Raw genomic sequence first — 56,855 nt, 5'->3', positions numbered from 1 at the left:
CACCTGCTTCCCGGCGGCATGCGGGAGTCGGACACCGCGCGGCCCTTCGAGGGCGCGCCGATCGCCCGCGCCGTCGAGCCGCGCGCCTCCGGCGACGGCCTTCTCCTGCTGAAGGACGGCGCCGCCGGGCCCGCACCCGCCTGGGCGGGGGAACATCCCGTCGGCCCCGCCTACGCGGCGCTGCGGGACTCGGCGGCCAAGGGCGGGTTCCTGCTGTCCGAGGACGCCCGCGCGGCGGTACGCGACACCGTCGGCCGTCACCTCGGCCGGTATCTTCCCGCCGACGACGGGTGGCCCGCCACCTCACTCGACACCCTGGCACCCGGCGACCGTGCCGGGGCGACCCTCGCGATCCTCGCGGCGCTGGCACCGGACCAGATCACCGAGGACGACGTCGCCCGCTGGCGCGCCGACCGCCACACCGACCACTGCCTGCTGCACCTGCTCGCCTTCGGCGCGATGCTCGCCGTCGAGCGCGTCGAGACGAGCATCGGCCGGGCAGCGGCCACCGGCTAGGGAACGTCCCGTGCCCCGGCGTCCCGCGCCGGAGGGTGGGAATGCCGGTCAGCGAGAGAATGTGACCTCCGCGCGCCGGTTCTTCGCGCGGCCCTTCGGGTCGTCGGCCGTGGTGTCGTCCGCCACCGGCGCCGTGGCACCGTGTCCGTCGACGGCGAAGGGCGCCTTCCTCACGTGATGGCGCACAGCCGTTTCCCTTCGAATTCCGATGAAATGATGCCGGCACCTCGGACATGAGGGGGTGTCCGCAACCCCCATCACCGAGGAGGCGTCCTGCCATGGGAACCGCCCGTGCCTGACGACCGAAGAGCCTGGTTCGAGAAGGTCTACCTCGACACGTACGAACAGATCCTCGGTTACGCGATGCGCCGCTGCGACTCTCCGGAGGACGCGGCCGACGTGGTGGCCGAGACGTTCGAGATCGCGTGGCGCCGGGTGGACGACCTGCCGCCCGGCGAGCAGGCCAGGCTGTGGCTGTACGGCGTGGCGCGCAACGTTTTCGCCAATCACCGCCGGGGGCTGATACGCCGTCACACCCACCAGACGGTACTGCGTGAGAACGTCGCCGATCTCTACGCCCACGCGTCCCCGCCCGGGGAAGAGATGGAGCTCAAGGCGATAGGACGGATTTTTCGTGAACTGTCCGACGAGGATCGCGAGTTGCTGTCGCTCGTGGCCTGGGAGGGCCTGGACGCGGGGGAGATCGCCCTCGTCACGGGCCGCTCCCGCAACGCCGTACGCATCCGGCTCCATCGGGCCCGCAGGCGCTTCTCGTACGAGCTGGCCGAGGCCGGGATCGAATTCACACCGATGAGCCGGACCGCGCGGGTCCCGACGTGGAGGTCCTCATGAAGAACACCGACAGGACGGTGGGCCTGCCGGCCCGCGTCCGCGACGACGAACTGGCCGGTCAGGCGTCCGCCGCGGGGGCTCGGGCGCTACTGACGTCGATCATGTCCGGATCGGGGTCCGAGGCCCCCGCGGTCTCGCCGCCGCGCCGAGAGTCGTGGAGGCCGCGCCTGGTGACCGGGGCGGTCGTCGCCGGGGCGCTCATCGCCGGGGTCGTCGTCGGCCCCGGCCTGCTGCGCGGCGGGAGCGCCACGAGCTACGCGAACTCCGCCGTCGACATCGCGCTGGACGGCGAGCAGTACGTCGCCCGCATCAAGGACCCGTTCGCCGACCACGCCAGGTACACCGAGGCGTTCCGCGCGGTCGGCCTGAACATCAGGCTGCGACCGGTACCCGTCTCGCGGGGCAGCGTGGGCAAGATCATGGGAATGATGATCACAGGTAGCGACAGACCAGACGAGGGGAGGACACCGGACCCCTACGGTCCCCGGTTCGGCGGTGTCGCCCTCTCGATGGGGACGGCTCCCAAGGGGTGCGAGCCGGGAAAGGACGCCGGTTGCGTGATGGTGATGCGGATTCCCTCCGGCTTCACCGGCACGGTGGACGTCAGGCTGGGGCGCCAGGCCAGGCCGGAAGAGGAGTACGCGAACTTCGACCTGGCCATGGCCCCCGGCGAGATGTTCGCCGGAGTCCGGTTGAGGGACGGCCGTCCGGTGAACGAGATCCTGGCCGAGGCGCGGAAACGCGACCTGGCCACGGTGTTCAGCGTCATCCGGATCGACGCGAAGACGGGCGGGCTGTCCTTCGAGCCGCTCCCCGCCGATCGGGTCGGACGTGACTGGACCGTCTGGAACGCCTGGCAGGTGAAGGCCGGGACGATCCGGTTGCTCGTCACGCCCGAACGGCTGCCCGAGAACCCGTTCTACAACGGAAGCGCGCCACCGCCCGCCTCCTGACCACGCGAGAACCGGCTCCCGCCCTCCTCGGAGGGCGGGAGCCGGTTCCGTGTCGTCCGGCGGGAACCACCGTCGCGCTCCGGAGTTCCCCATGCTCGACCGCCCCCGCCCCCGCCCCCGCCCCCGCGACAGCGGGCGAGCGTGCGCCCCCTCCCCTCTCGGCACCTTCCCCCGTGCTGTACAGTCGCCCACTATGAAAACCGTTCCCATTTTCATAGTGGGTTCCCTCCTGTTCACACTCGCCGCCTGCGGGAGCGCGAGTGGCACGTCCACCGGGGCCGCCCGCGAGGCCGCGCCCGTCGTCACGGAGCTGACGAGTTGCGGCCTGCCCCTCAAGGTCGCCGCGCCGCCGCGCCGGGCGGTCTCCATGGAACAGAACGCGACAGAGATCATGCTGACCCTGGGGCTCGCCGACCGGATGGCGGGCACGGCGTACCGGACGGACCCGGTGCTCGGCGAGCTCAAGGCCGACTACGACGGGGTCCCCGTCCTGGCCGCCCAGTATCCCGGCCGGGAGGCCCTGCTGGCCGCCGGGCCGGACTTCGTCTACTCGATGCGCGCCTCCGCCTACGCGCCGGACGCCGGCGGGACCAGGAAGGACCTGGCCGGGCTCGGGATACCGGCCTATCTCTCCTCCAACGACTGCGAGGACCCCGGCCTGATCCCCTCCTCCGTCACGTTCGACGCCATCTTCGGTGAGATCGGCGACATCGCGAAGATCTTCGGTGTCCCCGAGCGCGGCGAGAGCGTGGTGGCCGGTCTGCGAAAGCGCCTCGACGCGGCCAGGACCACGGCCAGGGACGTGACCGGGGGCGCGACCGGCGCTGCGACCGGCACGAGTCCGGACGTGAAACTCATGTGGTACTACTCCGGGACGAAGACCCCGGCCATCGCGGGCCGCGGCGGGCTGCCCGACACCATCGGCACGTTCCTCGGCGCGGGGAACGCCTTCTCCGACATCGACCAGCAGTGGTCCGAGGGCAGCTGGGAGAAGATCGCCGAGCGCGACCCGGACGTGATCGTGCTGGCCGACCTCACCCGTGGCGGTGACGGCGACAGCGCCGAGGCCAAGATGCGCTTCCTGCGCTCCGACCCCGTCGCCTCCCGGCTCACCGCGGTCAGGAAGAACCGATTCGTCGTCGTCCCCGGATCGGCGATGGACCCCTCGATCAGGAGCGTCGGCGCCGTGGAACAGGTCGGCCGCGGCCTGCGGGACCTCTACGGCTGACCCCGCGCCCCACCGACCCCGTACCCCGCCGACCGCAGGCCACCGACCGCGGACCACACGACCGCACCACCGATCCTCCCGGAGACCCTGATGACCACCCCCACCGCTTCCGTGACCTCGCGGGACCTGTTCTCCTCCTGGGAGGAGCAGCAGGCCGCCTACGTGGCCCACCGCGAGAACCGCTTCCAGGTGATGCTCGACGTGCTCGGCCTGCACTGCCCTGACGGTCCCACCGTGCTCGACCTGGCCTGCGGGCCCGGCTCGATCGCCGACCGCGTGCTGAGCCGCTTTCCCCGGGCGCGCGCCGCGGCCGTCGACCACGACCCGGTGCTGACCCGGCTCGCGCGCTCGGTCCTGGCTCGCCACGACGATCGTGCCGTCGTGGTCGAGGCCGACCTGGCGCACGCGGGCTGGTCGTCGGCGCTGCCCGGGTGGAGCTTCGACGCGGTGCTGACCTCCACCGCGCTGCACTGGCTCTCCCCCGGGCAGCTGCTGGAGGTGTACGCCGAGCTGGCGCGGCTGCTGCCGCCCGGTGCCGTGCTCCTCAACGCCGACCATCTGCGCTTCGGCGACGGGCATCCGGTGCTGCGACGGCTGTCGGCCGACCACGACGCCGCCGTACAGGCGGCGGCCTTCGCCGGTGGTGCGGCCACGTGGGAGCGGTGGTGGGCCGTGGCCGCCCAGCACCCCGAGCTGGCTCCCCTGGTAGCCGAGCGCGAGCGGCGTTTCGCCGACCGCCCGCCGCAGCCCCACGCACCGCTGGAGTTCCACCTCGCGGCGCTGCGCACGGCGGGCTTCACCGAGGTGGGAACCGTCTGGCAGTACCTGGACGACTACGTCGTCTTCGCCCGGCGCTGACCACCGATGACCTCTGACGACCTGTCGCGTACCTCCGCGACACCGGAACTCGGGGTTCCCGCGGGAAGCCGGGGTAGGCGATGACCTCTGACGACCTCGCGCGTACCACCCCGACGGCCCTGCCCTCCGGACCCGAGGCGGCCGCCACGCCTTCTCGGGCCGCGCGGTGGCGGGACGCCGTCGCGACGCGACGGACCGCGCGGCGGGACGGCGTCACGGTCTCACGGGCCGGGCGGCGGCGCGCGCTCCCGGTGGGCGGCGCGGGGCTGGTGCTGCTGCCGCTGTCGGTGGCGCTCGCGGTGACCGTCGGGGCCGCGGGCCTGTCGGTGGGCGACGTGTTCCAGAGCGTCGCCGCGCACCTCGGCCTCCCGGTGGACCCGCCGAGCCCGCTGCGGGACGCGATCGTGTGGGAGCTGCGCCTGCCACGGGTGCTGCTCGCGACGCTGGTCGGGGGTGGCCTGGCCGTGTGCGGGGCGGTCCTGCAGACGTTGACCCGCAACCCGCTGGCCGACCCCTACCTGCTCGGCATCTCCTCCGGGGCGTCGACCGGGGCGGTGGCCGTCCTGATCCTCGGCCTGGGATCGGGGACCGCGGCCGCCCTGACGGCGGGGGCCTTCGCCGGCAGCCTGGCGGCCTTCTGCTGCGTGCTCCTGCTCGCCGGCGCGACACCGGGCGGCTCCCTGCGCGTCGTGCTGGCGGGGGTGGCGGTCTCACAGCTGTTCGGCGCGCTGACCAGCCTGGTCGTCATCTGGGCCGGTGACGCGCAGAGCACCCGCGGCGTGACGTTCTGGCTGCTGGGCTCGCTCGCCTCGGCGAGCTGGGGCAGCGCCGTCCTCTGCGCGGCGGTGGCGGGGGCCGGCCTGGCGGTGTGCTGGGCCGCCGCCCCTGCCCTGGACGCCCTGGCCCTCGGGCGCGAGACCGCCGCCTCGCTCGGCGTCGCCCTGGGCAGGACGCGGCTCGTCCTGCTCGTCACCACCGCGCTGAGCACCGCGGTCCTCGTCGCGGCGAGCGGCGCCATCGGTTTCGTGGGCCTGGTCGTCCCGCACGCCGTCCGCTTCCTGGTGGGCGCCCGCCACCGCGTGCTGCTACCGGCCTGCGCGCTGTACGGGGCGATCTTCCTGCTGTGGGCCGACACCGCCGCGCGCACGCTGTTCTCCCCGCGCGAGGTACCCGTCGGCATCCTCACCGCGCTGATCGGCGTCCCGGCGTTCGCGGTCATCATGCGCGGCAGGGGCGCCCGGTCATGAGCCCGGACACCGGTGACAGCGGGCCGGGCCGTGCGGTGCCGTTCAGCCGCCCGGACACCGGTGACGGCGGGCCGGACCGCGCGGTTCAACCGCCCGGACACCGATGACGGCGAGGCCGGACCGCGCGGTTCGGTCGTGCGGTTCAGCCGCTCGGCTGCCGCCCCTTCCGGCGGATCTTGATGTGGCGCATGCCGGTCACCGCGACGTGAAGGATCCGGTAGGAGTGGCCGTGCGCGTCCAGCGCCGCGACGGCCTCCCGGGTCGCCTCGCCCTCCCCGTCGTCCGGGGCGGCTCCGGTCTCCTCGGCGAGGACGGCGGCGAGCGCGTCGGTCGTCTGCCGCCCGCGGGTCAGCCGATCTGGCGGTCGGTGCCCTCCCACCAGGGGCGGCGCAGCTCGCGCTTGAGGACCTTGCCCGACGGGTTGCGGGGCAGCGCGTCGACGAAGGAGACGGCGGTGGGGCACTTGTAGTGGGCCAGCCGCTCGCGGGTCCAGGCGAGCAGTTCCTCCTCGGTGGCCTCCTGGCCGGGGCGGGGCACCACGACCGCCAGGGGCGTCTCGCCCCAGCGCTCGGAGGGGACGCCGATCACCGCGTTCTCCAGCACCGCGGAATGCCTGGCCAGGGCGCTCTCCACCTCCGCGGGGTAGACGTTCTCGCCGCCGCTGACGATCATGTCCTTGATCCGGTCGTTCAGGTAGAGGTAGCCCTCGCCGTCCATCGACCCGGCGTCGCCGGTGCGCAGCCAGCCGCCGGACAGGAACGCGGCGGCCGTCTCTGCGGGGTTGCGCCAGTAGCCGGTCGTCACGCAGGGGCCCCGGACGATGACCTCGCCCACCACACCGGGGTCGGCGGGCCGGTCCGTCTCCAGGTCGAGGATCGCCACCTCCATGCCGGGCACCGCCCGCCCGGCCGAGCGCAGCCGCCCCTTGACCGGGTTGTCCGGCAGATGCTGGTCGGGACCGAGCAGGGTCGTCACGCCGATGGTCTCGGTGAGGCCGTACGACTGGAAGAACTCGGCGCCGAACAGCGCGACCGCCCGTGCCAGCAGACTCTCGGTGATGGGCGAGGCGCCGTACACGATCTGCCGGAGCGCGAAGAAGTCGGCGTCGCGGGCCGCGGGCAGCTCGTCCGCCGGCCAGCCTGAAGTTGAGCGGGACCAGCACCACGCCCGCCTTGGCCGCGCCGAAGAGCAGCTCGAAGTACTCGGTGGCGTTGCGGTCGACGTACCCCACGCGGTCGCCGGGTTCGAGGCCCGCGGCGATCAGGGCGTCGGCCACCCTGTCGGAGCGCTCGGCGAGTTCCCCCTAGGTGGCGGCGCAGCCGTCACCGGTGACGGCGACGGGCGCGCGGCTCGCGGACAGGCGCAGGAGATCGGCGACGGGGGTGGGGGCGGGGGGCATGGTCGTCCTTCTCTCTTCGTGGCCGGGCGTCGCCGCCCGGCTTCTCACACGGACCGGGCGTCGCCGTCCGGCCCTTCCACGCGGACCGGGCGTCGCCGTCGGTCCTTCTCGCGAGCCGGGCGTCGCCGTCCGGTTCCTGTCGGGTTGTTGGGTTGTCAGGCCCGGGCGAGCGCCCGCCCGGCCGTTTCAGGCCGGGCGTTGCACGACGATCTCGTGGCCGCGCAGCGGTGCCGTGCAGGCGTCGCACGTCAGCTGGATCTGGAAGTCGCGCCCGCACGCCCGGTGGGTGTAGACCAGGGCGGGTCCCTCGGCCGCCCGGAACCACCGCTGTCCCCAGTCGATGCCGGTCATCGTCACCGGGAAGAAGGCCCGCCCCTTCTCCGTGAGGTGGTAGCTGAGCCAGTCCGGCCGTTCGGCGCTGGGGACCTGCTCGAAGACACCGAGCTCGCAGAAGACCCGGAGCCGGTCGGCGATGATGGTGGGCGGGGCGCCCAGGCGCTGCTCGAAGTCGCGGAAGCGGTGCAGTCCCTGGAAGGCGGCGCCCAGGATGGCCGCCGACCAGCGGTTGCCGACCAGCGCCATCGTCTCGGGGAACATGCCCGCGCCGCCGTCGGCGGTGGAGCCGGAGCGGCGGCGGGTCGTGGCGGCGGGCACCGAGCGCTCCCAGGTGCCGCTCGGCCCGAAACCGCCAACAATGTCGCGGGGCCGTACCGAACGCGAGCAGGCCGCGCAGGTGAGGATGGGCAGGAACTCCCGGCCGCAGCGCCGGTGGACCATCCTGGGCAGCGACTCCTGGTGCTCGGGCACCCAGCGCGACTCCCACGCCCACACCGACAGCAGCATCGGCCACAGGTCCCGGCCCCGCTTGGTCAGCCGGTACTCGAACCGTTTGGCCCTGCTCTGGTACTCGACCCGCTCGAAGACGCCCATCTCGGTGAGGAACGCCAGCCTCCGGGTCAGCACGGCGTGCGAGATGGGAAGCTCCTGCCGCCACTCCCCGTAGCGGCGCACCCCGAGCAGCGCGTAACGCAGGATCAGCAGGTTCCACTCGTCGCCGATCAGCCCCAGGGTGAGGCCGACGGCGTTGGTGTGCCCGGGCGGGAGCTGCGTGGGACGGTCCATGGGGTGCACGAGCACGCGCGTCTCCTGTAGGCCACGGTCCCGGGTGCCCTTCGCCGCCGCTTCCCCTCCCGGAGCTCCGGGTCCGGGAGCGGCCTGCGCCCGCGTCACGGCGGGACCGGCGACCGCGCCCCCCGTCACGGCGGGACCGGCGGACTCCGTCCCCACCACGGCGGGACCGGTGCGCTCCATTCCCACCACGGCAGGGCCGGTGAGCTCCGTCCCCACCACGGCGGGACCGGTGCGGTCCGTCCCCGGCGCGTCGTGGCCGGCGGGGACGTCGGCCCCCGCGGCCACGCGACCGGAGGCGTCCGCGCCGGAGGGACCGGCGACGCCGGTTCCCGCCCTCGCGGGCCGGGTCACGCCGGTCACAGCCTCAGGGCGTGAGCCGGTGAGTCGGCGTCCCGCCAGCCGGGGATCGAGTCGCCCGCCGCCCAGGTGGCGTGCGTGCCGCTGGAGATGCGCTCGGGAAGCCTCAGCCTGGCCAGCGGACCGTCGACCACCCTGGCCGCGTCGAAGATCAGGCACTCGGAACGATCTTCGTTCATGTCGGTGGTCAGCGTAACAAGGTAACCGTCGTCCTCGGCGGAGGATCCCACACGCGGCGCCATGGCGGGTTCGCTGCCGTACACCCCGGCGGGCAGGCCGAAGCGCTCCTCGTTGCCGGTGAACAGGTCGTGGCGGACCAGCCCGTCGAACAGGAACCACCCCTCCAGCCCGGTGGCCGCGTAGGCGTAGCGGTGGCGGCGCCCGCCGTAGGCGTTGTTGAGCACGCCGAACTCGGTGACGGAGTCGGTCAGCCGTTCCTCCCCGCAGCGCCCGGTGACCAGGTTCAGCCGCCAGCGGTGCAGCCGGGTCTGCATGCGGTCGAGCGCGAGGAAGCGGAACATCCGCTGGTAGGCGCCGCCCTCGCCGGTGTCCTTGGGCTCGGGTTCGTCCTGGAAGAAGCCGTCCAGGACGATCTCGTCGCCCTCCTCGTAGGCGTTGACCCAGTGCAGCACGTAGGTGGGGTCGGCCTCGAACCACTGGATCGGCCGGCCGCCCCCGCGCCTGGGCACGACGGCCAGCCGGGTCGGCAGCTCGGGGTGGAACCTGGCCGCGTACCGCCCCCTGGCCATCAGCTCGGGCTCCCAGAACATGGGACAGTCGTTGAGGATGGCGTAGTTCTCGGTGAAGGCCATGTCGTGCGGCAGGCGCGGCCCCGGGAGCGGGACCTCCACGTAGTGGCTGAGCCGGTTGTCGGCCCCGACCACGCCGTAGTGCATGTACGGCTCGTCGGTGCCGTAGTTGAAGAAGAGCAGTTCCCCGGTGTGCGGGTCGACCTTGGTGTGCGCCGAGACCCCCAGGTCGTAGGGGAAGGCCCCGCCCCAGTCGGCCCTGCCGAGCGTCTCCAGGGTGAGCGGGTCGAGCCGGTAGAGATCGCCGCACTGGTAGAAGCTGGTGAGCGCGACGCCCGCGTGCACGACGACGTCGGTGCTGGAGGCGTCCTTCATCCGGCCCCTGGCTCCCCAGCCGTCCTGGCGCGGGGAGTCGCCGGGCCGCTCGGCGATCCCGGCCCAGAGCGGCTTGCCCGCCTCCCGCTCGGCGAGCAGCCCCTCGGTGCGGATGAAGCGGTTGCGGTAGAACGCCTTGCCGTCGCGGAACCCGACGACGTGGACCATGCCGTCGCCGTCGAAGGGGTGGTAGCGCTCCAGTGCGGGGTGCACCGGGTTCTCGGTGTTGCGCAGGTAGACCCCGTCAAGGTCGGCGGGGATCTCTCCCTCGACGACCTGCAGGTCCTCGGCGCGCCACTCGGTGGTCTGTGGCCGCCACGGACCCGTCCGGTACGGGTGGTCGTCGTCCTGGGGCAGGGTCGACAGCACGCGCCCGACGACTTCGACGTCCATTTGTCTTCTCCTCGTATGACTGGACCGCGCGGGCCCTCGTGTGACCGGACCGCACGGGAGTGCCCGCCACTTCGCCCGGCCTACTCGGCCCCGACGACGAAACTGACGGTCGTGGTCGTGCTGCCGCCGATGTTGAGCGTGCCGAACCGGCGTGCCCCCTCGACCTGGTAGGCACCGGCCCGGCCGGTGACCTGGCGGGCGGCGTCGAGGAGCATCCGGACCCCGGTGGCGCCGACCGGGTGGCCGCCGCCGATGAGACCGCCGCTCGGGTTGACGGGGATGCGCCCGCCGATCTCCAGGTCGCCGTTCTCGATGGCCTTCCAGCTCTCGCCGGGCCCGGTGATGCCGAAGTGGTCGATCGCGGCGTACTGCGACACGGTGAAGCAGTCGTGCGTCTCGATGCCGTCGAGGTCGTCGACGCCGCCGACGCCCGCGCGGGAGAACGCGTCGAGCACCGCGTTGCGCACGTGCGGCAGCGTGTACGGCTGGTCGCGGCTGCGCTCCAGCTTCGCCGCCAGCGGCAGCCCGACGGTCCGGTGTCCCCAGCCGAGCACCCGGGCCAGGCGGCCCTCGCGCGCGAGTCCGGGGTGACGGGACAGGAAGCGCTCCCCGACCAGCACCACCCCGGCGCCGCCGTCGGTGATCTGGCTGCAGTCCGTACGCCGCAGCCTGCCCTCCACCACCGGGTTGGCCTCGTCGTCGGCGGCGAAACTGGCCTCGGTGAACGTCCACCCGCGCGTCTGCGCGTTGGGGTTGGCCCTGGCGTTGCGGAAGTTGAGCTCGGCGACGGCCCGCAGGTGGGCGTCGTCGAGGCCGTAGCGCCGGTCGTACTCGTCGGCGAGGGCGCTGAACATGTGGGGCCAGACGAACTTCGCGTCCTGCCCCTCGTGGCCCACCCAGGCGGCGGCGCCGAGGTGCCCGGCGGCGAGGTCGCCGGGCACGGTGCGCTCCAGCTCCAGGCCGAGGACCAGGGCGCAGTCGTAGCGCCCGGACTCGATGTCGGCCATCGCGGCCAGCGCGGCGACGCCGCCGGAGGCGCAGGCCGCCTCGTGCCTGGCGGCGGGGACCTCCCACAGCCCGGGCTCGACGGTGGCGGGCATGCCGCCCAGCTGGCCCTGTCCGGTGAAGAGCTGGCCGAAGGCGTTGCCGACGTGGATGACGTCCACGTCGGAGGGGGCGAGGCCGGCGTCGTCGAGGGTGCCGCTCACGATCTCCCCGGTGAGCTCGGCGAACCCCTGACCGGCCCGCGACCAGTTGCGGGCGAAGTCACTCTGGTGGCCGCCCAGGATCCATACCGCGTCCGGCATGGCGCGCCTCCTCGCTGAGATCCGTCTGCTGTCCGTTTCTTACTACAACAAGAAGAGTATGCCGTCAACGGACCCCGGACCGTCCGTCCAGGTCCGTGCGGAAAAACTCCTTCGGGACAGTATTGCCGCCCCCCGAGCCTCTCACTACATTTAAAAGAGTTACTTGACGACGGCGACGGGAGGAGCGGCGCATGGGATCGCTCGACGGGCAGGTCATCGTGATCACGGGGGGTGGGCGGGGCCTGGGACGGGCGTTCGCCCTGCACCTGGCCGGACTGGGCGCCCGCCTGGTGGTCAACAACCGCAACCGGGTCGTCGACGAGAACGGCCTGGGCCCCGCCGACCACGTGGTCCGGGAGATCCGGGACGCGGGCGGCGAGGCCGTCGCCGAGCACGGCGACGTCGCCGACCCGGCCACCGCCCGCCGCCTGGTGGAGCCGGCCCTCGGCACCTGGGGCGGGATCGACGCCTGCGTCACCAGCGCCGCGGTCAGCGGCCCCGCGATGTTCCACAAGTCCTCCCCCGAGGCGTTCGAGGCCGTCATCCGCACCAACGTGCTGGGCACCGCCCAGGTCGCCGCCGCCTGCTCGGCCGTCATGCGCGAGCGGCGCCACGGCCGGATCGTGCTGGTCGCCTCCACCGCCGGGCTGCACGGCGAGCCCACCGTCTCGGCGTACGCGGCGAGCAAGGGCGCGGTGATCGCCCTCGGCCGGACCGTGGCGGCCGAGGGCGCCGGGCGCGGGGTGTTCACCAACGTCCTGCTCCCCTACGCGCTGACCCAGATGACCGAGAGCGGCATGGCGGCCGAGCACCGCCACCTGATGGACGCCGGCGCGGTCGCCCCGGTGGTCGCCGCGCTCTGCGACCCCCGGAGCACCCTCAACGGCGAGGTGATCGTGGCGGCGGGCGGCGGCCTGCGCGCCGCCGACTCCGTGGAGTGGGGCACCGTCCTGACCTCGGCAAGCACCTCGGGAAGCGTCTCGGGAACCGCCCCGGAGACCGGCGCGGAGTCCGGCCCGGAAGCTGCCTCGGAAGAGGGCGGCCTGACTCCCGCGAGGCTCGCCGAGCTTCTCGACCGCAGCCGCAAGGGCCCGGCCCACCGCTACGCCAACGCCCAGGACGGCTTCCTGGACCTCGCAGAGGAGATGAACCGTTGACAGGCCTGCTGATCAACCTGGTGGTCACGGCGGTGGCCGTGCTGCTCACCATGCTCGCCACGATGGCCTACGCGCTGCGCACGCGGAACCAGGGCTTCGTCGACACCGTCTGGGGCCTGGGCTTCGTCGTCGTGGCGGCGGTCAGCTTCGTGACCTCCCAGATCCTCGGTGAGGGCCTCGACGCCCGGCGGATCGTCGTGCTGGCGCTCACCGCGATCTGGGGGATACGGCTGGGCGCCTACATCCACCGGCGCAACCACGGCAAGGGCGAGGACCCGCGCTACACCGCGCTGATGCGCAGGAACACCGGCCCGGTGGTGCCGTACGTGATCAAGAACGTCTACTGGCCGCAGGGCTCGATCATGTGGGTGGTGTCGCTGCCCGTGCAGGTCGCCATGTACGAGACCGCGCCGCTCGGGATCGTCACCTGGATCGGCGTCGCCCTGTGGGGCGTCGGCTTCCTGTTCGAGGCGGTCGGCGACCACCAGCTCTCCCGGTTCAAGGCGGACCCCGCCAACCGGGGCAGGGTCATGGACCGCGGGCTGTGGGCCTGGACCCGGCACCCCAACTACTTCGGCGACGCCGTCGTCTGGTGGGGCCTGTTCCTGATCGCCTGCTCCCACTGGGCCGCGCTGCTGACGGTCGTCTCCCCGCTCCTGATGACCCACATGCTGGTCAACAAGAGCGGAAAGGCCCTGCTGGAGCGGCGGATGGCGCGTCATCGCGGCCCCGAGTACGCCGACTACCTGGCCAGGACCAGCGGTTTCCTGCCCCGCCCGCCCCGGCGCGGCTGAGGCTGGGACAGCCGGGACCTCCGGGCGTCTCAGATGGAGGGTGGCAGCGACGACAGCAGGTCGAAGCGACGGTCGCCCTCGTACAGGGGCGTCTGCGCGTGCAGGGGCGACGCGGGCAGCGGGTCGTACAAAGGTGTGGGGATCGGCGCCGGTGCCGGGAGCGGCGGGGGCACGGAGCTCAGCGACCTGTTCCCGCTCTCGTAGAGGACGGCGTACAGCCCGCTGATCAGGCGCCGCACGTCCCGCTCCGGCCGGACCACCAGGCGCATGAACTGGCTGGTCATGCCGAGCTTGTTGCCGCACTCGCGGACGAACAGGTTGTGCTCGTCGAGCAATTGGTCGCGCAGGGCGGCGCCGTCCCTGCCCCCGGGGAGCCGTACCAGCAGGAAGTTGCCCTGGGAGGGGAAGACGGTCAGGCCCGGGACCCGGGTCAGCTGGTAGCGCATCGACTCGCGGTCCAGGGCGAGCAGCCGGAGGCTGTCCAGATACTCGGACATGTGCTGGCGGATCATGAAGACCACGGTCTCGGCGAAGGAGTTCAGGTTCCACTTGGGCAGGGCGCGCCGCACCCTGGCCGCCAGCGCGGGGTTGGCCACCATGTAGCCGAAGCGGATGCCGTGCAGCCCGAAGTTCTTGCCGAGGCTCTTCAGCACGACCACGTTGGGCCGGATGGCCGCCTCGTTCGCGACGCTCGGGTACGGCTCGGCGTCGACGAAGTCGATGAACGACTCGTCCACCACGACCAGGTCCAGGTCGACGAGCCTGTCGAGCAGGGCGATGACCTCGTGGCGGCGCAGGTAGCCCCCGTCGGGGTTGTTCGGGTTGCAGATGACCGCCACCCGGGAGCCGCGGTGCCGGATGAAGTTGACGTAGGCGTCCACGTCCAGCGCGAACCCCTGGTTCTCCGGCAGCGGATACATGTCCACGCGCTTGCCGGTCTCCATCGGCTGGTCGGTCCACCGGCCGAACGTGGGGATCGGAATGGCCAGGCTCTCCCTGACCAGCAGGTGGTCGATCCAGGTGATCAGCTCCGTCGACCCGTTGCCCATCACGACGGTCTGCGGGTTGAGCCCCAGCACCCCGCAGAGCTCGGCGGTGATCGTGTCGGCGTCGCTGGGATAGAACTTCAGGATCGTGCTGAGGTTGTGCTCCAGGACGCCGAAGACCTCGGGCGTGGGGAAGTACGGGTTGCAGGGGATACAGAAGTCGACCAGCTCCTCCCCCTGCTCCGGCTGCTCCGGCGCGGCCCGCATGAGGGAGAAGTACGACGGGCTGTGCGCGGCGGTGTGCGCTCGGCTGCGATCGGTGGAACCGGCCAACTGGGCCTCCTGACGGACGTGCGCGCCTCTGACACCCCCAGCTACGCACCTGGATACGGGCAGGTTCAGCGACGCTCCCGCCCGGCCCCTCGTCCGGCTCCCCGTCCAGCCCCTTGGACGGTTCCTCGCCCGACTCCCTGGACGGTTCCTCGCCCGGCTTCCTGGACGGCTCCTCGGACGGTTCCTCGCCCGGCTCCTACACCAGGGCCGGCGCGGTGCCGGGTGCCGATCCGCGCAGGCGCGCGGCGTCCTCGCTCGGCGAGGCGCCGAACTGGCGGCGGTACTCGCGGCTGAACTGCGACGGGCTGTCGTAGCCGACGCTGTGACCGACGCCGGTGACGTCGCGGGGACGGGTGGCGAGCAGGAGCCGGGCCTCCTGCAGCCGGATCTGCTTCTGGAACTGGATGGGGCTCATCGCGGTGACCGCCTGGAAATTGCGGTAGAAGGCCGAGACGCTCATGCCGGACAGCTGTGCCACGTCCTCCACCCGGAAGGACCGGGCGTAGTGGTCGCGGATCCACTGGACCGCGCGGGCGATGTGGGAGAGGTTGCTGTCGGCGAGGCCGAGCTGGCGCACGACGGCGCCCTGCTCGCCGGTGACGAGCCGCCAGAGGATCTCCCGCTTGATCAGCGGTGCGAGCACCGCCACGTCGCGTGGCCGGTCGAGCAGGCGCAGCAGCCGGACCACCGCGTCGACGAGCGCGGCGGGCGCGTCGCTGACGGCCATGCCGGACGGCGTGCCGCCACCGGCCGGGAGGTCGCCGGGGGCCGCCCGCAGCAACAGCTCGGCGACGGTGGCCGGGTCCAGGATCAGGCCGAAGCCCATGGCCGGCCGCTCGGGGCTCGCCTCGGTGAAGTGGCCGGTGATCGGCATGTCGACCGAGGCGACGAGATACTGCCCGGCGCGGTACTCGTACACCCGGTCGCCCAGCGCGATGCGTTTCGCGCCCTGCGCGATGAGTGCCATCACCGTGCCCGACATCTCCGGCGACGGCGGCGACGGCCGATCGATCTTCGAGACCAGGACGCCGTCGACGGCGGTGGTCATGTCGGGCCGGGCGTGGCGGGCGAGCAGGGCGCGTAGCTCGTCGAGGTCCATGACCCGAGTGAAGCACAGATCCGATGCTCCCCACAACGAGAGGATCAGGCAAGAGGACAGGAGCATCCTTCTAACGTTTCCGCAGGTCGCAATGGTTACATGGACTCATCGAAATCCCCGGAGTGCGAGAGTGCTCCACGAACGAGGAGATACCCCCATGACCGTCGGCCACGGTTTCCACGCCACCATGACAGCGCGGCCCGGCAAGGGCGACGAGCTGGTCGCGTTCCTGCTCGACGCGCCGTCCCTGCCGAACGAGGACTGCGTCGTCTTCCTGGTCAGCCGCTCGGCCGGCGACCCGGACACCGTCTCCGTCACCGAGGGCTGGACCAGCGAGGAGGCCCACGGCAGGTTCTTCGCGACCGAGGAGGCGCGGGCGCTGGTCGCGAAGCTCCAGCCGCTGCTCGCCGGCGAGTCCCGCTACGCCGACGAGGTGCCGGTCGGCGGCAAGGCCGCCTTCTGAGAACCCCGCCGCTCTCCGAAACCCCGGCCGCTCTCCGAAACCCCGGCCCGCCTTCCGAGAACCCGGTCGCCTTCTGAAATCCCAGGCGCCTTCCGAGAACCCCGGCGCCTTCCGAAACCCCGGCCCGCCTTCCGAGAACCCCGGCCGATTCCCCCTCCTGACGAAAAGGATCCCACCATGGCACCGACACGCCCCGCCCTCGACCCCGAACTGCGCGCGCTGCTCGCGGAGATGCCGCCCATGCCCCCGCTCGGCCCCGAGGTGCTCGCCCAGCTGCGCGAGTTCCCGTCGACACCGATCGACACCCTCCTCGACGGCCGGGCCGTCGACCGCCGGGAGCTCACCGTCCCCACCCCGGACGGCACGCGGCTCCCGCTGTCGATCCTCAGCCCCGCCGGTACCGGCCGCGCCACGGCCGCACCGTGCGTCTACTGGATCCACGGCGGCGGAATGATCATGGGGGACCGCTTCTCGCAGATCGACATCCCCCTCGACTGGCTCGACCTGCTCGGTGCCGTCGTGGTCTCCGTGGACTACCGGCTGGCGCCGGAGGCCACCGGCGCGACGCTGGTCGAGGACTGCTACCACGGCCTGCTCTGGGTCGCCGAGCACGCCGACGAGCTGGGCGTCGATCCCGCCCGCATCGTCGTCGCGGGCGCCAGCGCCGGGGGTGGCCTCGCCGCCGGTGTCACGCTGATGGCACGCGACCGCGGCACCCCGCCGATCGCCGCCCAGGTGCTGATCTGCCCCATGCTCGACCACCGCAACATCACCACCTCCAGCCGGCAGTACTCCGGCGGTGAGGGCGTCTGGACCCGCGAGATGAACGAGTTCGGATGGCGATCGGTCCTCGGCGACCTCGCCGGCCGGGACGTGCCCGCCTACGTCTCCCCCGCGCTGGCCGACGACCTCTCGGGCCTGCCGACCACCTACATCGACGCCGGCACGGCCGAGGTCTTCCGCGACGAGGACGTCGACTACGCCACCCGGATCTGGGCCGCCGGCGGCCAGGCCGAACTCCACATCTGGGCGGGCGGCTTCCACGGGTTCGACGCGCTGTACCCCCAGGTGCGCCTCTCGGCCACGGCACGCCGGACGCGCGACGACTGGCTCACCCGGGTCCTGAACCCGGCGACCTGAACGCCGAAGGCCCCCGGGCCTGTCGGGACGCGTGGACCGAGACCCTTCAGAGCTCCCTCGTCATGAACACGTTGTACGGGTCGAACCGGTAGTCCGCGAACGGCTCGCAGTAGTCGAACCCGAACTTCTCGTACAGCTTCCGGGCGGGCAGGAAGAACTCGCTCGCGCCGGTCTCGAGGCTCAACCGGGTGAATCCCATGCTCCTGGCCTCGGTGATGATGTGTTCCAGCAGCAGGGACGCGGCTCCGCTCCGCTTGCGCGCCGGCGCGGTGCGCATCGACTTCACCTCGGCGTGGCCCGCGTCCAGCCGCTTGATCGCACCGCAGCCCACCAGGCTGTCACCGTCCATCACCGACCAGAACGTGATCTCGGGCCGGCGAAGCTCATCCAGGTCGAGGGCGTGCTTGCTCTTCAGGGGCGTGACGGCTCGCATCTCCTGGACATGCTCGTCGAGAAATTCCGCGATCTCCGGACCGGAGAGGTCGTCGACGACGATCTTCATCTGCTCGCCTTTCTTCGGGGCCTCGGCCTCACGGGTGCCACGTCCCATGATCACGCTCATCGACACCGAAGTCACCGGATTAAACCGGCGGAACGGCCGGCCCGGGGACGAGTCCCGGACGGCACCGGCGGCCGTGACCGCCGGTGCCGTCGACACTCAGAAGACCCACAGCCCGAAGCCCCAGCAGATGAGGGCGTTCCCGGTCGCCATGGTGAAGTCGTCGGTGCCGCGCGGCGAGAAGAGTTCGAGAACGGTGTTGGACACGGCGAGGGCGAGTGCCAGGAGCAGCCAGGGCCCGGCGAGGCCGTGGGCCAGCACGACGCCGCCGGAGAACAGGAGCGCGCTGACGAAGGTGGCCCAGGTGCCCGCCACCGACTTGCGGTTGACCTCGCCCAGGCCCCACACCTTGAGCTTCTGCTTGCCGTAGATGGACCCGATGATCTCCGACATCGAGTCGCTGACGATGTAGGAACCCCAGATGAGGATGAAGAGGACCGGGAAGACATCCTGCGGGAAGACCGCTCCAAGCTGGGTGCCGATGGGAAGCATGATGAACTTGAACAGGCTCCACAGCAGGCTGACCAGGAGCAGGTTGGCGCGGGAGAGAACGCCGTCCATGATGCGCGCCTGGGCCCCGTAGTGCACCCGGGCCAGGAACCCGTTCGAGTAGTAGAGCGCGAGGGACACCCAGCTGAAGATCATCGCGTCGAACAGGTGGTCTTCTATGGGCTGTGCCGGATTCCCGCCGGGATCCAGCAGCATCCCCATGTAGACGAACGCGAAGCCGGTGGCGGCGATCAGGGCGGTGCGTCCCCGCCGGCCGATCATGTCGGCGATCCGTATCCGGCGCTCCGGGTAACGAGCGAGCAGCGAGTCGAGATCGTACGGCTCCTGCATGCGGGACCTGAAGCTGAGCCGCCTGTCCTCCTTCGTCATGCCGACGAACGAACGCAGGAGCCAGATCTTCACGCCGTACCAGATCCACCCCCACAGGACGGTGAAGAACAGGAACGAGAAGACGATGCGGGACACCACCTCCGCGTTGACCTCGTACTGGTCCCGCCTGAAGAATCCGGTGCCTCCACCCCCGCTCAGCAGCATGGAGAGCCACAGGATCGTCAGAACGACCGTGTAGGCGAACGTCACGCGGAAAACACGATCGGCGGTGCGCCGGCGCGACGCGAACGTGAGGTCCGCGGCGATCGGCGTCACGGTCGCGGACCCTCCGCCAGGCCGTTCGGGATCCTTCGTGACGCCCTTACCGCCGATGTTCGGATGTTCCACGCGACCTCCAGTCAGCTGCCGAGCCGTGCCGCTCACGTTCGGATTTCCCTGGTCCGCGCCCGACTCCCGGCGTCGGTCGGCGTCAGCGCTCACCTGGCGTCACGTTCCTTCTGCGCGGCCACCACCTGGGCAAGGTAGCCGGAACGGACTAAGGAAATTCACAGACCGTCAAGGCCGTGGCCCGATCCCGATCGGCTCGATTCTCAGAGTCACGATCGAGCGCGGGGCACCGACCTCACGGTCTTTCACAGGGGTGCACCGGCGACCGTGTCCCCGTACCGCGTCGGGAATGTCGAAGCCCAAGGTCAACCTGCCCGGATTCCGGCAAGTCCACCGGACACGCGCCCCGATCGCCCGCCACCGCCGGCGAGGCGACCCCTTACCACATGATTTACAGATGTAGTACTGGAAGCTTACAGGTTCCCAAGATCTCAGCCGAGCGGTGATTATCTTCGGGAACCTTCTTCCCCTCGAAAGAACCTGACATGAGGGGCGAAACGATGAAAGGAACAGTTGCCGCACGCATCTGCCGATCAGGACAGCGGAAATGGCGACCGCCGCGATTGTCGCGGCATCTTGACCGAGATTTCGAATAAAGGAGTGATGCGGGTGTCGGTTCGTGGAATCTTCAAGCGTCTCGGCGTCGGGGTCGGGGTCGCGGCACTCGTGCTGGGGATGCAGGGTCCGGCGTCAGCGTCGGCGTCCGCCGCCGGGGAACTGCAGTGGTGCCGTGCCGCCGGAACTCATTGCACCTCCGCGGCGGTGCAGGCCCACGCGGAACACTGGATCTGGTACGAGATCATCGCGCCCCCGTTCTGCGGCACCGACTTCACGGTTTACGACGCGGCGAACGGCGCAACCGTCGGAAAAGGATATGTCGGCACTGGAAACAAGCGCTCAGGCCGAATATTCGGACTGTACGGCTTCTACAAGGTGAGGGTTTACAACACCTGCTTCGACGCCTACGGCGGTATCGCGAACCGTTGATCCGCCATAAATGACGCGCGGCTGTTCAGCTTGTCGAACTCCAGTGTGAACAGCGTCACCGATGATCCGCGGGAAGGCGTCCGGCCACGCCCGGGATACGGAGAACAGGAAGAGGTGCAGTGATGCCCAAGCGTCTCAACGTGGCCAGAGCAATGGTCGTGCTCGGTGTGGCCGCCATGACCATCACATCGACCGGGGTGGCGCACGCGGCCACCAGCAGCATGAACGTCTACCACGCGGCCGGCAATGTGGCGGGCATGGTCTGGTTCAACTCCGGCACGTCGAACATGGCGAAAGGCCGGAACTCCTTCACGGTGAGAGACGGCCTCTGCGAAGACGGCTGGACGGTGTACGCCATGTACAAGAAGGGCTCATCGAACTGGCGCTACACGAACGGGGCGTCGTGCAACGGAGGGACCACAGAATTCAGCGTGTCCATCTCCGACGACGTGAGCAGGCAGAAGTTCACCTGGAAAGGCTGCAAGCAGTCCGAGAACGACCTCAGGAACGAGTGCGAGGACTCCGTCACCGACTACTTGGACTGACGCGGGCCGAGTTTCCCCCGCAGCCCGCCCGCCTCCGCCGAGCGTGGCCATCGGAGACCGCGGCATCACCGCGGACGGCCGCCCGAGGTCACGCGCTCGCGGATGGCGAGCGTGACGGTCGGCTTGGATGAGCCGGTCATCGGTCCTGACGTACGGTGCGGTCAGAGGGGTGTCGAGGTCGTCGGTCATACATCGATCCTCGGCACCCTTCCGCTTCCGCTTCCGTGCCGCCGGGCTCTTCTCGTCACGAGGGTGTCGAGGAAGAAGGCGTGGACGGCGCCGTCCCATGCCACGTGCGCCGCATGCTGGAAGCCGGAGAACCACGCGAGGCGTTCGAGGCCCGGGGAGGACGTGCTCAGGAAAGATCGACGGTGAGACCGGAAGTGGCGACGCCGATCTCGCCGTCGTATTCGGCCTCGGCGGCGGCTCGCGCGGCTGTGGCGTCCGTACCCGGCTGCAGGTGGGTCAGCAACAGGTGCCGGGCGTCGGCCTGCCTGGCCTGCCGGCCTGCCTGGCGGGCGCTCGACAGGTTGCGCCGCGAATTTTCCGGGACCCGGTCGGCGTAGGTGGCCTCGGCCAGGAACAGGTCGGCGCCGCGCGCCAGCTCCACCACCTCGGGGCTCGGGCCGGTGTCGCCGGTGTACGCGAGTACCCGCCCGCCCGCCGTCAGCCGTACGCCGGCATTGGGCACCGAGTGCGGCAGCAGACGGGTCTGCGCGCGGAACGGGCCGATGTCGATCCGGTCGCCGACGGTGAACTCGCGCGGGACATGGGCATCGGTCAGCATCTCCGGGGGGTCCAGCGCGAGCACCGCGTCCACGGCGCCGGGCAGTGAGTACACCGGCAAGGGAGCCGGCGGATCGTCACGGAACGCGCGCGCCCGCAACAGCGGGTTCAAATCGGCGCAGTGGTCGGGATGTCCGTGACTGACGAACACCGCGTCGACCTGATCGGCGGTGACCCGTTCCAGCAGCCGCGGCACCGTCGCGTATCCGGGGTCGACGAGGAGCCTGAACCCGTCGTGCTCCACGAGATAACCGCTGCAGGCCTGGCCCGCTCCCGGCCATGCACCGCATCCGCCAAGCACTGTCAGCAGCATTCATGAACCCTAACGGCCGGAGCAGGAAGACGCAGAATGCTGAGCCGATGCTTCGAAGCGGAGGTGTCGGAGGTTCTCCCGGCCAGAGCTCACAAGGAGGCTTTTCATTCTGACGGCCTGGTGCGGCAGGCCCGCGGAGAACAGTACCCCCGTGAAACCTGCGGGAGCGTGCAGCGAAGTGATCCACCGTCCGCTTGCCGACTCGCGGGAGCTGCAGACGACGGATCCTGCTCACCTCGATCCGGGAACGACTCCGCCCAGATAGGTGGACTCCCCCAGCAGTTGCGGCGTCATCGTGATCCCGGTGAGGCACTCGGCCATGAGGAACGCCGGCCCTTTGTGGGGGGCTGCGATCGAGTAGACGGGCCAACCGCCGATAAACCATCAGCCAGGCCAGCGCCCGCTCCACCACCCACCGCCGAGGATGCATCCGAAAACCCTGCTGACCGGCAGGTTTGGCGACGATGTGCACGACGATGCACGTCCACGATCTGGCGGGTCACTCCTTGATCTTCCCGGCGTACGAAGTGCCGGTAGACGGTCTGTCAGGGCGGGAAGTCAGCGGTAGTTGCCGCCAGGAGCAGCCGGTACGCACGTACATGATCGCGTCCACGACCTCACGCCGCGCGTGCTTGTCCGGGCGGCCATCCCAGTGCGGGACGGGAAGCAGCGGCTCGATCAGCGCCCACTTCTTATCGGTCAGATCAGAGGGGTAAAAAGCGGTCTCGTGTCATGCCTCACCCATACCCACCTGGCAAAACACCCCAATGATCACCTCTCAAACACGCGCTGAGGTCTTGTGGTGTCATCCCTGTCTCCCATACGGGAAATGCACCCTCGCCCCCAAGGTGACCAAGCCCTACCGGAATTTCAGTGACTTGAAGGCGCGCACCTGGTCGGTGATGGCGCGTTCCGTCGGCAGGCGTTCGACCGACGACGCGCCGAAGAAGCCGACCACGCCCTCGGTGCGGGCCAGCACGTGTGCGGCGTCCTCCGGTTCGGCGATGGGGCCGCCGTGGCAGAGGACGAGGATGTCGGGACGGACGGCCACGGCGGCGTCGCGCATCGCCTGGACCCGTTCGACCGCCTCGTCCAGGGAGAGCGCGGTGCCCGCACCGATGCCGCCCTTGGTGGTGAGGCCGACGTGCGGGACGAGGACGTCGGCGCCCGCCTCGGCCATGGCCCGCGCCTGGTCCGGGTCGAAGACGTAGGGAGCGGTGACCAGGTCGCGCTCGCGCGCCAGCCCGATCATCTCGACCTCCAGGTCGTAGCCCATCCCGGTCTCCTCCAGGTTCTGCCGGAAGACTCCGTCGTACAGGCCGACGGTCGGGAAGTTCTGCACCCCGGCGAAGCCCATGGCCGCGAGCTGGTCGAGGAACCTGGGCATCAGCCGGAACGGGTCGGTGCCGCACACCCCGGCGAGCACCGGGGTGTCCCTGACGACGGGAAGCACCTCGGCGGCCATCTCCACGACGATCTGGTTGGCGTCGCCGTACGGCAGCAGCCCGGCGAGCGAGCCCCGGCCCGCCATCCGGTAGCGGCCCGAGTTGTAGATGATGATCAGGTCGACGCCGCCCTCCTCGGCGCACTTGGCCGACAGCCCGGTGCCGGCGCCCGCGCCGATGATCGGCCGGTCCGCGGCGACGGTACGGCGCAGCCTGGCGAGGACGTCGTCGCGGTTCACCCGGCCCCTCCGGTGACGACGCCTTCGCGGGTCACACCGTCCGTACCGCTCATACCGCTCATACTGTGGCCCTCGCGGCGATCATCAGGTGTAGCCGGTCGGCCATGGCGCGGCCGAAGGCGGGGTCGTTGACGTGCAGGTTCAGGTCCTCGACCTCGACGGCCGAGCCTCGCAGCCCCTCGGCCAGGGCCTCGAAGCAGGACGCGTCGGCCTTGGGGTCGTGGAAGGGCGCCCCCTCGGCGTCGAGGGCGGAGACGCCGCCGCGCGGGACGAACAACACGGCCGGGCCGGTGGCCGCGCCCAGCTTGGCGGCCATCCGGCGGCCGAGCTCGCCCATCTCCTCGGCCGTGGTGCGCATCAGGGTCACGGTCGGGTTGTGGACGTACAGCAGGCGGTCGCCGAAGGGCTCGGGGACGGTGTCGCGGGGACCGAAGTTGACCATGTCCAGCGCGCCGGGGGCGACCACCTGGGGCACCCCGCGCGCTCCGGCCGCGGTCAGCCGGTCGGGGCCGGCCGACAGGACGCCGCCGACCAGGTCGTCGGCGAGCTCGGTGGTGGTGAGGTCGAGCACGCCGGAGATCAGGCCGCTCCGGACCAGCGACTCCAGGGCCCGCCCGCCGGATCCGGTGGCGTGGAAGACCAGCACCTCGTAACCGAGCTCGTCCAGCCGTTCCCTGGCGGCGTCGACCGCCGGCGTGGTCGCGCCGAACATCGACGCGGCCACGAGCGGGCGGTCGTCCTCGACGACCGGGGACGGGATGCTCACCATGCCGGCCATGGCCGCCGCGGCGTTGCCGAGGACGCGCGCGGAGACGCGGTTGATCCCGGCGAGGTCGACGACGCTGTACATCAGCGTGACGTCCTTGGTCCCCACGTAGGGGGACACGTCGCCGGAGGCCATGGTCGAGACGATGAGCTTGGGCAGGCCGATCGGCAGGTCCCTGACGGCCCGCGCCGCGATCGAGGACCCGCCGCTGCCGCCCACGGCGAGCACGCCGTCGAGACGGCCCTGGGCGTACAGCTCGGCGAGGACTGCGGCGGCGCCTTCGCCCATCGCCGTGACGGCCGCCCCCCGGTCACCGGCCGCTCGCAGCGCCGCGACGTCGGCCCCGGCCGCCAGCGCGACCCGGTCGTTGGCGACGTCGGCGGGCACCCGCGCCTCGCCGATGCCCGCGTCGACCAGGACGACGTCACAGTCGAGGGCGAGCAACCGGTCGTGGAGCCAGGCGTACTCCCACCCCTTGGTGTCCAGCGTTCCCACCAGGCCTATCGTCGGCATCTCGCGCCACGCCTCTCTGTTCGCAGACCTTTTCGCCGTTGTCTCTTGCTCGCCGTCGTCTTCGGTTCGCCGTCGTCCCTGTGCCGCGCCGTCTCGCCGCCGTACCGGTCAGAGGGCGGCGGAGAAGGTTCCGTAGTAGCCGCCCAGCTCCTGGCGGTAGACGCTCTGCCGGTACGTCGCCGGGTCGTACTCCGGAGCGTCCTGGATCTCCTGCTTGGTCCGCGAGATGTACATCTTGCGCTCGTCCCGGTCGATCCTGATCACCGTGCTGGCCGGGAGCACGACCTTCTTGCCCGAGAGCCACGAGCCGACGTCGGCCACGACGTAGCTGTCGTCGGTCACGTTGCTCTCCTCCTCCACCAGGCCGACCTTGCCGTCGACGGCCTCCACGTCGAAGCCGATGACGCTCATCGTCTCGTCGGGACCGTAAACGCCCTCGCGATAGCTCCACAGTCCTTCACTCGTCATGTGCGGGCTCTCCTCATCACGATGTGTGTGACCCCCCGCCTACCCGTGGCGGCCGAGGTAAACGGTGCATCGGATGGCCTTCTCGCGCCAGGAGGCGGGCCGTGCCGCGGACGAGAAAAACATCCGGAGGATCTTCGTTCGCGCCGAAGGGTCAAGGGGGGCCGGGAAGGCCCGGGTGATGCCAGGGCGCCGGTGGAGGTCGGAGTTCGCGTCGCCGGGCATGGCGATGCCGGCTCCGGGCGGGGGTGTTACGACAAGGCGATCCGAAGTTCGGGTTGTGAGACGGTCGTGACCGCTGCTCCGCAGCGGTCACGACCACCTGGACAGGCCGGTTGTGGGCATGTGCGCCGCGCTCGTCACCACGACGCTCATCACCATGGCGCTTGTCACCCGGCGCCACCGCAGCGGCGAGGGCGGGTTTCAGATCCGGGCCGCACCGATCTTCGTCAGCCACTGGTCGCAGTTCTTGCACGCGGAGCGGGCCTGCCACTTTCCAGCGGTGGCGTTCCAGGTCTGAGCATGGAAGTAGAGCATGCCCTTGGGAATCTTGGCCATCTCGGCGATGCCGGTGCTGTTGAGGTACTTGTTCATCGCGGCGACTTCCGCGCACGCGGTGATCGGCCAATCCTCCACCTGGATCACACCGGTCAAGACCGTCTCCATGAGCGAGTTCTTCTTCGAGGCGAGGACATATTCTCCGCTCGTCCCCGACCAGGTCTTTCCCGTCCCGGCGTAGCTGACGACGGCGATCACCGTGCCGGCTTTTTTGCCCGAACCCGCGCCGTACTTCCCGGTCAGGTGCCGCGCCTCTGTCAGCGCTGCGGAGGCGAACGAGAGCTTGTCCTTGCTTTCCTTGTCCTGAACCTTCAGCGCCTCCAACTGGACCGCATAGGTCATGAAGGCGACCCAGCTGCCCGTGTCTTTTTCCACCAGCCACGTGATGAATTCCTCGCGAGCCTTGCTCTCGGCCTTGCCGGAGTAGGAAATGGCGTACTCCAGGCTTTTCAGCTTCGTTTCGATCGCATTGAAAGGGTCTCGTTTACTGGCCAGGTCGGGCACGCGATCCTTGATATAGGTCTGGAGGATGACTCGAGTGGCAAAGCTCCACTTCGAGAAATCCTTTTTCGGCACCTGGTCGGCGAAGGTGGGTGTGCTCGCCTGCTCGGACATGGGGGTCCTTTCGGTCGATGTGAGCCGAATAACTGTCTGCCTCAATCGCCCCCGATAGGCGTTACGCGCCGGCATGGCCGCCCGAATCGACGGTCCGGTTTCCCGCAAGTATCCGAGGGGGCAATGAACGATCGATTGCCGCTCGATTGGCGGCTGTTTCGATGTGCTCCAGGCGGTCGAGAACCTGTTCCATCTCCTTCGGGCGCCGGGCCGTTTGCCGACGACACCGCCGCCGCTGTCGGCGAAGACGGCGACGTCGCACACGGCGCTGTCAGATTTGGCCGGTCCCGCGCAGGTGACCTTGAAGTCCAGAATGGCCGATGAGATCCGGACCCGCCCCCGGTAATCGAGATGAGGCCGATTCTCGTACGAACACGAATGCACCTCTCAGCGATGAAGCCGGCCTTCCCCGGTGTTCCGCCCGGTATTCTGGTCCGCCTCCCCCTGACGCTTCGCCCGGCGCTCCTCCTGCGTGGAAAGGCCTCCGCGTGGAGGCGGGCCGGACTGCGTGGAGAGGCCGCCGCGTGGAGGCGGGCCGGACGCCCGTCCCGCGATGCACTTGGTCCGGGCGAGACCACTAGAATGCAATTCTAGGATTGGCCGATCTCCCGGCCCCGACCGCGAGGAGCCCACGTGCACGACGTCTCACCGGACCTCCGGGAACTCGGGGCCGTCTTCGACCACACCGCCGTCGCGGCACCCAAGATCAGGGACCTCCTGCCGATCTATCACGACCTGCTGGGCGGGACCTTCCGCAGCGGCGGCGACAACCAGCTCGGCGGCTACCGGGCCCTGCAGCTCACCTACCCGGGCGGCAGCAAGATCGAGCTGATGGAGCCCCTTGAGGGTTCCACCTTTTTCGACAGCTTCTTCGAGCTGACGCGCGGCCGGGGCGGCGTGCACCACCTCAACTTCCACGTGGACGACATCGACCTCGCGGTCTCTCTGCTCACCGACCGCGGCTACCGCCTGCACGGCCTCAACCTGGGCGACCCGAGGTGGCGCGAGGTGTTCCTGCACCCCAAGGAGGCCCAGGGCGTGCTGGTCCAGCTCGCGCAGCCCGGCCCGCGCGACTCCGTACCGGTCCCCTCCCTCGACGAGGTGCTGGCCGGACGCGGGTTCCGCGGCAACGGGATTCCCAGCCCCTCCTGACCACGGCACGTCATCGGGCGGGGCGGGGTTCCGGAGGCTTTCAGCGGGAGGGGCGGATGACACGCAAGCCAGGCGCCTGGGAGTGGAGTCGCACGGCGCAGACCCGTACGAGCATGCTCGGTGCCGCCAGGGAGGTCTTCACCGAGCACGGTTTCGCCGACGCCGGGGTGGCCGACGTCGTCGAGCGGGCGGGCCTGAGCATCGGCAGCCTCTACCACCACTTCGGCGGCAAGACCGAGCTGTTCCTCGCGCTGTGGGAGAAGCACCAGGCCGAGCACGAGGAGAACGCGGCCTCCGCGGTGTCGAAGGCCCGCCGGTCGGGCACCCTCGACCCGCTGGAGCTGTTCGTCGTGGGCGCCCGCGCCTTCCTCGAAGGGTCGTGGGAGCGGCGGGACCTGGCCAGGCTGTTCATGGACGGGGGCGGGCCTCCGGGGTTCGAGCTGATGCGCCGCACGCGCGGTCGCGAGTGGGTACGGCAGAACGGTGTCCTGCTCGGCGCGGGCGCCACCTCCCTCGACCGCCTGACGGTCGCCGTCCTGACGTCGGTCATCGGCGAGGCGGGCCGCGAGGTGGCGACCTGCGACAGCGAGGAGGAAGCGGAGCGGATCATCGAGGCGGCGATCGAGCTGATCCGCCGCCTCGACCCGCTGCGCGCCCCCTCGGCACCGCTACCGGCTCCCGCTCCGGCTCGGGAATCCGGGTCCGAGCCGCCGGGCTGAAGTCCTCCGAAGCCCTCCGAAGCCCTCCGGCGGCCGGGAAGGGGCAGGCCGGTCCGGGCACCGGGGCGGGTCCGGGCGTGGTCAGTCCGGAGGCGCGAGCAGACTGCCGACGACGTCGCGAAGCGGGCCGACCAGATCGTCGGAGGTCGCGTCACGCAAGGGCTGCAACCCGACGGCCGACCGTACGACGGCGACGCCGACGCCGAGCGCGACCACGAGTTGCGCCCTCAGCAGGCTTTCCTCGTCGGCCGGCTCCCGCCGCGCGCCCGAGGCTTCGAGCACCTGCCGGCTGAAGTCCTGAAGGGCCTGCCTGCGCAGGCTGTCCACCCGCTCGTCGCCGGAGACGCGCAACAACATCAGCACCGGGTGCTCGCCGAACTCCGGCCAGGCATCGGCCGACAGCTGGCGGCTGAGTGCCTCCGCGAGCGCGGCACCGTCTCGGGGAAACCCGTCCCCACCTCCCGGGAAGCGGGGGGTGGACGCCAGCGCCGCTTTGAACAGCCCCTCCTTCGAGTCGAAGTACCGCTTGATGAGCGCGAGGTTGACCCCGACGTCGGCGGCGACGTCCCGGAGCGTCGTGCGGTCGTACCCGAGACGGGTGAAACGGTCGTGGGCGGCCCGCAGGAGCGCTTGGCGGGTCGCCGCCGCGTCCCGCCGCCGGGGACCCGAGGCGGGCTGCCCCGAGGCAGGCGGGTCGGCGTCGCCCGAAGGGGGCGCGAGACCTGCGGTCGCAGGCTGTCCCGCGACGGACGGGCCGGCGTCACCCGAAGGCGCCGCGGAGCCCGCGCCCGGCCGGCGTCCGGCAGACCGTCCGGCGAGCCGTCCGGCGATGGGCGGATCGGCGTCGCCGTCCGCGGGCCCGCCGGTTCCTCTCGTCGCCACCGGCGACCTCCTCCGCACGTCGTCCCGCACGAAACCCCGGCGCGCCGTCGCGGCACGGCTCGGACGACGGAGCGCCGGGGCTAAGTAATCACTAGTTGACATACCCCTGGAACATGGTTACGTTACCAAGTAATCAGCTGATGACTTATTTTCCGCAGCACAGAGGCCCGCAGTACAGAGGCCACACGAAAGGATGACGGTGGCCGAGCACGCCCTCCTCGTCATGGATGTCCAGCGCGTCGTCGTCGACCGCTACCCCGATCCCGCCTACCTGCCGCGCCTGCGCGAGGCGATCGGCGCCGCCCGGGCGGGTGGCCTTCCGGTGGTCTACGTGGTCGTCGGGTTCCGCCCCGGATACCCGGAGGTCAGCACCCGCAACAAGATGTTCGGCCCGCTCGCGCACGCCAGGGGGGCGGGCGGCGACGACGAGGCCACCCGGATCCATCCGGACGTGGCGCCGGAACCCGGCGACATCGTCGTCACCAAGCGCCGCGTCAGCGGCTTCTCCGGCAGCGACCTCGACGTGGTGCTGCGGGCCGGCGGCATCGACCACCTCGTCCTCACCGGCATCGCCACGGGCGGCGTCGTGCTGTCCACCCTGCGCCAGGCCGCCGACCTGGACTTCGGCCTCACCGTCCTGGCCGACGGGTGCCTCGACGACGACCCGGAGGTGCACCGGGTCCTCACGGAGAAGGTCTTCCCCCAGCAGGCGGAGGTCACGACCGTGGCCGGCTGGGTGGCGGCCCGCTGACCGCGCGCCCGTGCCCGGCACGGGCACGACGCCTCGCCTGACGGGGCGTCGCCCGAACCGGACGGCGAGACGACCGGACGGCAGACGGCCGGACGACGAGACGCCGAACATCGACACGACCCAACGTCGACACGACCGGACACCGGCACGACGAGCGGGACAGCCGGGCACGCGGCCCCTGAAGGTCCCTGAAGGTCCCTGAAGGTCCCTGAAGGTGCCGGGCGCCCCCGGGATTCGACGTGCCCGTGTCCTACGGCCGCACCTCGATGACGTCGACGCCGATCAGGTCGGCGACCGCGCGCAGGTCGGCGATCCGGTGGCCGGTGCCCAGGGCCCAGTGGTGGGAGATCCCGGTCGCGCTCCACGCGTCGGTCCACTCCCCCGGGTCGCACCCGAAGTCCACCCGCGAGGTGGTGTTGCCGATCCGCAGCAGCGGCCCCTCCACCGTGGTCCCCTCCGAGACCACGAACGCGAACGTCCCGTCGCGCCGCTGCAGCAGTCCCAGCACGGTCACCGGGCCGTGCGCCACGTCGAACTCCACCGACACGCCCCAGCCGCGCTTGCCGTGGTAGACGCCCAGCCCGCGCAGCAGCGGGCGCCGGGCACTGATCGCCAGGTGGGCCGGGCCGTCGTGCCCCATCTCCACGTGGCCGCGGGTGAAGTCGAGCGCCTGCAGCTCGGTGAACGACCCGCCCGCGCCCAGCCGGTCCATGACCAGCATCGCCAGCGAGGTGCGCAGCTCGTACTCGCCCACCGTGGGAACGCCCCGGGCGGTCAGCAGGGACGACCCCAGGATCATCCCGGCGCCCAGCCGCTCGTGGATCTCCCCCTCCAGGCCCCGGTGGTAGTAGGCCATGCTGTCGAGGGCGAAGTCGTCCACCAGCCGGTCCAGGCCGACCGACACTCGCGCCGCCCAGGCGAAGTCGTCGTCCTTGACCGACCCGTCCAGCTCGAAGACCTCCCGCGCCAGCTCGACGCGCTCCCTCACCTGCGCGTCGGTGACCTTCTCCACCCGCACGCGCAGGTCGTCGAACTCCAGGACCTCCACGTGCCCGCCCAAGTTCACCGGCACCAGGGTCAGATCGGTGGCCACGTCCAGCATTCCCGGGTACAGGTGGCCCATCAGGCCGTGCCTGCCCCGGCGCAGCGCCGCGCGTACCCCGGCCGCCCGCACCCACCGGCCGATCCTGGCCCAGGCCCGCTCGTCCTCCAGGTAGCCCGACACCGACCGGAAGGGGATGCCGGCCCGCAGGAAGGTGTTGGCCATCTCCGGCAGCGGGCAGGCGCCGCAGTAGGCGAGCCACTGGCCGGTGTCGAAGCTCGCGTGGTCCATCGACTCGGTCGGCTGCAGGTTGATCAGCAGCACCGGCGCCCCGCTGCGCTGCGCCACCGGCAGCAACATGGTCGCGGTCATGTACGTGGTGAGGAAGCCGACGATGACGTCGCAACCGGCCTCGCGCAGCCGCTCCGCCGCGACCGCGCCCTCCTGCGCGTCGGAGACGAACCCCACGTCGACAACGTCGCAGCCCAGCTCCCGCATCCGCTCGGCGACGCGCTCCGAGGAGCGCCGCAGCTGCGGCAGCAGGTCGGGGAACTGCGGCCAGTAGGCTCCCAGCCCCCCGGCCACGAGTCCCACCTTCGTGCGCGGGGCGGTCACCCGGTCAAGCGCGGCGGTCACGGCGTTCTCCTCTCACACGGCGCCGGCGCGGGCACCGAGCGCGTAGACATCGGGCGCGCGGGCATCGAGCCCACGGGCGCCGAGCTCACAGGCATCGAGCTCACAGGCGCCGAACGCCCGGGCCCCGAACGCCCGGGCGCCGGACACGCGGGCATCAGGCGCCCCAGCCCGCCTGGGCGCCGCCGACCCGGTCAGCGGCGATCTTCTCGAAGTAGCCCGACCTGGCGTACGCCGCCATCGGGTCGGGGTCCAGTCCCAGATCGGTGCGCACCTCGGCCAGCAGGGGCCGCACGTCGGTGTTGTAGGCGTCCATCACGACCGCGTTGGCCCCGAGCACGTCCCCGGCCGACTGGGCGGCGGCCAGCGCCTCGCGGTCGACCAGCAGCGCCTTGGCCGTGGCCTCCTGCACGTTCATCACCGACCGGATCTGCCCGGCGATCTTCGGCTCGATGTTGTGGCACTGGTCCAGCATGAACGCCACGTCCTCGGTGAACCCGCCCCCGCCGATCACCTCGACCATGATGCGGAACAGCTGGAACGGGTCCGCCGCTCCGGCCATCAGGTCGTCGTCGGCGTAGAAGCGGGAGTTGAAGTCGAAGCCGCCCAGCTTGCCCTCGCGCAGCAGGAACGCCACGATGAACTCGATGTTGGTGCCCGGCGCGTGGTGGCCGGTGTCGACCACCACCTGCGCCTTGGGACCGAGCTTCAGGCAGTGCGCGTACGCCGTCCCCCAGTCGGGCACGTCGGTGGCGTAGAACGCGGGCTCGAACAGCTTGTACTCCAGCAGGAAGCGCTGGTTCTCGCCCAGCCGCTCGTACACCCGGCCCAGCGCCTCGGCCAGGCGGTCCTGGCGGGCGCGGATGTCGTCCTGGCCGGGGTAGTTGATCCCGTCGGAGAACCACAGCTTCAGCGTGCCGGAACCGGTGGCGTCCATGATGTCCACGCAGTCCAGCAGGTGCGCCAGGGCCTTGGCACGCACCCGCGCGTCCGGGTGGGTCACGCTGCCCAGCATGTAGTCGTCGTCCTGGAAGACGTTGGAGTTGATCGCCCCGATCCGTACCCCCAGATCCGACGCGTGCGCGGCCAGCGCGGCGTAGTCGTCGACCCGGTCCCACGGGATGTGCAGCGCCACCTGCGGCGCGACCCCGGTGAACGCGTGCACCTGGGCGGCGTCGGCCAGCTTCTCGAACGGGTCCCTCGGCACCCCCCGCTGCGCGAACACCTTGAACCGCGTGCCCGAGTTGCCGTACGCCCATGACGGGGTCTCGATGACCTGCGCCCGCAGCGAATCCTTGATCATGAATCGGTCCCCGATCACTTGAGGTGGAAGACTTCTTCGAGCGAGACCATGCCCTCGTCGGGGCGGCCGTCGAGACTCTCGAAGAACGGTGCCATCTCGGCCTGCCACCGGGCGTTGACCTCGGTCGCGGCCATGGCCTCGCGGGCGGCCTCGAAGTCCTCGGTCTCCAGATAGCCGACCAGCAACCCGTCCTCCCGCAGGAAGAGCGAGTAGTTGTGCCAGCCGGTGGCGCTCAGGGCGTCGAGCATCTCCGGCCACACGGCGCGGTGACGCTCGCGGTACTCCGCCAGGCGCTCCGGCCGTACCTTCAGCAGGAAGCAGACACGCTGCACGGGATGGCCTTTCTCGGGCGCGGCCCGCCCCCTCCCGGGCACGGGCCGCGCCGACGGCGTCAGAAGTCGAACTGGTCGATGTTGGAGGCGTCGAAGGTGAACGGCGGGCCGAGGATGATCTCCCCGTCCTTGCCGATCGTCCGCTCGCCGAGCTTGCCCGCCTTCAGGACCTCGCCCTCGGCGCCGGTGATCTGCCCGGAGGCCAGCGCCGCCGCCGCGTACGAGGCCAGGTAGCCCAGGTCCTTGGGGTTCCACAGCGCGAACTTCTCGACCGTCTTGTCCTTGATGAACTGGCGCATCTGGTTGGGGGTGCCCAGCCCGGTCAGGACGACCTCGCCCTTGTACTTGGAACCGGAGATGTAGCGCGCCGCCGCCGAGATGCCCACCGTGGTCGGCGAGATGATCCCCTTCAGGTCCGGGTACGCCTGCAGCAGGCCCTGGGTCTCCTGGAAGGACTTCTGGTCGTCGTCGTCACCGTAGGCGACCTTGACCAGCTTCATGTCCTTGTACTCGGGCTTGCCGAGCTCGTCCTTCATGAACTCGATCCAGGTGTTCTGGTTGGTCGCGTTCGCCGTCGCCGACAGGATCGCGATCTCGCCCTTGGCGCCGATCAGGTCCGACAGCAGCTTCACCTGGCTGCGGCCGATCTCCTCGGAGTTGGCCTGGTTGATGAACAGGTCGCGGCATTCCTTGGAGGCGTCGGAGTCGTAGGAGACGATCTTCGTCCCCTTCGCCCGCGCCTGCTGCAACGGCCCGCACACCGCGTTGGCGTCGTTGGCCGCGATCAGGATCGCGTCGTGCCCCTGCTGGGTGAGCGTGTTGATGTACGACACCTGCGAGGAGGCGGACGCGTCGGAGGGGCCGACCTCCTTGGCCTCGGCCTTGAACTCCGCGGCCGCCTCGATACCCGCCTTGTCCACGATCGTCTCGTACGGGTTGTTGATCTGTTTCGGCAGGAAGGCGATCTTCAACCCTTCCTTGATCGGCGCGTTCGGATCGGCCTTCGCCGGGGCGGAGGACGCGGGGGCCGCCGGGGCCGCGGAACTCGCCGAGTCCTTGGTGGTGCCACCACCGCAGGCCGCGAGCGCGATCGACAGCAGACCGGCCACCATCGCGGCGGGAACGGACCTTCGCGAAACAGTGAACATAAGCGCTTCCTCAGGAAGTGGGGGGTGGTCGGACTCCTACGAAAAAACGATTTAACCGGTTGAGCTGGACAGTAGAACCAAGCTTCGGTAGGTGTCAATGGCACATGAACGTGCCGTTTCCTTAGCGTTACACGACCTCCGCCTCCAGCGGCCCGGCCCCGCGGGGAAACCCGCCGGGTCCACGGCCGGGCGGCCGGGCCGTCATCCGTTGCCACGTTTTAACCATCTCGGCACCCGGTTGGACCTGGCACGGCCGGGAACTCCCCGTTCTCGGCCCGCTCCCCAGACCGCTCCGGAAGCGGGAGCGAGGAGGCCGGGAGCCGGTCCGGGAGCCGGGCTGGGAGCGGGGGCCCGGAGACCTACGAGCCGGTCAGCCCGCCGACCCGCCGACCCGTCGGTCCGTCGGTCCGTCGGTCCGTCGGTCCGTCGGTCCGTCGGTCCGTCGGCCGGTTGATCGGCCGCTGCCCCCTGGCGGATGCACGCGGATGCACGCAGACAGGCACGGACAGGCGCGAACGGGCACGAACCGGCCTCGCCGGCGAGGGCCGACGGCCCCCCGGCGCGTGAGGGGACAACACGGCGGGACGCGGACGGCCTCCCTGTCATCTCGCTCCGGGAATCCAGGGACCCGGAAAGCCTCCCGCCAATCAGGCTGGTGAATTGCGGAAATTGCAGCCCTTTGTCGCCGTATCGGAAATCCATCCGAGCGCCACGGCCCCGCGCAGGACACACGTGTGCGCACTATGACGCAGACGGCCCCCCGAATGGTCGCTTACATAAAGGCGTTCGCAGTTCACAGATCCGAGAGGCATCACCATCATGTCGCGTAAGCGTCGCAACATCACCGCTCTGGCCCTGACGCTGGCCGGGCTCGCCACCACCGCCGTCCTCGCGTCCCCCGCCCACGCGGCCGGGGCCACCGTCACGGTGGGCTCGTTCGGGAACATGTCCGTCGTGGGCACGACCGGGAACGACAGCATCGACATCAACCCGTTCAACGGCAAGGTCAACGTGACCTCCAGCCTGCACTCGGTGACCGCGGGCGCCGGATGCGTCCAGCAGGGTCCCAACACGGCCTCCTGTTCCGGGGTCTCGACCATCACGGTCAACGTCAGGCCCGGCGAGGACACCGTGCGCAACAACACCTCCCTGTTCGCCGAGATCTTCGGCTCGGCCGGCATCGACCGCCTCTCCGGCGGGTCCGGCCGCGACATCCTCGTCGGCGGCAGCGGCAACGACGTCCTGAACGGCAACGGCGGCAACGACACCACCGACGGCGGACCGGACTCCGACACCTGCACCGGGGAGACCGAGGTCAACTGCGAGCTGTAGCGGAGTTCACCTGGCCGCACGGGAGCGGGCCAGGCCAGAGAGCACGTGACGGCACCGCGGGGGCGGTGCCGCCAGGTGGCCCGGTAACAGGCCCCCCGCGACCCGGACACGTCCGGGTCGCGGGGGGCCGCTGTTCTTCCGATACTTTTCCGGGCATGACGATCGCCCGTTCACTGCTGTTGTTCGCGCTGGCGGCCGTCGCCGAGATCGGCGGCGCCTGGTTGGTCTGGCAGGGGGTCCGCGAGCAGCGGGGACTGTTGTGGATCGCCGCCGGGGTCGTCGCTCTTGGGGCGTACGGGTTCGTCGCCGCGTTCCAGCCGGACGCGAACTTCGGCCGGGTCCTGGCGGCCTACGGCGGGGTGTTCATCGCCGGGTCGCTGCTGTGGGGGGTGCTGGCCGACGGCTTCCGTCCCGACCGGTGGGACCTGATCGGCGCGGGCGTGTGCCTGGCGGGGGTCGCTCTGATCATGTACGCCCCGCGCGGGTGAACCGGGAGCGGCCGTCGCGAAGAGGCCGTCGCGAAGAGGCCGTCGCGAAGAGGCCGTCGCGAAAGGGCCGGGGAAAGGCCCTGTGACCAAGCCGTCAGGAACCGGAGGAAAGCCCGCGCGACCGGACTGGGAGAGAAAGGCGAAACCTCAGATAGTTTCATCCATCATTTCTGATATATCCCCCATGTCAGGAAAGAGTTTCTGGTTACCCTTGGACCGTGCCCGTCTACGTGGCCGTGGATCTCGGACCTGAGAGCGGCCGGGTATTGACCGGCGAATTCGATGGTGAGCGGCTCGTGGTGCGGGAGGCGCACCGCTTCGCCAACCGGCCCGTCCGCGTTCTCGACGGCCTGTACTGGGACGTGCTGGGGCTGCTCACCCAGGCTCGTGGGGGCATCGCGCTGGCCGCCTCCCGGGGCCGCCTCACCAGCGTGGGCGTGACCGCCTGGGGCGGCGACTTCGCGCTCCTCGACCGGGCAGGGCGGCTGCTGGCCAACCCCCGCCACCACCTCGACCCCTACACCTCCGGCCTGGCGGGCCTCGTCTCCTGGCAGGACCACTACGAGCTGACCGGCGTCCGCCCCGGCCCCGGCACCACGGCCTGCCAGCTGCTGGCGCACGCCGGGTCACCGCTCCTGGACGCGGCCGACCACCTGGTGATGATCCCGGACCTGTTCACGCTATGGCTGAGCGGCGAGATGCTCGCCGAGCGGACGATCGCGAGCACCAGCCAGCTGCTGGACGCCAGGACCGGCCGGTGGGCGGACAGCATCGTCACCCGCCTGGGCCTGCCCCGCCACCTGTTCGCCCACCGGCTCACCGAGCCCGGCACGGTCGCCGGTCCGCTGCGCGGCGGGAGCGGCGAGGACGGCAGGGACGGCGGGAACGGCCGCAGGAGCAGGAACGGGAAGGGCCCCGGCGCGACCGTGGTCGTCGCGGTGGCCGGCCACGACGCCGCCTCCGCGGCCGCGGCGCTTCCCGTCTCCTCCGGCTCGGTCGGCTACGTCTCCTGCGGCCCCCGCTCGCTGGCGGGGCTGGAGCTCGACGCGCCGGTCACGAGCCGGGCGGCCAGGCTGGCGGGCTTCACCAACGAGGGCGGCGTCATGGGGACCGTGCGTTTCACCCGCGCCCTCAACGGCCTGCAGCTGCTCCAGGAGTGCCGCAGGGCCTGGGGGGTGCGCACCTCGTACGCGGACCTGGTCGCCGAGGCCGCCGCGGCGCCCGCGTTCGGCCCGCTGATCGACCCCGGCCACCCGTGGTTCCTCGAACCGGGTGACGTGCCCGCCAGGATCGCGGCCTACTGCCGGTCGACCGGCCAGGTGCCGCCCGCCGATCGCGCGCAAACCGTGCGCTGTGTCCTGGAGAGCCTCGCGTGCTCCTACCGGTGGGCCCTGGAGCAGGCCGAGTTCCTCAGCGACCGGCGGGTGGAGGCGGTGCATCTCGTGGGGGGCGGGGCCGCCAGCGACACGCTCTGCGGGCTCGTCGCCGACTTCGCCGGGCGGCCGGTGCTCGCGGGCCCCGTGGAGGCGACCGCGGTGGGGAACCTGCTGGTCCAGGCGATGGCCGACGGCCGCCTCGGCTCCCTCACCGAGCTGCGCGAGGTGGTCCGCCGCTCGTTCAGGACCCGGCCGTTCCCGCCCGGCGTCCAGCGGGAGCGGTACGAGATCGCCTACTCCCGCTACCGGCGGCTGATCGGCATCGACGGGTTCTGGAACGGCGCGGAGCCCGGGCCGGACACCGGCCCCCGGACCCGCCCGGCCCGTCACGCGGCGTCAGCACCCCCGACGCCCCCGGCGATCTCAGCCGTCTCAGCCGTCTCAGTGGGACTCGCGGGCGACCCCGTCGCCGCTGGAGCCGACGAGGAAGTCGAGGTCGGCACCCCGGTGGGCCTGCATCACATGGTCGACGTAGAGGCGTTCCCAGCCCCGTGACGGCGCGGCGAAGGCCGTCCGCATGGCCTCCGAGGGATGGCGCCTGGCCAGGTCCTCCGGCGGGATGTCGAGGTCCAGGCGCCTGGCCTCGACGTCCAGGATGATCGGGTCACCGGTCTGCACCAGGCTGAGCGGCCCGCCCGCCGCGGCCTCGGGCGCCACGTGCAGGACCACCGTGCCGTACGCCGTGCCGCTCATCCGGCCGTCGCAGATCCGCACCATGTCGCGCACCCCGCGCTCCAGGAGCTTGGCCGGCAGGGGCATGTTGGCGACCTCCGGCATCCCCGGGTAGCCCTTGGGGCCGCACCCGCGCAGCACGAGCACCGAGGAGGCGTCCACGTCGAGATCGGGGTCGTCGATCCGCGCGTGCATGTCCTCGACGCTGTCGAAGACCAGGGCCCGGCCCCGGTGGCGCATCAGGTCGTGCGAGGCCGCGGCGGGCTTGATGACGGCCCCGGAGGGGGCCAGGTCGCCGTACAGGACGGCGATGCCCGCGGCCTCCTGCAGCGGCTGGTCGCGCGGGCGGATGACGGTGTCGTCCCAGATCCGCGCGTCGTCCAGGTGGTCGGCCAGCGGCTTGCCGGTCACCGTCAGCGCGTCCGGGTCCAGCAGGTCGCGCACCTCGCGCAGCACGGCCAGCAGGCCGCCCGCGCGGTGGAAGTCCTCCATCAGGTGGCGGCCCGCCGGTTGCAGGTCGACCAGGAGCGGCACCCCGGCGCCGGTACGGTCGAAGTCGTCGAGGGAGAGCTCGACGCCGAGGCGGCCCGCGATGGCCAGCAGGTGCACCACCGCGTTGGTGGACCCGCCGACGGCGGCCAGCGCCACGATCGCGTTGAGGAAGGAGCCCCTGGTCAGCAGGGTGCTGGGGCGCAGGTCCCGCTCGACGAGCTCGACGGCGAGCCGCCCGGTCTCGTGGGCGCCCTCCAGCAGGCGGCTGTCGGGGGCCGGGGTGCCCGCCATGCCGGGGATGGTGGTGCCGAGCGCCTCGGCGACGCAGGCCATGGTGGAGGCGGTGCCCATGGTGTTGCAGTGGCCCCTGCTGCGGATCATCGACGACTCCGAGCGCATGAACGCCTGCTCGGTGAGGGTGCCCGCGCGGACCTCCTCGCTGAGCCGCCACACGTCCGTGCCGCAGCCCAGTTGCACGCCGCGGAAGGTGCCGGTGAGCATGGGCCCGCCGGGGACCACCACCGCGGGCAGGTCGACCGAGGCCGCGGCCATCAGCAGGGACGGGATGGTCTTGTCACAGCCGCCCAGCAGCACCACGCCGTCGATCGGGTTGGCCCGCAGCATCTCCTCGGTCGCCATCGCGGCCATGTTGCGCCACAGCATCGCGGTGGGCCTGACCAGCGTCTCGCCCAGCGAGACGACCGGCAGGTTCATCGGGACGCCACCGGCTTCCCAGATGCCCCTCTTGACACTCTCGGCCACCTCGTCGAGGTGGGTGTTGCACGGGGTGAGGTCGGAGGCGGTGTTGGCGATCGCGATGTGCGGGCGGCCGTCGAAGGCGTGCGAGGGCAGTCCGCGCCGCATCCAGGCCCGGTGGATGTAGGCGTTGCGGTCGGTTCCCGCGTACCACTGCGAACTGCGCCGGTCCGCCGTCACGTTCTCAGTCCCATTTGCCGAACGGTAGTCTACGGAGCCCGATTCTTGTACCTCCGGCTTTACCCGGCGGCGCCGTCTGGAAGGTTCCACCCGTGAGAGCGTTCGTCGTGACCGGGCCCCGCCGCTTCGCCGTGCTGGACGTCGAGCCGCCGGTTCCCGGCCCCGGGCAGGTCGTGGTCGACGTGGAGCGGGCCGGGGTGTGCGGCACCGACATGGAGTTCTTCAGCGGCGAGATGGCCTACCTGGAGGAGGCGGACAACGCCCGCTACCCCATGCGGCTCGGCCACGAGTGGTGCGGGACGGTCTCGGCCGTCGGCGAGGGCGTCGACGGCGGCTGGATCGGCACCCGCGTCACCGGCGACACCATGCTCGGCTGCGGCAGGTGCCGCCGCTGCCTGGGCGGACTGCAGCACGTGTGCGAGGACCGCTTCGAGATCGGCATCCGGGGCGGGTGGCCCGGCGCCCTGGCCGAGAGGCTTCCCGTGCCGGTCACGGCGCTGCACGTCCTGCCGGACACGGTCGACGCGGTGGCCGGCGCCATGATCGAGCCGGGCGGCAACGCGCTGCGCGCCGTCGAGGCCGCGGCCCTGGCCCCCGGTGACCGGCTGCTGGTGATGGGGCCGGGGACGATCGGCCTGCTCGCCGCCCGGTTCGCCCTGGCCCACGGGGCGGAGGTCCACGTCCTGGGCCTGTCGGAGCCGTCGCTGGAGTTCGCCCGCACCCTCGGGGTGTACGGGGCCTGGACCTCGGACAGGCTTCCCGATCTCCCGTTCGACGCCGTCATCGACGCCTCCACCGCCCCCGGCCTGCCCTCCCTGGCCGCCGACCTGGTGGAGCCGGGCAAGCGGGTGGTCTACATCGGCCTGGCGCCGACCCCCAGCGCCGTCGACACCCGCGTGCTGGTGCTCAAGGACGTCACGGCCGTCGGCATCCTGAGCGCCTCGCCCGGCCTGGCGGGGGCGATCGAACACTACGCCTCGGGCGCGGTGGACCCCCGGCCGCTGGTGGCGGCCGTCGTCGGGCTCGACGAGGTGGGCGAGATCCTCGCCGGCTCCCGCCCGGCGGGAGCCGGCCCCGGCCCCAAGATCCACGTGGACCCCCGGACCTGACCGACCGGCCTTCACGGAACTCTCCAGAACTCTCCAGAACCCTCCAGGACTTCCCGGAACCTTCCGGAACGCGGCAGGAAAGCGGGCTCCCGATCGGCGCCGCCCCGGCTCATCGTGCCGGCGGCCCCGACGCCGCGGCAGCGCCGGGCATCGGGCGTCGAATCAGGCTCAGGGGTCGTATCACGTTCAACATGGCCATGAATGTAAGGCACACCTTCCATTAAGTCAGGGACACTTGACTGTATGGAAGGGCCGCTTTACCTTCGTGTCATGGCGAATCAGCAAGATCACGTGACGCGCGCGGCCCGCCGCGCGGCCCTCATCGACGGCCTGCCCGTGGCCGCCCTGGGCCCTGTGGCCCTGGCGCTGGGCAGTGATCCCGACCAGAGCACCGCTCAGAAGGCCTGGTGGATCGCGGCTACCGCCGTGTTCGCGCTCGCCGTGGCCTGGGTCCTGCTGCGGGCGTTCCGGCGCGCGGACGAGTACCTGCGCAAGATCCAGCTGGAAAGCATGGCCGTCGCCTTCGCGGCGGTCCTCGTGGCACTGCAGGTGGCCACCGTGCTCGACGCCACGGGCGTCATCCGGCTCCACCAGCTCACGCAGCTGATCCTCATCGGCGGGGTGGCGGTCTGGCTCATGATCGCCGACCTGCGCATCCGCCTGCACCGATGAAGGCGCCGTCCCCATGAAGAACCGACTGCGCGAACTGCGAGCGGCCCGCCGGTGGAGCCAGGCCGCCCTGGCCGACCGGTGCCAGGTCTCCCGGCAGGCCATCAACGCCATCGAGACCGAGCGGTACGACCCCAGCCTGCCCCTGGCGTTCACCATCGCCGACGTCTTCGGCCTGACCATCGAGGAGATCTTCCTGCCCGACCGGGCGGACACGACGAACGACCCGGCCCGGCCCTGAACGCCTCGGGCCGGTTTCCTGCCGGTCGGCGCCGGCAGATCAAGGCACGGCGGAGCTCATCCCGTCAGGCGCCCCTGGGGCACGCTCAGACCCCGGGGGCCCTCCCCCTCGAGCCTTCGGTATGAAGGTCGAAGCGCGGGTACGCATTCCGGTGGCAAGGAGGCTGTTCACCAGCCTGGTCCTGCCACTCCCAGGATGACCAGGGCACTTCCTGCCCGTGGGCGGCCGGCGGACACTTCGATTGTGGCCGGGGGCCCTGCCGCCGGCCCGCGTGACCGTGTCGCGGCGGGACCGGCGGCGGGGAACGGCCGTGGCGAGCGGGTGACGACCGGCTCCGGGGCTTCGCACGGCCGATCCTCGTCACGAGACCACGAAGAACATGAGGAACACGAAGAACCTCAAGATCATGAAAACCGATGAGAGGACCGACAATGCCGACACCACTACCCGGTGGAAGCCTGAAGCTCGCCGAAGACCTCACCCTCAGCCGGGTGGGCTACGGGGCCATGCAGCTCGCGGGCCCAGGTGTTTGGGGACCCCCGAAGGACCGCGACGAGGCGATCGCGGTGCTGAGGGAGGCGGTCGAGCTGGGGATCACCCACATCGACACCAGCGACTACTACGGCCCGTACGTCGTCAACGAGATCATCCGTGAGGCCCTGCACCCCTACCCGGACGACCTGCGCATCGTCACCAAGGTCGGGGCCCGGCGCGCCCCCGACAAGTCCTGGCCGCCGGCCCTGTCCCGCGAGGAGCTGGTCACCGCCGTCCACGAGAACCTCGAACGCCTCGGGCTCGACGCGCTCGACGTGGTCAACCTCCGGGTCGGCGACCTGACGGACCCCGCCCCCGGCTCGATCGCCGAGCCGTTCACCGTGCTCGCGGAGCTGCGGGAGCAGGGCCTCATCCGGCACCTCGGCGTCAGCGTCGTGTCAGCGGAGCAGCTCGCCGAGGCGCGGTCGATCGCCCCGGTCGTGTCGGTGCAGAACTTCTACAACCTGGCCAACCGCGCCGACGACGAGCTCGTCGACCACTGCGCCCGCGAGGGCATCGCCTACACGCCCTTCTTCCCCCTCGGCGGGTTCAGCCCCCTGCAGTCCGGCGTCCTGGACGGCGTCGCCACCCGGCTCGGCGCGACCCCCTTCCAGGTCGCCCTGGCCTGGCTGCTGCACCGCTCGCCCACCGTCCTCCTCATCCCCGGTACGTCGTCGCGGGCCCATCTCCGGGAGAACGTCGCGGGAGCCGGTGTCGAGCTGCCCGCCGACGCCCTCAAGGAGCTCGACGCGATCGGCGGGTGAGCGCCGGGGGGAGGCTCGCAGGCCGGTGAGCGCCAAAGGAGGCTCTCAGCCCTTCAGGCCGGTGTGGGCCAGGCCCTCGATGAACTGCCGTTGCGCGAGCACGAACACCACCAGCACCGGCAGGGCGGTCATCGAGGCGGCGGCGAGCTGGACGTTCCACATCGGCCCGCCGTAGGCGTCGACGAACTGGGTCAGCGCCTGCGGGAGGGTGAATTTCTCCGGCGAGGAGAGGTACACGATGGGTTCGAGGTAGAGGTTCCAGCTGTGCAGGAACGTGAAGATCGCGACGGCGCCGAGCGCGGGGCGGGCCAGCGGCAGCGCGACCCGGTAGAAGGTGCCGAACCTGCCGAGCCCGTCCACCCGGGCGGCCTCCTCCAGCTCGCCGGGCAGGCTGATGAAGAACTGCCTCATGATGAAGGTGGCCAGCACCCCGGGCGCGCCGAGGATCGGCACCAGGATCAGCGGCCAGTGGGTGTCGGTCAGCCCGAGCCCGTGGAACATCTGGAACAGCGGGACGATCGTGACCTCGCTCGGGATGAGCAGCCCGAGCAGCACGACGACGAAGAGCACGTTCTGGCCGGGGAAGCGGATGCGCGCGAAGGCGTACCCGGCCATGGCCGCCACCGCCATCGTGCCGGCCGTGACGATCAGGGCGATGTAGAGGCTGTTGAGGTACTGGCCCGCGAAGGGCTGCAGCTCGAAGACCTGCCCGTAGGCCGAGAAGTCCCAGTCGGCGGGCAGCAGCCTCGGCGGGAAGGCGAAGATCTCGCTGACCGGTTTGAGGGACGAGGTGACCATCCACCAGGTCGGGAAGACGAACGGCACGCACAACACGCACAGCAGGCCGTACAGGAGCGTCTTCAGCCGTACCGGTATCTCACGTTTCATTGAAGACCCACCTTCTGCGCATCCGCCACTGCACGACGGTGAGCAGCGCCACGATCGCGAACAGCAGGACCGACAGCGTCGCGCCGTACCCGAAGTGATGGAACTGGAAAGCCTGCTGGTACAGGTAGTAGACGAGGACGGTCGTCGACATGCCGGGCCCGCCCTGGGTGAGCACCGCGATCTGCGCGAACACCTGCAGCGACCCCACCACGGTGATGATCGAGGTGAGCAGGATGGTCGGGCTGATCAGGGGGACGGTGATCCGCAGGAAGCGGGTCCACGCCCCGGCGCCGTCCAGCTCGGCGGCCTCGTAGAGCTGGGCGGGCACCCCCTGGAGGGCGGCCAGGAACAGCACCATGTTGAGGCCGACGTTCTTGAGGACCTGGACGACGATCACCGAGAGCATCGCCGTGCCCTCACCGCGCAGCCAGTTGGGGCCGTCGACCCCGGCGGCGGCGAGCAGGCCGTTGAGACCGCCGTCGTCCTGCAGCAGGAACTGCCACACGATCGTCCAGGCGACCAGCGAGACCACCACGGGCGAGAAGAACACCGTACGGAAGAAGGTGGTCCCGCGCAGCCGCTGGTTGAGCAGGATCGCCAGGACCAGGGCCAGGCCGAGGTTGAGCACGACCAGGCCGACGGAGAACAGGGCGGTTCCCCCCAGCACCTCGCGCAGGTTGGCGTCGGCGAGCAGCTTGTCGTAGTTCTCCCCGCCGACGAACTCGAAGGTCCCGGCCAGCACGTTCCACTCGTGGAGGCTGTACCACAGGACGAGCCCGAGCGGCAGGAGCACGAACAGCAGGCTGCCGAGGAGCTGCGGGGCGACGAGCAGGTATCCGACCAGGTTGTCGCGGCGGCGCACGGTCCAGAACGCCCGGCCTCCGGCGTTCCGGGAAACCCGGCGGACCGGGTCGCCGCCCCTCGCGGCCGGCCCGCCGGTGACCGGCCGGGCGTCGGCCCGGCCGGTCACCGCGGATCCGGGGTGTGACGCGGCCACGTCACGCGCCCAGCATCGGCTGGATCTTGGCGCACACGCCGCCCAGCACGGCCTTGACGTCGGCGCCGGGCTGCCAGAGCGGGTCGAGCGCGGCCCGCACGGTCTGCGACAGCTCCGCCTGGCCGGTGTGGTTGGGCTTGACGACGCCCTTCTCGATGCCGCCGATCACGACCTTCTGCAGCTGGCCGGGCTTGAGCAGCGGGTTGCTCTTGGCCAGGGTGTCCGCGGTGAGCTGGGAGGCCCGGGGCGGCGGGAAGTAGGCGGCGAGCTTGGCCGAGTTGGCGGGGTTGGTGAAGAAGGCGAGGAAGTCGGTGGCCGCCGCGGCGTTGGCGGACTTCTTGAAGACGCCCAGGCCCGCCTGGCCGATCACCGAGTACTCGCCCTTGGGCCCGGCGGGCAGCGGGACCAGGTCCCAGCCGAACTTCGCGTCCTGCAGGAGCGAGGCGCGGGAGATCTGGGTGATGGTCATCGCCGAGTCGCCCGCGAAGAAGTCGGCCGTGGTGCCGGGGCCGGGGAAGGCCTTGTCGGTGAAGGTCGACTTGTGCAGGAACGTCATCGCCTCGACCATCTCGGGGCTGTCGAACCCGCAGCTCTTTCCGTCCTCGCTCCAGGCCCGGGCGCCCCAGCCGCCCCACACCGTGGCGAGGTTGTCCCAGCCCTTGTAGTCGAAGTCACGGACGACCATGCCCGCCTTGCCGGTCTTGGCGGCGACCGCGGCGTTCTGGGCGGCGACCTTCTCCCACGTCCAGGTGCCGTCCTCGATCATCTCGGCGGGGGTCTTCTGGCCCGCCTTCTTGAGCAGGTCGGTGTTGACGAACACCCCGAACGGCGAGGTGGAGAACGGGTAGGCGTACAGCTTGCCCTCGGCCTGCCAGAGCTTGACGGCCGAGGGGGTGAGGTCGTCGAACTCGTACCCCTGGGCCTTGCCCAGCGTCTCGTCGAGCGGCGCCAGCGCGCCGGAGGAGACGAAGTCCGGCGCGGAGCTCTCCAGGATCCAGGCCAGGTCGGGGGCGTTGCCGCCGGCGATCTGGGTGGTCAGGGTGGTGGTGTAGCTCTCGAAGGGGATGGGGTCGAACTTGATCTCGCCGACGTCGGGATGGGTCTTCTTGTACTCGGCGGCGATCTCGTTGAACAGCTTCAGATGGGCCTCGTTGGAGGTCCAGATCGTCATGCGCAGCGGTTGCGGGCCCTGCGCGGCGGGGGTGGCCTCCCCTCCCCCGCCGCACGCCGTCAGGGTGAGCAGCGCCGCCAGCGCGACGGCCGCGGGCTTTCCGAATGGTCTCATGGTCCGATCTCCTTGCTGGGAATCCCCCGGCGGTCGTGGTGGGTGACCGGTCGGCGGCCGGTCGGACGGGTGGTCAGTAACCGGCCACCTGCGGCCAGCGCAGCTCGACGCCCTCGCGGGTCAGCCGCCGCTGGAAGTCGGCGAGCAGGCCCTCGTCCTCGCGTACGGCGTGCGGGGTGGTGGCGTTGTCCAGGCAGAAGGCGGCGAGGGCGCCCGCGGCCTCGCCGACGTTCCACTCCACCGGGTGCAGCCGGTAGGCCCCGTTGGTGATGTGGGTGGTGCCGATGTTCTTGGACGCGGGCAGCAGGTTGGTCATCCGCTGCGGGACGAGCGCGCCGAGGGGGATCTCGAACGGCGAGCTCGCCACGTCGATGTAGTTGTCGCCCCCGGTGGAGGGGTGCAGGTCGATGCGGTACATCCCCACCCCGACGGAGTCGGCGTAGCTCACCGCGCCCTTGTCGCCGCGCACCGCGAGCGACAGGTCCTGCTCGGCCACGGTGTACAGGGCGCGGACGCGGCGCGACTCGCGGATGTAGGGGGCCTGGGCCAGCCCGCCCTCGCCGCCGCCGGTGACGTCGCCGCGCAGGCGCAGGCCGGGGAAGCCGGTCCCGCCGTCGGCGCGCGGCGCCTCGGTCTGCATCCAGTACAGCACCGAGCGCGACAGCTCCCGGGCGGCGGCCACGTGCGCGGCGGCGTCCGGCACGTCGATGACCGGGCCCTCCAGGTAGTCGATCATCGGCCAGTTGACCAGGGTGATGTCGCTGGCGTAGGCGCCGTCGACGAAGTTGCGCCGCGCGGCGATCCTGCGGAACGTCCACAGGTTCGCGTCGCCGGGGTTGAGCCGCTGGTCGGCCTCCACCAGCAGCGGGTCGTCGTCGGGGTTGGGGGTGAAGGAGCGTTCCACGATCTCCAGCGTCCTGGGGTGCGGGCAGCGCCAGGACAGCAGCCGGTCGCCCCAGAAGTCGGGCTGGTAGCTCCTCCAGAAGTCGTAGGCGGCGGGCCGCTCGATGGTGTGGTCGCCGTCGACGTGGTCGATCGCGAAGCACACCGAGACGGCCTGCATGTTCATCGGCTGGGCCTCGGCGGGCGCGCTCGGCTCGCCGGTGTCGCCCTGCGACTCGAACCCCGTCACGTACTCGGTGCCGGTCAGCGGCAGCAGCTCGCCGGTCTCGGTGGCGTCCAGCACGTACGGCGCGACGGCCGTGACCTCCCCGCCCCCGTCCCGGTGCTCCAGGCGCACGGCCCGCACCCGGTCGCCGTCGACCTCCGCGCCGACCGGTCGGTACGGCTGCAGCACGCGCAACCGTCCCGAACCCCGGTACGGCGCGAGCATGGCCTCGATCACCGCGACCGCGACGCGCGGCTCGTGGCACAGGCGGCTCACGTGCCCGGCGCCCGGGTTCAGCTCCCGCCAGGCCCGCGACCGCGCGGTCAGCGGGTAGTGGTCGCGGTAGTAGCCGCGGATGCCCTCGCGCAGCGCCCGGTAGGAGGCCGTGACGCCGAACCGCTCCACCCAGGAGTGCTCGTCGGGCGGCACGGCCTGGCTGGTCAGCTGCCCGCCGAGCCAGTCGTACTCCTCGGTCAGGATCACGGTGCGCCCGGCCCGCAGCAGCGCCAGGGCGGCGGCGACGCCGCCCAGCCCGCCGCCGACGACCACCGCGTCCGCCGATATCTCCACCACGTCGGGGGTCTCTCCCATCATCGTCGTTCTCACTGCCTTCTCGCCGCTCGCGGCGCTCTTGTCGGTCTCACTGTCGGATCAGCTCCTGGCCGGCGCGAGCGTGGATCCCTCGACCAGCTCGCAGGCCAGTAACTCCTGCGGCGTCCCACCGCCGCCCTCCAGCACCTCCGCCAGCAGCTCGACGGCCCTGCGGCCCATCTCCTGCCGGGGGATGCGGAACCCGGTGAGCTCGACGTCGACATGGACGGGCCTGGTCGGGGCGCCCAGCGCGAGGATCGACAGGTCGCCGGGGATCGACAGGCCCCGCTCGCCCGCCGCGTGCACGATCGCCACGGCGTCGGCGGGCTCCTCGACGAAGGCCGCGGTCACCCCGGCGCCCGTCAATTCCCCCAGGATCTCCTCGGGGGTCCTGCCGGTCACCGGCACGTGCGACCCCTCGGCCCCGACGGCGGCCACCGCCTCGCGGAAGCCGCGCATGCGGTCGGCGGGCGACTCGGCGCCCGCCCCGGTGCCGACGTAGGCCAGCCTCCGGTGGCCGAGCCCCGCCGCCCGGTCGACCAGGGCACGCACCGCGGGCGAGTAGTCGGCGCCCACGTACGGCACCGGGGCGCCCGCGTCGTCGCGGCGGCCGATGGAGACGAAGGGGATGCCCTCCGCCAGCAGCCGGGCCAGGTCGTCGCGGTCGACGGCGCGCCCGAGGAGCACGCAGCCGTCGGCCAGCCGCACCCGGCTGTCCTCGTTGAAGATCCGGCGCTTCTCCCCCGCGGCCTTGGCACTGGTGAACAGCAGCAGGTCCCAGCCCATCTCCTCGGCGCACTCCTCGATGCCGAGCAGGAAGGGATGGTAGAAGTCGGCGCTCGCGGTCGGGAAGACCGCCTCGTAGGTGAAGACGCCCAGGATGCGGTTGCGCCGCTCGGCGAGCCGCCTGGCGACGGGGTCTGCGACGTATCCGGTCTCCCTGATCACCCTCAGCACCCGCTCGCGCGTCTCCGGGGCGATGCGGACCTCGGCGTCGGTCCGGTTGTTGAGGACGAGCGACACCGTCGTCTGGCTCACCCCCGCGATGCGGGCGATGTCCTGCTGGGTGAGTCGGCGGCCGGGGGAGGTCACGATCCGTAGCGTCCCATCTGGTGATAATGCGCATTAGCGGGGTTGGGACGTCATCCTGCAATCCGCCACCGGATCCTGTCAAGGGGTGTGGGCCGGGATCATGAAATGGAAATTCAGCCGGTGATAATCCGTATTAGCACCTTGACGAGCGAGCGCGGCTGATCGAACCTTTGCGATCAGAGAGACGTCCTCACCATCACTCACGGTGAAAGTTGTCGCGAAGGGACAGTCAATGTCTGAACCCCTCATGGACCGCCGCGGACTCCTGCGCGCGGCGGTCGGCGCCGGCGTGGCCGGCGGTCTCGGGCTCGCCCTCCCCGGGACGGCCACGGCGGCGATCACAGGAGCCGCCGCCGCTCTGGGACCCGCCGGGTTTCCTTCGTACCAGTACATCGGCACGCCGTTCGACAAGGCGAGCCTGCGCTACAACCCGACCAACGAGCTGATCTTCCCCTGCGTCAGGGGCATGTACGACAAGATCGCGAGCCCGCTGGGGCGCTACCACCTCTACTACGCCCCGCACGACCGGCCGGGCGGCATCTGCCTGGCCTACGGCAACTCGCTCGGCGGCCCGTTCACCGAGTACCCGAACAACCCGATCATCCCCAACACCTGGTCACCGCACTACTCGGTCAGCCACGTCTCGTCGCCGCACATCATCTGGAACGCCGCCGACCGGCAGTTCTACATGTACTTCCACGGCGAGAACAACACCACCCGGATGGCCTGGTCGACCGACGGCGTGCGCTTCACCTACCACGGCACGGTGCTGACCACCGCGGCGATCCCCGGGTCGACGGAGGCCTCCTACGCCCGGGTCTTCGAGCACACGGTCCCGGGGCTGGGCAACAGGTACGTCATGGTCTTCATGGGCGTCACCGGCGGCTCCCGCAAGATCTTCTGGGGCTGGTCCTCCAACGGCAAGGACTGGCAGTTCGACCCGAGCCCGCTGGTGTCGCCCGGTCCCGACGGGCAGAGCGACCTTTCCGGGCCGCACCTGCTCAAGCGCAACGGCACCGCGTACGTCGTCTACCACGGCAACAGCGGGAACATGTTCCTCACCGAGGTGGGCAACGCCTTCGACCGGGAGGTCCACCTCGGCGTCTTCCACCGGCCCCTGACCGGTGCCCCCGACAACCGCCGCAGCGCGGCGCCCTCCTTCGGCACCGACGGCGGCGTGGAGTACATGTTCTACGAGGCGGGCCAGCGGAGCGGGTCGACGATCGCCGTCGCCCGCGCGATCTAGGCGCGCCCCCGGACGGCTCCCCCGGCGGAGCCGTCCGGGTCGTGGGCGGAGAAACCTCCCTGTCGCGGTGATGGGAGCCCTCCCCGTCACGGCGGTGGGAGCATGGAGGCATGAACGTGGTGGTGCTGTCCGACACCCACGCGCCCCGGCGCTGGAAGTCGTGCCCGCCGGCCGTGGCCGAGCATCTGCGGGGCGCGGACCTGATCCTGCACGCGGGCGACGTCTGCGTCGCCGGGGTGCTGGACGAGCTCGCCGCCTACGCCCCGGTGCGCGCGGTCAAGGGCAACAACGACGGGCCGGACGTGGTGGCCCCCGAGACGCTGGAGCTGGATCTCGGCGGGCTGCGCGTGGCGATGATCCACGACAGCGGCACGGCCCAGGGGCGGCTCGCCCGGATGCGGCGCCGGTTCCCCCGGGCCGACCTGGTGGTGTTCGGGCACTCCCACATACCGCTGGACCACGAAGACGACGGGTTCCGCATCTTCAACCCCGGATCGCCCACCGACCGCCGCCGCCAGCCGCACGGCACCCTGGGCACGCTGCGCGTCGAGGAGGGCCGCCTCGTCGAGGCGAGGATCGTCCCCGTCACCTGACCCGTCCGTAGCGAGCGCGCCGCCCATCACCCGCCCGGCCGGCGCGCCCGCCCGCGACACGCCACCTTCGCCGGTCGCCGGTTCCCCGCCTTCCATCGGGGTGCGCGACACGGTATACACGTGTTACGCACCGGTTAATTGTTCTTCACGGCAAATGAAGCATCGAGCACCATGGCAACCAGCGCGGCGGCGCGCGCCTTGCCTGACTTATCCCCCAGGTCAGGAAAGGACCCCATGTCACAACGTTCTCGACTCCGGAGCCGGCGGCTCGTCAGGCGCGGCCTGGCGACCGCCGTGGCCGCGATGGTCGGCGCGGCCATGCTCGTCCCCACCGCGGCCCAGGCCGCCGACCCCGCCTACCAGGTGCTGGTCTTCTCCAAGACGGCCGGCTTCCGGCACGACTCGATCCCCGCGGGCCTCCAGGCGATCCGCGACCTGGGCTCGGCCAACAACTTCACCGTCACCGCCACCGAGGACGCGGGAGCCTTCACCGCGTCCAACCTGGCGCGCTTCAAGGCGGTGGTGTTCCTGAGCACCACCGGTGACGTGCTCAACGGCACCCAGCAGAGCGCCTTCGAGTCCTACGTCAACGGAGGCGGCGGCTACGTCGGCATCCACGCCGCCGCCGACACCGAGTACGACTGGCCGTTCTACGGCAACCTGGCGGGCGCCTGGTTCAAGGGACACCCGGCCATCCAGCAGGCGACGGTGAGGACCGAGGACCGCGCGCACGCGGCCACCGCCCACCTGGGTGCGACCTGGTCGAGAAGTGACGAGTGGTACAACTACCGCACCAACCCGCGCAACAGCGCGCGAGTGCTGCAGAACCTGGACGAGGGCAGCTACAGCGGCGGCGACATGGGCGACCACCCGATCACCTGGTGCCGTCCGCTGGCGTCCGGCCGCTCGTTCTACACCGGGCTCGGGCACACGGCGAGCTCGTACACCGAGACGGGCTTCCGGTCGCTGCTGCTCGGCGGCATCCGGTACGCCGCCGGGATGGCCAAGGCCGACTGCCGCCCGGAGACCGGCTACACGAGCCTGTACAACGGCTCGACCACCGGATGGACGCAGAGCGGCCCCGGCAGCTTCACCAACAGCGACGCCACCCTCACCTCCACCGGGGGCATGGGCGTGCTGTGGTACTCGGCGAAGAAGTACTTCTCCTACTCGCTGAAGCTGGACTGGCGGGTCGCCGGGGACGACAACTCCGGCGTCTTCGTGGGCATGTCGGCCTCCGACCCCACGAACACCTCCAAGGGGTACGAGGTCCAGATCGACGCCACCGACGCGGTCGACCGCACCACCGGGTCCATCTACGCGATCAAGGCCGCCGACGTCGCGGCCCGCGACGCGGCGCTGAACCCGCCGGGGGCGTGGAACACCTACGAGCTCCTCGTCCAGGGCGAGCGGCTCCAGGTCTTCCTCAACGGCGTGAAGATCAACGACTTCACCAACACCGACCCGGCCCGCAGCATCCGCGAGGGGCACATCGGCATCCAGAACCACGGCACGGGCGACGACGTCTCCTTCCGCAACGTCCGGATCAAGGAGCTGGGCGGCACCGGCCCGATCCAGACCACGGCCGAGGCGGAGTCCTACACCTCCAACTCGGGCGTGCAGATCGCCGACCACGGCCCGGCCAGCGGCGGCAGGACGGCCGGGTTCATCGAGAACGGCGACTGGGCCGGCTACTCCTCGATCAGCACGGCGGGCGCCACCGCCTTCGGCGCCCGCATCTCCTCCGCCGGATCGGGCGGCACCATCCAGGTCCGCTCGGGATCGGCCACCGGGACCGTCCTCGGCTCGGTCGCCGTACCGAACACCGGGGGCTGGGAGACCTTCCAGAACGTCTCCACCTCCCTGACCGGGTCGGCCTCGGGGCCGCTGTTCCTCACCTTCACCGGGGGCGGCGGGTTCCTGTTCGACGTCGACACCATCACCCTCACCCGGTGAGCCACGGCTCGTGGCGCGCCACCCCGGCGCGCCACGAGCCCGGCCTCACGACCACGGAGGAGGGGCCTTCGAAGATCCGTGACCGTCAGGTCACCACTCCGGCGAGGCGGTCGACCTGGTCGGCGTCACGGGCCCAGCAGTAGAGAATCACCTCGTCGGCGCCGAGGTCCGTGAACGCGGTGATCGCGTCACGGATCCGCTCCGGCGTGGTGAGCATGTTCTCGACGACCCGGGTGGTGTCGCCCAGGAAGCCGTAGTAGGAGGTGATCTCCTCCGTGGCGTCCCGGACGGTGTCATCGGGGCCGAGGGCGACGTTGACCTGCGCGACGATGCGAGGCCGTCCGTGCCGTCCCGCCTCGGTCCAGCACCTCTCGACGTCGCGCATGAGCCCGTTGGCCATGCCGAAGGGCGCGGCGCACAGGTAGCCGTCCCCCCAGCGGGCGACGCGCTCCAGGGCGGCGGGCGCGAAGGCGCCGATCAGGATCTCCGGACCGCCCTCGCGGACGGGGGCCGGGCCGATCGGGCCGACCTCCTCGCTGTAGTGCCCGCCGGACCAGACGCGCCGCAGCGTCGCCAGCTGCCGGTCGAGCCGGTGCCCGCGGCCCCGGACGTCAACTCCCGCGGCGAGATAGTCGTCCTGGCGTGTCCCGATCCCGACGCCGAGGGTGAAACGGCCGCCGGACATGAGGTCCAGGGTCGCGGCCTGCTTGGCGAGCAGCGCCGACTCGCGGAGGGGGCCGAGCAGCACCTCGGTCTGCACGCGGATCCGCGAGGTGGCCCCCGCGACGGCCGCCAGCGTGACCAGGGGCTCGGGGTTCGCGTAGACGAGACGGTCGAGCAGGCCGAGGGTGGTGAAGGGACCGGCGTCGGCGCGCCGGGCCCAGGAGAGCAGCGACGGTGGGTCGCCGATGGGCAGGCCAAGACCTACGTTCATGGAATCCAACCTCCAGAAGGGCATGCGGAAGGAACTGCCGCCCCTCCAGCACCGGGCACGGTCACCGTGCGCGGCGCGCTCCCTTACTGCGACGTCTTTCCGGGGAGCGCGATCCTTGGAGTGCCACAATTCTACCCACCACCGCCCCCCAGGCCCCGCCGGCCTCCCCCACCCCGCGCCCAGGCCCGTACGGATCCGGCCGGACGCCCCCGGGCCGGCTCAACGGGAAGATCTTTTAGATATGATCTTGTGGTGGCGGGGCCGGTGCGGCGCGGCGCCGGGACCGCCGCCGCGGCCGGTGACCCGGCGATGATCCGCCCTCGTGACGGCGGAGCGGCCCGCCCGACGCGGCGGGCCTGTCGCTGGGTCGCCGAGCATCGCGGCGCGCCGGGCCGGGGCTCAGCGGGCCGGGAACCGCAGGACGCGGTCGTCGCCGTCTCGCACGTCACCGCGGCCGTCCGTGTTGGAGGTGGTGACCCACAACGCTCCGTCCGGTGCGACCTGTACGGTCCGCAGCCTGCCGTACCGCCCCTCGAAACGGGCGGACGGCTCCCCCGCGCTGTCACCGGTCAGCGGGACGGCCCACAACCGCTCGCCGCGCAACGCCGCCACGTACGCCGTGCCACCCGCGATGGCCATGCCCGACGGTGACGCCTCCTCGGTGGACCAGGTGACGACGGGGTCGGTGTAGCGTCCGCCGGCGGTGTCGCCCTTCCCCTCGACGGCCGGCCAGCCGTAGTTCCGCCCCGCTTCGATGCGGTTGACCTCGTCGAGCTCGTTCTGCCCGAACTCGGTGGCGAACAGCCGTCCCGCCGAGTCCCAGGCCAGTCCCTGCACGTTGCGGTGCCCGAGGCTGTACACCGCCGAACCCTCCGCCGGGTTGCCCGGGGCCGGGTCTCCGGCGGCGGTCAGGCGCAGGATCTTGCCGTTGGGGCTCGCTGGATCCTGGGACCGCGACGTCTCGCCGGCGTCGCCGGTGCCGACGTAGAGCAGGCCGTCCGGGCCGAAGGCGATGCGCCCGCCGTTGTGGAACCCGGCCTTGGCGATGCCGTCGAAGACGAGCCGCGGCTCTCCTCCGTCGAGCCGGAAACTGACGATACGGTTGTCCTGTTCGGCGGTGAAGTAGGCGTACACCAGGCCGTCGTCGGCGAAATCCGGCGAGACGGCGAGACCCAGCAGGCCTCCCTCGCCGCTCGCGACCACCCCCGGCACCTCGTACACGGTACGGGGCGCTTTCCCGGGCGTCAGCCGCAGCACCCGGCCGGTGTCCCGCTCGGCGACCAGCGCGTCGCCGCCCGGCAGGAACGCCAGCCCCCACGGAACGTCGATTCCTCGCACCACCTCTTCCCCGGCGCCGAGATCCGGCGCCCCCGACGGCACGCTGGCCGCGCCGCTCGCGACGACGGCGGGGCCGGAGCCCCCGCCTGACCTGTTCCCGTCATCGGTGCCGGTGGTGCAGCCGGTGACGGCTCCGATCATGAGCAGCGTCGCGATCGTCCAGCGCCGCCCGCCCGCCGTGCCGACTGCCATGGATGCCTCCGAAACGAGTGTGGCGCCGCCGACGGGCCTCCCTGCCGGCGACGCTCGGGTCTGTCCGACATCCCGGGGCCGTCGGAATCCGGCGCGTCCCTGCCAGGGGTGCCCTGCTTCCCGCGTTCCCGCGTTCCCGGTGGATCGTCACCGTTCAGCTTCCCAGAAGGTTCCCCCCTTCCGCGCAACACCGTCACGGTGCCGTACGTTCCCCACGCATGGACGGACGGCGCCATGAGGGGGCCGCCGTCGTCCCGGGCACCGGTAAAACCCCCGGCTACGGCCGGTTCCGGACGCCGCATCAGCGGGTCCGGACACAAAGGGTAATCGCTCGTACACTGTATGGCGCAGCCGGTGAGGCCGAACGGCCCGGTCAGGAGAGAGCAGGGTCGGGAGACGATGAGCGAGACCCCTCAGGGCGACCAGGCCCCTCGGCTCGCGGGAGAGGCGGCCGGGGGCGGGCCGGAGTCGGTCGCCTGTCACGAGGACCTGGTGAAGCTACTGGCCGAGCAGTTCGCGCGAGCCGACGTGTCGCTTCGGGAGCTTCAGGCACGGGCCGACAGGGCGGGCGGAACGCGGCTGCCACGTGCCACCTGCGCCGACATGCTGGCCGGTCGGCGCTTCCCCAAGAAGGCGGTGATGATGGCGTTCCTGCGGGGATGCCGCGTCCCCGACCACCGGCTCCCGGCGTGGGAACGCGCGTGGGAGCGGGTGCGTGTCAGCCGGCTGCCCGCCGGGACGGTCGCGCCCAGGGAGGATCGCGGTGTCGAGCCCTACCGGGTCATGGCCGCACCCGGCGACGCGAGAACGCCTCATGCCCTCCTCCGGCGCCGGCGCCTGGCCGTCCTGCTCGCGGCGGTGGCCGTTCCGGCGACCGCGGTGGCCCTGAGCCTCGTCATCCCTCAGCGGGCGACGCCGCGAAACGGCGCGTCCGAAGGGGTGCCCGGTCACTTCGTGAGTCCCGCCCACATCGTCAGCGACGACGGCCGCGCGTTCCCCCGCGGAGGGTCGAGCCGGTTCACCGTGACCGTCGACCCCGCCAACACGGGCGTACGGCTGGTCCGCCGGCTGGATGTGGGCGTCGGCCTGCAGCACGCCACCATCACCGTCAACGGAACCCCGGCCGCGCAATGGCGACCGCTGCTCGAGGACGGCGTCTACAAGTGGAGGGACCAGGTCGTCGCCATCCCGCCACACCTGACGGCGGGGCGACGCTCGCTCGCCATCGTCAACACGTGCGTGTCCCCCTCGGGCTTCAACGAGTTCCTCTACACCGTGGAGCAGGAGGTCGGCGGTGCCTGGTCGACCGCCGACACGGTCGACATCGGCCGCGGTCACACCGCGAGCGAGGCCGCGCACGACTACCGCGTCGTCGGGGAGGACTGGGCCGGCCCCCAGACCTTCTCCTACCCGCCGCGTAAGGAGGACTGGCGCGTCCGGTGAGCTCCGGCGAGCCGGCCGACGTGGCGCGCGCCGCGTTCGGCGACACCGCCGGGCGCACGATCGGCCCGGGACACCCTCTCCCCCGCGGGCAACGGGCCGCCCCCGCGTCGGGGACGGCCCGTTGACTCAGTACTGGCGGGTGGGCAGGGCTTCCTTCGCCTGCTCCTGGGTGAAGGTGGTCTCCTCGGTCACCACACGCTCG

Annotated in this window: 54 protein-coding genes and 1 pseudogene (1 of these 55 running past the window's edge); 26 read left to right on the top strand and 29 right to left on the bottom strand. The window is 71.2% G+C overall.

Annotated elements, in window-relative coordinates:
- From AC5L38_RS29255 to AC5L38_RS29230, 6 genes are all read left to right on the top strand, one after another.
- On the top strand, positions 1-516 hold the 3' portion of the coding sequence (locus AC5L38_RS29255; RefSeq protein WP_495246047.1) for a carboxymuconolactone decarboxylase family protein. The gene continues 510 nt to the left of window position 1, outside the view; 516 of the gene's 1,026 nt are visible here — the last part of the coding sequence; the start codon falls outside the window, past its left edge; its stop codon occupies positions 514-516.
- 291 nt (positions 517-807) lie between these two features.
- Complete coding sequence (locus AC5L38_RS29250) at positions 808-1,368, top strand: RNA polymerase sigma factor (protein ID WP_495246046.1); 561 nt, start codon at positions 808-810, stop codon at positions 1,366-1,368.
- A complete protein-coding gene (locus AC5L38_RS29245; protein ID WP_495246045.1) occupies positions 1,365-2,321 on the top strand; it encodes a hypothetical protein in 957 nt (318 codons plus the stop codon). The genes AC5L38_RS29250 and AC5L38_RS29245 overlap by 4 nt, the downstream gene beginning before the upstream one ends.
- Positions 2,322-2,538: 217 nt before the next feature.
- Positions 2,539-3,549 carry an ABC transporter substrate-binding protein gene (locus AC5L38_RS29240; RefSeq protein WP_495246044.1) on the top strand — a complete coding sequence of 337 codons (1,011 nt, stop codon included), beginning with the start codon at positions 2,539-2,541 and terminating at the stop codon, positions 3,547-3,549.
- 90 nt (positions 3,550-3,639) lie between these two features.
- Entirely contained in the window at positions 3,640-4,407 is a 768-nt protein-coding gene (locus AC5L38_RS29235; RefSeq protein WP_495246043.1) for a class I SAM-dependent methyltransferase, read from the top strand.
- A gap of 80 nt (positions 4,408-4,487) precedes the next feature.
- On the top strand, positions 4,488-5,654 hold the full coding sequence (locus AC5L38_RS29230; protein WP_495246042.1) for a FecCD family ABC transporter permease: 1,167 nt from the start codon (positions 4,488-4,490) through the stop codon (positions 5,652-5,654).
- A 142-nt stretch (positions 5,655-5,796) separates the two neighbouring features.
- Here AC5L38_RS29230 and AC5L38_RS29225 read toward each other — a convergent pair whose 3' ends face one another.
- The 6 genes and pseudogenes from AC5L38_RS29225 to AC5L38_RS29200 form a co-directional block, all read right to left on the bottom strand.
- Positions 5,797-6,033 (bottom strand): hypothetical protein, encoded by a 237-nt coding sequence (locus AC5L38_RS29225; protein WP_495246041.1) that lies wholly within the window; start codon positions 6,031-6,033, stop codon positions 5,797-5,799.
- Complete coding sequence (locus AC5L38_RS29220; RefSeq protein WP_495246184.1) at positions 6,003-6,776, bottom strand: AMP-binding enzyme; 774 nt, start codon at positions 6,774-6,776, stop codon at positions 6,003-6,005. The genes AC5L38_RS29225 and AC5L38_RS29220 overlap by 31 nt, the downstream gene beginning before the upstream one ends.
- Before the next feature lie 13 nt (positions 6,777-6,789).
- Positions 6,790-6,942, bottom strand: a pseudogene (locus AC5L38_RS29215) (AMP-binding protein); the annotation flags it as partial.
- 297 nt (positions 6,943-7,239) lie between these two features.
- Positions 7,240-8,544 carry a winged helix-turn-helix transcriptional regulator gene (locus AC5L38_RS29210; RefSeq protein WP_495246040.1) on the bottom strand — a complete coding sequence of 435 codons (1,305 nt, stop codon included), beginning with the start codon at positions 8,542-8,544 and terminating at the stop codon, positions 7,240-7,242.
- Entirely contained in the window at positions 8,541-10,058 is a 1,518-nt protein-coding gene (locus AC5L38_RS29205; RefSeq protein ID WP_495246039.1) for a carotenoid oxygenase family protein, read from the bottom strand. The genes AC5L38_RS29210 and AC5L38_RS29205 overlap by 4 nt, the downstream gene beginning before the upstream one ends.
- An 80-nt stretch (positions 10,059-10,138) precedes the next feature.
- Positions 10,139-11,365 (bottom strand): acetyl-CoA acetyltransferase, encoded by a 1,227-nt coding sequence (locus AC5L38_RS29200; RefSeq protein ID WP_495246038.1) that lies wholly within the window; start codon positions 11,363-11,365, stop codon positions 10,139-10,141.
- 191 nt (positions 11,366-11,556) lie between these two features.
- Here AC5L38_RS29200 and AC5L38_RS29195 point away from each other — a divergent pair, with 191 nt between their 5' ends.
- The gene (locus tag AC5L38_RS29195; RefSeq protein ID WP_495246037.1) at positions 11,557-12,522 is read left to right on the top strand and encodes an SDR family NAD(P)-dependent oxidoreductase; all 966 of its coding nucleotides are present in this window, start codon (positions 11,557-11,559) and stop codon (positions 12,520-12,522) included.
- The gene (locus AC5L38_RS29190; RefSeq protein WP_495246036.1) at positions 12,519-13,316 is read left to right on the top strand and encodes a DUF1295 domain-containing protein; all 798 of its coding nucleotides are present in this window, start codon (positions 12,519-12,521) and stop codon (positions 13,314-13,316) included. The genes AC5L38_RS29195 and AC5L38_RS29190 overlap by 4 nt, the downstream gene beginning before the upstream one ends.
- A gap of 29 nt (positions 13,317-13,345) precedes the next feature.
- Here the strand turns inward: AC5L38_RS29190 and AC5L38_RS29185 are convergent, their stop codons facing one another.
- Positions 13,346-14,635, bottom strand: a complete 1,290-nt coding sequence (locus tag AC5L38_RS29185; RefSeq protein ID WP_495246035.1) for a pyridoxal phosphate-dependent aminotransferase — start codon at positions 14,633-14,635, stop codon at positions 13,346-13,348.
- Between the two features lie 196 nt (positions 14,636-14,831).
- The gene (locus AC5L38_RS29180) at positions 14,832-15,734 is read right to left on the bottom strand and encodes an AraC family transcriptional regulator (RefSeq protein WP_495246034.1); all 903 of its coding nucleotides are present in this window, start codon (positions 15,732-15,734) and stop codon (positions 14,832-14,834) included.
- A gap of 157 nt (positions 15,735-15,891) precedes the next feature.
- On the opposite strand from AC5L38_RS29180, the gene AC5L38_RS29175 reads away from it, so the two are divergent.
- Complete coding sequence (locus AC5L38_RS29175) at positions 15,892-16,197, top strand: putative quinol monooxygenase (protein ID WP_495246033.1); 306 nt, start codon at positions 15,892-15,894, stop codon at positions 16,195-16,197.
- 177 nt (positions 16,198-16,374) lie between these two features.
- The gene (locus AC5L38_RS29170; protein WP_495246032.1) at positions 16,375-17,337 is read left to right on the top strand and encodes an alpha/beta hydrolase; all 963 of its coding nucleotides are present in this window, start codon (positions 16,375-16,377) and stop codon (positions 17,335-17,337) included.
- Between the two features lie 46 nt (positions 17,338-17,383).
- Here AC5L38_RS29170 and AC5L38_RS29165 read toward each other — a convergent pair whose 3' ends face one another.
- A complete protein-coding gene (locus AC5L38_RS29165) occupies positions 17,384-17,887 on the bottom strand; it encodes a GNAT family N-acetyltransferase (protein WP_495246031.1) in 504 nt (167 codons plus the stop codon).
- Positions 17,888-17,995: 108 nt separating this feature from the next.
- A complete protein-coding gene (locus AC5L38_RS29160; protein ID WP_495246030.1) occupies positions 17,996-18,985 on the bottom strand; it encodes a hypothetical protein in 990 nt (329 codons plus the stop codon).
- 651 nt (positions 18,986-19,636) lie between these two features.
- Between AC5L38_RS29160 and AC5L38_RS29155 the strand changes: the two genes are divergently transcribed.
- Together AC5L38_RS29155 and AC5L38_RS29150 are read left to right on the top strand one after the other, a co-directional pair.
- On the top strand, positions 19,637-20,110 hold the full coding sequence (locus AC5L38_RS29155) for a hypothetical protein (protein ID WP_495246029.1): 474 nt from the start codon (positions 19,637-19,639) through the stop codon (positions 20,108-20,110).
- 122 nt (positions 20,111-20,232) lie between these two features.
- Positions 20,233-20,655 (top strand): hypothetical protein, encoded by a 423-nt coding sequence (locus AC5L38_RS29150; RefSeq protein ID WP_495246028.1) that lies wholly within the window; start codon positions 20,233-20,235, stop codon positions 20,653-20,655.
- A gap of 355 nt (positions 20,656-21,010) precedes the next feature.
- On the opposite strand, the gene AC5L38_RS29145 is transcribed toward AC5L38_RS29150, so the two are convergent.
- From AC5L38_RS29145 to AC5L38_RS29120, 6 genes are all read right to left on the bottom strand, one after another.
- Positions 21,011-21,754, bottom strand: a complete 744-nt coding sequence (locus AC5L38_RS29145) for an MBL fold metallo-hydrolase (protein ID WP_495246027.1) — start codon at positions 21,752-21,754, stop codon at positions 21,011-21,013.
- 499 nt (positions 21,755-22,253) lie between these two features.
- Positions 22,254-22,457 (bottom strand): transposase, encoded by a 204-nt coding sequence (locus tag AC5L38_RS29140; RefSeq protein ID WP_495246183.1) that lies wholly within the window; start codon positions 22,455-22,457, stop codon positions 22,254-22,256.
- Between the two features lie 156 nt (positions 22,458-22,613).
- On the bottom strand, positions 22,614-23,438 hold the full coding sequence (locus tag AC5L38_RS29135; protein WP_495246026.1) for a phosphoenolpyruvate hydrolase family protein: 825 nt from the start codon (positions 23,436-23,438) through the stop codon (positions 22,614-22,616).
- 58 nt (positions 23,439-23,496) lie between these two features.
- A complete protein-coding gene (locus tag AC5L38_RS29130) occupies positions 23,497-24,717 on the bottom strand; it encodes a Tm-1-like ATP-binding domain-containing protein (protein ID WP_495246025.1) in 1,221 nt (406 codons plus the stop codon).
- Positions 24,718-24,825: 108 nt separating this feature from the next.
- The gene (locus tag AC5L38_RS29125; RefSeq protein WP_495246024.1) at positions 24,826-25,185 is read right to left on the bottom strand and encodes a PRC-barrel domain containing protein; all 360 of its coding nucleotides are present in this window, start codon (positions 25,183-25,185) and stop codon (positions 24,826-24,828) included.
- Positions 25,186-25,605: 420 nt separating this feature from the next.
- Entirely contained in the window at positions 25,606-26,355 is a 750-nt protein-coding gene (locus AC5L38_RS29120; protein WP_495246023.1) for a hypothetical protein, read from the bottom strand.
- 633 nt (positions 26,356-26,988) lie between these two features.
- Here AC5L38_RS29120 and AC5L38_RS29115 point away from each other — a divergent pair.
- The gene (locus tag AC5L38_RS29115) at positions 26,989-27,507 is read left to right on the top strand and encodes a VOC family protein (protein ID WP_495246022.1); all 519 of its coding nucleotides are present in this window, start codon (positions 26,989-26,991) and stop codon (positions 27,505-27,507) included.
- Positions 27,508-27,563: 56 nt separating this feature from the next.
- Positions 27,564-28,226: a TetR/AcrR family transcriptional regulator gene (locus AC5L38_RS29110; protein WP_495246021.1), complete on the top strand. Its 663-nt coding sequence runs from the start codon at positions 27,564-27,566 to the stop codon at positions 28,224-28,226.
- 81 nt (positions 28,227-28,307) lie between these two features.
- On the opposite strand, the gene AC5L38_RS29105 is transcribed toward AC5L38_RS29110, so the two are convergent.
- Positions 28,308-29,108 (bottom strand): TetR/AcrR family transcriptional regulator, encoded by an 801-nt coding sequence (locus AC5L38_RS29105; protein WP_495246020.1) that lies wholly within the window; start codon positions 29,106-29,108, stop codon positions 28,308-28,310.
- Between the two features lie 199 nt (positions 29,109-29,307).
- On the opposite strand from AC5L38_RS29105, the gene AC5L38_RS29100 reads away from it, so the two are divergent.
- Positions 29,308-29,859: a cysteine hydrolase family protein gene (locus AC5L38_RS29100; protein WP_495246019.1), complete on the top strand. Its 552-nt coding sequence runs from the start codon at positions 29,308-29,310 to the stop codon at positions 29,857-29,859.
- A gap of 250 nt (positions 29,860-30,109) precedes the next feature.
- Here the strand turns inward: AC5L38_RS29100 and AC5L38_RS29095 are convergent, their stop codons facing one another.
- The 4 genes from AC5L38_RS29095 to rhaS form a co-directional block, all read right to left on the bottom strand.
- Complete coding sequence (locus AC5L38_RS29095; protein ID WP_495246018.1) at positions 30,110-31,537, bottom strand: arabinose isomerase; 1,428 nt, start codon at positions 31,535-31,537, stop codon at positions 30,110-30,112.
- 154 nt (positions 31,538-31,691) lie between these two features.
- Positions 31,692-32,837, bottom strand: coding sequence for an L-rhamnose isomerase (rhaI, locus tag AC5L38_RS29090; RefSeq protein ID WP_495246017.1), 1,146 nt, complete (start codon positions 32,835-32,837; stop codon positions 31,692-31,694).
- Positions 32,838-32,851: 14 nt separating this feature from the next.
- A complete protein-coding gene (locus tag AC5L38_RS29085; protein WP_344745984.1) occupies positions 32,852-33,169 on the bottom strand; it encodes an L-rhamnose mutarotase in 318 nt (105 codons plus the stop codon).
- Positions 33,170-33,228: 59 nt separating this feature from the next.
- Positions 33,229-34,317, bottom strand: a complete 1,089-nt coding sequence (rhaS, locus tag AC5L38_RS29080; protein WP_495246016.1) for a rhamnose ABC transporter substrate-binding protein — start codon at positions 34,315-34,317, stop codon at positions 33,229-33,231.
- 819 nt (positions 34,318-35,136) lie between these two features.
- On the opposite strand from rhaS, the gene AC5L38_RS29075 reads away from it, so the two are divergent.
- From AC5L38_RS29075 to AC5L38_RS29065, 3 genes are all read left to right on the top strand, one after another.
- Positions 35,137-35,649, top strand: coding sequence for a calcium-binding protein (locus AC5L38_RS29075; protein WP_495246015.1), 513 nt, complete (start codon positions 35,137-35,139; stop codon positions 35,647-35,649).
- Between the two features lie 155 nt (positions 35,650-35,804).
- Entirely contained in the window at positions 35,805-36,137 is a 333-nt protein-coding gene (locus tag AC5L38_RS29070) for a YnfA family protein (protein WP_389911768.1), read from the top strand.
- 218 nt (positions 36,138-36,355) lie between these two features.
- A complete protein-coding gene (locus tag AC5L38_RS29065) occupies positions 36,356-38,068 on the top strand; it encodes a rhamnulokinase (RefSeq protein WP_495246014.1) in 1,713 nt (570 codons plus the stop codon).
- Here AC5L38_RS29065 and AC5L38_RS29060 read toward each other — a convergent pair.
- Positions 37,955-39,673 carry an IlvD/Edd family dehydratase gene (locus AC5L38_RS29060; RefSeq protein ID WP_495246013.1) on the bottom strand — a complete coding sequence of 573 codons (1,719 nt, stop codon included), beginning with the start codon at positions 39,671-39,673 and terminating at the stop codon, positions 37,955-37,957. The two genes, AC5L38_RS29065 and AC5L38_RS29060, sit on opposite strands and share 114 nt — an antisense overlap.
- A 92-nt stretch (positions 39,674-39,765) precedes the next feature.
- Between AC5L38_RS29060 and AC5L38_RS29055 the strand changes: the two genes are divergently transcribed.
- From AC5L38_RS29055 to AC5L38_RS29040, 4 genes are all read left to right on the top strand, one after another.
- On the top strand, positions 39,766-40,782 hold the full coding sequence (locus tag AC5L38_RS29055; protein WP_495246012.1) for a zinc-dependent alcohol dehydrogenase: 1,017 nt from the start codon (positions 39,766-39,768) through the stop codon (positions 40,780-40,782).
- A 270-nt stretch (positions 40,783-41,052) separates the two neighbouring features.
- The gene (locus AC5L38_RS29050; protein WP_495246011.1) at positions 41,053-41,454 is read left to right on the top strand and encodes a hypothetical protein; all 402 of its coding nucleotides are present in this window, start codon (positions 41,053-41,055) and stop codon (positions 41,452-41,454) included.
- Between the two features lie 13 nt (positions 41,455-41,467).
- Complete coding sequence (locus AC5L38_RS29045; RefSeq protein ID WP_495246010.1) at positions 41,468-41,692, top strand: helix-turn-helix transcriptional regulator; 225 nt, start codon at positions 41,468-41,470, stop codon at positions 41,690-41,692.
- Between the two features lie 431 nt (positions 41,693-42,123).
- Entirely contained in the window at positions 42,124-42,990 is an 867-nt protein-coding gene (locus AC5L38_RS29040) for an oxidoreductase (protein ID WP_495246009.1), read from the top strand.
- Positions 42,991-43,035: 45 nt separating this feature from the next.
- Here AC5L38_RS29040 and AC5L38_RS29035 read toward each other — a convergent pair whose 3' ends face one another.
- From AC5L38_RS29035 to AC5L38_RS29015, 5 genes are all read right to left on the bottom strand, one after another.
- Positions 43,036-43,878: a carbohydrate ABC transporter permease gene (locus AC5L38_RS29035; RefSeq protein ID WP_495246008.1), complete on the bottom strand. Its 843-nt coding sequence runs from the start codon at positions 43,876-43,878 to the stop codon at positions 43,036-43,038.
- Positions 43,868-44,875, bottom strand: coding sequence for a carbohydrate ABC transporter permease (locus tag AC5L38_RS29030; protein WP_495246007.1), 1,008 nt, complete (start codon positions 44,873-44,875; stop codon positions 43,868-43,870). The genes AC5L38_RS29035 and AC5L38_RS29030 overlap by 11 nt, the downstream gene beginning before the upstream one ends.
- 1 nt (position 44,876) lies before the next feature.
- Complete coding sequence (locus tag AC5L38_RS29025) at positions 44,877-46,160, bottom strand: ABC transporter substrate-binding protein (RefSeq protein WP_495246006.1); 1,284 nt, start codon at positions 46,158-46,160, stop codon at positions 44,877-44,879.
- Positions 46,161-46,233: 73 nt separating this feature from the next.
- Positions 46,234-47,874: an FAD-dependent oxidoreductase gene (locus AC5L38_RS29020; protein ID WP_495246005.1), complete on the bottom strand. Its 1,641-nt coding sequence runs from the start codon at positions 47,872-47,874 to the stop codon at positions 46,234-46,236.
- 45 nt (positions 47,875-47,919) lie between these two features.
- Positions 47,920-48,951, bottom strand: coding sequence for a LacI family DNA-binding transcriptional regulator (locus AC5L38_RS29015; RefSeq protein ID WP_495246004.1), 1,032 nt, complete (start codon positions 48,949-48,951; stop codon positions 47,920-47,922).
- A 232-nt stretch (positions 48,952-49,183) separates the two neighbouring features.
- Between AC5L38_RS29015 and AC5L38_RS29010 the strand changes: the two genes are divergently transcribed.
- The 3 genes from AC5L38_RS29010 to AC5L38_RS29000 all read left to right on the top strand — a co-directional run bounded on the left by AC5L38_RS29010 (position 49,184) and on the right by AC5L38_RS29000 (position 52,746).
- Positions 49,184-50,197 (top strand): hypothetical protein, encoded by a 1,014-nt coding sequence (locus AC5L38_RS29010; RefSeq protein WP_495246003.1) that lies wholly within the window; start codon positions 49,184-49,186, stop codon positions 50,195-50,197.
- A 110-nt stretch (positions 50,198-50,307) separates the two neighbouring features.
- Entirely contained in the window at positions 50,308-50,790 is a 483-nt protein-coding gene (locus tag AC5L38_RS29005; RefSeq protein ID WP_495246002.1) for a metallophosphoesterase family protein, read from the top strand.
- Between the two features lie 234 nt (positions 50,791-51,024).
- A complete protein-coding gene (locus AC5L38_RS29000) occupies positions 51,025-52,746 on the top strand; it encodes a ThuA domain-containing protein (RefSeq protein WP_495246001.1) in 1,722 nt (573 codons plus the stop codon).
- A gap of 85 nt (positions 52,747-52,831) precedes the next feature.
- Here the strand turns inward: AC5L38_RS29000 and AC5L38_RS28995 are convergent, their stop codons facing one another.
- Positions 52,832-53,680, bottom strand: coding sequence for an LLM class flavin-dependent oxidoreductase (locus AC5L38_RS28995; RefSeq protein ID WP_495246000.1), 849 nt, complete (start codon positions 53,678-53,680; stop codon positions 52,832-52,834).
- A gap of 399 nt (positions 53,681-54,079) precedes the next feature.
- A complete protein-coding gene (locus AC5L38_RS28990; protein ID WP_495245999.1) occupies positions 54,080-55,210 on the bottom strand; it encodes a PQQ-dependent sugar dehydrogenase in 1,131 nt (376 codons plus the stop codon).
- Positions 55,211-55,609: 399 nt separating this feature from the next.
- On the opposite strand from AC5L38_RS28990, the gene AC5L38_RS28985 reads away from it, so the two are divergent.
- Complete coding sequence (locus AC5L38_RS28985) at positions 55,610-56,653, top strand: hypothetical protein (RefSeq protein ID WP_495245998.1); 1,044 nt, start codon at positions 55,610-55,612, stop codon at positions 56,651-56,653.
- Positions 56,654-56,855: the final 202 nt, after the last annotated feature.

The organism is Streptosporangium nanhuense (genome assembly GCF_059358815.1).
This window is presented reverse-complemented; position numbering and strand designations above follow the sequence as displayed.

Coding starts and splice junctions, on each gene's coding strand:
- AC5L38_RS29070 (WP_389911768.1), top strand. CDS start 35,805: ATGACGATCGCCCGTTCACTGCTGTTGTTCGCGCTGGCGGCCGTCGCC.
- AC5L38_RS29175 (WP_495246033.1), top strand. CDS start 15,892: ATGACCGTCGGCCACGGTTTCCACGCCACCATGACAGCGCGGCCCGGC.
- AC5L38_RS29205 (WP_495246039.1), bottom strand. CDS start 10,058: ATGGACGTCGAAGTCGTCGGGCGCGTGCTGTCGACCCTGCCCCAGGAC.
- AC5L38_RS29180 (WP_495246034.1), bottom strand. CDS start 15,734: ATGGACCTCGACGAGCTACGCGCCCTGCTCGCCCGCCACGCCCGGCCC.
- rhaS (WP_495246016.1), bottom strand. CDS start 34,317: ATGTTCACTGTTTCGCGAAGGTCCGTTCCCGCCGCGATGGTGGCCGGT.
- AC5L38_RS29075 (WP_495246015.1), top strand. CDS start 35,137: ATGTCGCGTAAGCGTCGCAACATCACCGCTCTGGCCCTGACGCTGGCC.
- AC5L38_RS29230 (WP_495246042.1), top strand. CDS start 4,488: ATGACCTCTGACGACCTCGCGCGTACCACCCCGACGGCCCTGCCCTCC.
- AC5L38_RS29245 (WP_495246045.1), top strand. CDS start 1,365: ATGAAGAACACCGACAGGACGGTGGGCCTGCCGGCCCGCGTCCGCGAC.
- AC5L38_RS29120 (WP_495246023.1), bottom strand. CDS start 26,355: ATGTCCGAGCAGGCGAGCACACCCACCTTCGCCGACCAGGTGCCGAAA.
- AC5L38_RS29035 (WP_495246008.1), bottom strand. CDS start 43,878: ATGAAACGTGAGATACCGGTACGGCTGAAGACGCTCCTGTACGGCCTG.
- AC5L38_RS29195 (WP_495246037.1), top strand. CDS start 11,557: ATGGGATCGCTCGACGGGCAGGTCATCGTGATCACGGGGGGTGGGCGG.
- AC5L38_RS28990 (WP_495245999.1), bottom strand. CDS start 55,210: ATGGCAGTCGGCACGGCGGGCGGGCGGCGCTGGACGATCGCGACGCTG.
- AC5L38_RS29000 (WP_495246001.1), top strand. CDS start 51,025: ATGTCACAACGTTCTCGACTCCGGAGCCGGCGGCTCGTCAGGCGCGGC.
- AC5L38_RS29150 (WP_495246028.1), top strand. CDS start 20,233: ATGCCCAAGCGTCTCAACGTGGCCAGAGCAATGGTCGTGCTCGGTGTG.
- AC5L38_RS28995 (WP_495246000.1), bottom strand. CDS start 53,680: ATGAACGTAGGTCTTGGCCTGCCCATCGGCGACCCACCGTCGCTGCTC.
- rhaI (WP_495246017.1), bottom strand. CDS start 32,837: ATGATCAAGGATTCGCTGCGGGCGCAGGTCATCGAGACCCCGTCATGG.
- AC5L38_RS29025 (WP_495246006.1), bottom strand. CDS start 46,160: ATGAGACCATTCGGAAAGCCCGCGGCCGTCGCGCTGGCGGCGCTGCTC.
- AC5L38_RS29170 (WP_495246032.1), top strand. CDS start 16,375: ATGGCACCGACACGCCCCGCCCTCGACCCCGAACTGCGCGCGCTGCTC.
- AC5L38_RS29040 (WP_495246009.1), top strand. CDS start 42,124: ATGCCGACACCACTACCCGGTGGAAGCCTGAAGCTCGCCGAAGACCTC.
- AC5L38_RS29200 (WP_495246038.1), bottom strand. CDS start 11,365: ATGCCGGACGCGGTATGGATCCTGGGCGGCCACCAGAGTGACTTCGCC.
- AC5L38_RS29130 (WP_495246025.1), bottom strand. CDS start 24,717: ATGCCGACGATAGGCCTGGTGGGAACGCTGGACACCAAGGGGTGGGAG.
- AC5L38_RS29110 (WP_495246021.1), top strand. CDS start 27,564: ATGACACGCAAGCCAGGCGCCTGGGAGTGGAGTCGCACGGCGCAGACC.
- AC5L38_RS29005 (WP_495246002.1), top strand. CDS start 50,308: ATGAACGTGGTGGTGCTGTCCGACACCCACGCGCCCCGGCGCTGGAAG.
- AC5L38_RS29235 (WP_495246043.1), top strand. CDS start 3,640: ATGACCACCCCCACCGCTTCCGTGACCTCGCGGGACCTGTTCTCCTCC.
- AC5L38_RS29045 (WP_495246010.1), top strand. CDS start 41,468: ATGAAGAACCGACTGCGCGAACTGCGAGCGGCCCGCCGGTGGAGCCAG.
- AC5L38_RS29165 (WP_495246031.1), bottom strand. CDS start 17,887: ATGGGACGTGGCACCCGTGAGGCCGAGGCCCCGAAGAAAGGCGAGCAG.
- AC5L38_RS28985 (WP_495245998.1), top strand. CDS start 55,610: ATGAGCGAGACCCCTCAGGGCGACCAGGCCCCTCGGCTCGCGGGAGAG.
- AC5L38_RS29050 (WP_495246011.1), top strand. CDS start 41,053: ATGGCGAATCAGCAAGATCACGTGACGCGCGCGGCCCGCCGCGCGGCC.
- AC5L38_RS29145 (WP_495246027.1), bottom strand. CDS start 21,754: ATGCTGCTGACAGTGCTTGGCGGATGCGGTGCATGGCCGGGAGCGGGC.
- AC5L38_RS29125 (WP_495246024.1), bottom strand. CDS start 25,185: ATGACGAGTGAAGGACTGTGGAGCTATCGCGAGGGCGTTTACGGTCCC.
- AC5L38_RS29010 (WP_495246003.1), top strand. CDS start 49,184: ATGTCTGAACCCCTCATGGACCGCCGCGGACTCCTGCGCGCGGCGGTC.